57 protein-coding genes, 1 pseudogene and 2 riboswitches (1 of these 60 cut by a window edge) are annotated in these 54,757 nt (G+C 59.5%); of the genes and pseudogenes, 14 read left to right on the top strand and 44 right to left on the bottom strand.

Annotated elements, in window-relative coordinates:
* Nucleotides 1-226: the 3' portion of a Txe/YoeB family addiction module toxin gene (locus ACKTSJ_RS02275; RefSeq protein WP_407896979.1), read on the top strand. 29 nt of this gene lie to the left of the window's left edge; 226 of the gene's 255 nt are visible here — the last part of the coding sequence; its start codon lies off the left edge, out of view; its stop codon occupies nt 224-226.
* 70 nt (nt 227-296) lie between these two features.
* On the opposite strand, the gene ACKTSJ_RS02270 is transcribed toward ACKTSJ_RS02275, so the two are convergent.
* The 30 genes from ACKTSJ_RS02270 to fur all read right to left on the bottom strand — a co-directional run bounded on the left by ACKTSJ_RS02270 (nt 297) and on the right by fur (nt 31,274).
* Entirely contained in the window at nt 297-1,544 is a 1,248-nt protein-coding gene (locus ACKTSJ_RS02270) for an O-antigen ligase family protein (protein WP_407896977.1), read from the bottom strand.
* Nucleotides 1,545-1,636: 92 nt separating this feature from the next.
* Entirely contained in the window at nt 1,637-2,392 is a 756-nt protein-coding gene (locus tag ACKTSJ_RS02265; RefSeq protein WP_407896975.1) for a class I SAM-dependent methyltransferase, read from the bottom strand.
* A 96-nt stretch (nt 2,393-2,488) separates the two neighbouring features.
* Entirely contained in the window at nt 2,489-3,529 is a 1,041-nt protein-coding gene (locus ACKTSJ_RS02260) for a glycosyltransferase family 4 protein (protein ID WP_407896973.1), read from the bottom strand.
* Between the two features lie 31 nt (nt 3,530-3,560).
* The gene (locus ACKTSJ_RS02255; RefSeq protein ID WP_407896971.1) at nt 3,561-4,325 is read right to left on the bottom strand and encodes a glycosyltransferase family 2 protein; all 765 of its coding nucleotides are present in this window, start codon (nt 4,323-4,325) and stop codon (nt 3,561-3,563) included.
* A 13-nt stretch (nt 4,326-4,338) separates the two neighbouring features.
* Nucleotides 4,339-7,620 (bottom strand): SNF2-related protein, encoded by a 3,282-nt coding sequence (locus ACKTSJ_RS02250; protein WP_407896969.1) that lies wholly within the window; start codon nt 7,618-7,620, stop codon nt 4,339-4,341.
* A gap of 27 nt (nt 7,621-7,647) precedes the next feature.
* Nucleotides 7,648-9,549 (bottom strand): polysaccharide biosynthesis protein, encoded by a 1,902-nt coding sequence (locus ACKTSJ_RS02245; RefSeq protein ID WP_407896967.1) that lies wholly within the window; start codon nt 9,547-9,549, stop codon nt 7,648-7,650.
* Nucleotides 9,546-10,514: an MraY family glycosyltransferase gene (locus tag ACKTSJ_RS02240; RefSeq protein ID WP_407896965.1), complete on the bottom strand. Its 969-nt coding sequence runs from the start codon at nt 10,512-10,514 to the stop codon at nt 9,546-9,548. The genes ACKTSJ_RS02245 and ACKTSJ_RS02240 overlap by 4 nt, the downstream gene beginning before the upstream one ends.
* 8 nt (nt 10,515-10,522) lie before the next feature.
* A complete protein-coding gene (locus ACKTSJ_RS02235; protein ID WP_407896963.1) occupies nt 10,523-10,960 on the bottom strand; it encodes a TA system VapC family ribonuclease toxin in 438 nt (145 codons plus the stop codon).
* Nucleotides 10,960-11,226 (bottom strand): hypothetical protein, encoded by a 267-nt coding sequence (locus ACKTSJ_RS02230; protein WP_407896961.1) that lies wholly within the window; start codon nt 11,224-11,226, stop codon nt 10,960-10,962. Before ACKTSJ_RS02230 ends, ACKTSJ_RS02235 begins: the two co-directional genes overlap by 1 nt.
* Before the next feature lie 39 nt (nt 11,227-11,265).
* Nucleotides 11,266-12,213, bottom strand: a complete 948-nt coding sequence (locus ACKTSJ_RS02225) for a UDP-glucose 4-epimerase family protein (protein ID WP_407896959.1) — start codon at nt 12,211-12,213, stop codon at nt 11,266-11,268.
* Complete coding sequence (locus ACKTSJ_RS02220; RefSeq protein WP_407896957.1) at nt 12,213-13,415, bottom strand: glycosyltransferase; 1,203 nt, start codon at nt 13,413-13,415, stop codon at nt 12,213-12,215. Before ACKTSJ_RS02220 ends, ACKTSJ_RS02225 begins: the two co-directional genes overlap by 1 nt.
* Nucleotides 13,402-14,352 carry an NAD-dependent epimerase/dehydratase family protein gene (locus tag ACKTSJ_RS02215; RefSeq protein WP_407896955.1) on the bottom strand — a complete coding sequence of 317 codons (951 nt, stop codon included), beginning with the start codon at nt 14,350-14,352 and terminating at the stop codon, nt 13,402-13,404. The genes ACKTSJ_RS02220 and ACKTSJ_RS02215 overlap by 14 nt, the downstream gene beginning before the upstream one ends.
* Nucleotides 14,345-15,148 carry a glycosyltransferase gene (locus tag ACKTSJ_RS02210; RefSeq protein WP_407896953.1) on the bottom strand — a complete coding sequence of 268 codons (804 nt, stop codon included), beginning with the start codon at nt 15,146-15,148 and terminating at the stop codon, nt 14,345-14,347. The genes ACKTSJ_RS02215 and ACKTSJ_RS02210 overlap by 8 nt, the downstream gene beginning before the upstream one ends.
* Complete coding sequence (locus ACKTSJ_RS02205; protein ID WP_407896951.1) at nt 15,145-16,488, bottom strand: glycosyltransferase family 61 protein; 1,344 nt, start codon at nt 16,486-16,488, stop codon at nt 15,145-15,147. Before ACKTSJ_RS02205 ends, ACKTSJ_RS02210 begins: the two co-directional genes overlap by 4 nt.
* On the bottom strand, nt 16,473-17,585 hold the full coding sequence (locus ACKTSJ_RS02200) for a DegT/DnrJ/EryC1/StrS family aminotransferase (protein ID WP_407896949.1): 1,113 nt from the start codon (nt 17,583-17,585) through the stop codon (nt 16,473-16,475). Before ACKTSJ_RS02200 ends, ACKTSJ_RS02205 begins: the two co-directional genes overlap by 16 nt.
* Before the next feature lie 2 nt (nt 17,586-17,587).
* Nucleotides 17,588-17,983 carry a sugar 3,4-ketoisomerase gene (locus ACKTSJ_RS02195; protein WP_407896947.1) on the bottom strand — a complete coding sequence of 132 codons (396 nt, stop codon included), beginning with the start codon at nt 17,981-17,983 and terminating at the stop codon, nt 17,588-17,590.
* Between the two features lie 10 nt (nt 17,984-17,993).
* Nucleotides 17,994-18,470 carry an acyltransferase gene (locus ACKTSJ_RS02190; protein WP_407896945.1) on the bottom strand — a complete coding sequence of 159 codons (477 nt, stop codon included), beginning with the start codon at nt 18,468-18,470 and terminating at the stop codon, nt 17,994-17,996.
* A 17-nt stretch (nt 18,471-18,487) separates the two neighbouring features.
* Nucleotides 18,488-19,483 carry a glycosyltransferase gene (locus ACKTSJ_RS02185; protein ID WP_407896943.1) on the bottom strand — a complete coding sequence of 332 codons (996 nt, stop codon included), beginning with the start codon at nt 19,481-19,483 and terminating at the stop codon, nt 18,488-18,490.
* The gene (locus tag ACKTSJ_RS02180) at nt 19,476-21,005 is read right to left on the bottom strand and encodes a lipopolysaccharide biosynthesis protein (protein WP_407896941.1); all 1,530 of its coding nucleotides are present in this window, start codon (nt 21,003-21,005) and stop codon (nt 19,476-19,478) included. Before ACKTSJ_RS02180 ends, ACKTSJ_RS02185 begins: the two co-directional genes overlap by 8 nt.
* Before the next feature lie 24 nt (nt 21,006-21,029).
* Complete coding sequence (locus ACKTSJ_RS02175; RefSeq protein ID WP_407896939.1) at nt 21,030-22,151, bottom strand: FkbM family methyltransferase; 1,122 nt, start codon at nt 22,149-22,151, stop codon at nt 21,030-21,032.
* 24 nt (nt 22,152-22,175) lie between these two features.
* Nucleotides 22,176-23,177, bottom strand: coding sequence for a sulfotransferase (locus tag ACKTSJ_RS02170; RefSeq protein ID WP_407896937.1), 1,002 nt, complete (start codon nt 23,175-23,177; stop codon nt 22,176-22,178).
* Entirely contained in the window at nt 23,174-24,151 is a 978-nt protein-coding gene (locus ACKTSJ_RS02165; RefSeq protein ID WP_407896935.1) for a hypothetical protein, read from the bottom strand. Before ACKTSJ_RS02165 ends, ACKTSJ_RS02170 begins: the two co-directional genes overlap by 4 nt.
* Complete coding sequence (locus ACKTSJ_RS02160; protein ID WP_407896933.1) at nt 24,144-24,830, bottom strand: WbqC family protein; 687 nt, start codon at nt 24,828-24,830, stop codon at nt 24,144-24,146. Before ACKTSJ_RS02160 ends, ACKTSJ_RS02165 begins: the two co-directional genes overlap by 8 nt.
* Nucleotides 24,827-26,002 carry a DegT/DnrJ/EryC1/StrS family aminotransferase gene (locus tag ACKTSJ_RS02155; protein WP_407896931.1) on the bottom strand — a complete coding sequence of 392 codons (1,176 nt, stop codon included), beginning with the start codon at nt 26,000-26,002 and terminating at the stop codon, nt 24,827-24,829. The genes ACKTSJ_RS02160 and ACKTSJ_RS02155 overlap by 4 nt, the downstream gene beginning before the upstream one ends.
* Before the next feature lie 7 nt (nt 26,003-26,009).
* Nucleotides 26,010-26,633 carry an adenylyl-sulfate kinase gene (cysC, locus tag ACKTSJ_RS02150; protein ID WP_407896930.1) on the bottom strand — a complete coding sequence of 208 codons (624 nt, stop codon included), beginning with the start codon at nt 26,631-26,633 and terminating at the stop codon, nt 26,010-26,012.
* 188 nt (nt 26,634-26,821) lie between these two features.
* A complete protein-coding gene (locus tag ACKTSJ_RS02145; RefSeq protein WP_407896928.1) occupies nt 26,822-27,691 on the bottom strand; it encodes a glycosyltransferase family 2 protein in 870 nt (289 codons plus the stop codon).
* Nucleotides 27,688-28,947: an AmpG family muropeptide MFS transporter gene (locus ACKTSJ_RS02140; protein ID WP_407896926.1), complete on the bottom strand. Its 1,260-nt coding sequence runs from the start codon at nt 28,945-28,947 to the stop codon at nt 27,688-27,690. Before ACKTSJ_RS02140 ends, ACKTSJ_RS02145 begins: the two co-directional genes overlap by 4 nt.
* On the bottom strand, nt 28,944-29,546 hold the full coding sequence (gene metW, locus ACKTSJ_RS02135) for a methionine biosynthesis protein MetW (protein ID WP_407896924.1): 603 nt from the start codon (nt 29,544-29,546) through the stop codon (nt 28,944-28,946). The genes ACKTSJ_RS02140 and metW overlap by 4 nt, the downstream gene beginning before the upstream one ends.
* A complete protein-coding gene (locus tag ACKTSJ_RS02130) occupies nt 29,543-30,676 on the bottom strand; it encodes a homoserine O-acetyltransferase (RefSeq protein ID WP_407896922.1) in 1,134 nt (377 codons plus the stop codon). Before ACKTSJ_RS02130 ends, metW begins: the two co-directional genes overlap by 4 nt.
* A gap of 38 nt (nt 30,677-30,714) precedes the next feature.
* Nucleotides 30,715-30,789, bottom strand: a riboswitch (SAM riboswitch).
* A gap of 59 nt (nt 30,790-30,848) precedes the next feature.
* Nucleotides 30,849-31,274 carry a ferric iron uptake transcriptional regulator gene (gene fur, locus ACKTSJ_RS02125; RefSeq protein ID WP_407896920.1) on the bottom strand — a complete coding sequence of 142 codons (426 nt, stop codon included), beginning with the start codon at nt 31,272-31,274 and terminating at the stop codon, nt 30,849-30,851.
* 100 nt (nt 31,275-31,374) lie between these two features.
* Here fur and ACKTSJ_RS02120 point away from each other — a divergent pair, with 100 nt between their 5' ends.
* The 3 genes from ACKTSJ_RS02120 to ACKTSJ_RS02110 are packed head-to-tail and all read left to right on the top strand — an operon-like array spanning nt 31,375 to nt 33,312.
* A complete protein-coding gene (locus tag ACKTSJ_RS02120; protein WP_407896918.1) occupies nt 31,375-31,686 on the top strand; it encodes a cupredoxin domain-containing protein in 312 nt (103 codons plus the stop codon).
* 25 nt (nt 31,687-31,711) lie between these two features.
* On the top strand, nt 31,712-32,566 hold the full coding sequence (locus tag ACKTSJ_RS02115) for an FTR1 family protein (protein ID WP_407896916.1): 855 nt from the start codon (nt 31,712-31,714) through the stop codon (nt 32,564-32,566).
* A 2-nt stretch (nt 32,567-32,568) separates the two neighbouring features.
* Nucleotides 32,569-33,312, top strand: coding sequence for a hypothetical protein (locus ACKTSJ_RS02110; protein WP_407896915.1), 744 nt, complete (start codon nt 32,569-32,571; stop codon nt 33,310-33,312).
* A 136-nt stretch (nt 33,313-33,448) separates the two neighbouring features.
* On the opposite strand, the gene ptsP is transcribed toward ACKTSJ_RS02110, so the two are convergent.
* From ptsP to ACKTSJ_RS02075, 7 genes are all read right to left on the bottom strand, one after another.
* Entirely contained in the window at nt 33,449-35,173 is a 1,725-nt protein-coding gene (gene ptsP / locus ACKTSJ_RS02105; RefSeq protein WP_407896913.1) for a phosphoenolpyruvate--protein phosphotransferase, read from the bottom strand.
* Nucleotides 35,170-35,439, bottom strand: coding sequence for an HPr family phosphocarrier protein (locus ACKTSJ_RS02100; protein ID WP_407896911.1), 270 nt, complete (start codon nt 35,437-35,439; stop codon nt 35,170-35,172). The genes ptsP and ACKTSJ_RS02100 overlap by 4 nt, the downstream gene beginning before the upstream one ends.
* A gap of 4 nt (nt 35,440-35,443) precedes the next feature.
* Entirely contained in the window at nt 35,444-35,842 is a 399-nt protein-coding gene (locus ACKTSJ_RS02095; protein WP_407896909.1) for a PTS sugar transporter subunit IIA, read from the bottom strand.
* On the bottom strand, nt 35,842-36,042 hold the full coding sequence (locus ACKTSJ_RS02090) for a hypothetical protein (RefSeq protein WP_407896907.1): 201 nt from the start codon (nt 36,040-36,042) through the stop codon (nt 35,842-35,844). Before ACKTSJ_RS02090 ends, ACKTSJ_RS02095 begins: the two co-directional genes overlap by 1 nt.
* Nucleotides 36,039-37,037, bottom strand: coding sequence for an FAD:protein FMN transferase (locus ACKTSJ_RS02085; protein WP_407896905.1), 999 nt, complete (start codon nt 37,035-37,037; stop codon nt 36,039-36,041). The genes ACKTSJ_RS02090 and ACKTSJ_RS02085 overlap by 4 nt, the downstream gene beginning before the upstream one ends.
* Before the next feature lie 152 nt (nt 37,038-37,189).
* Nucleotides 37,190-38,461 (bottom strand): glutamate--cysteine ligase, encoded by a 1,272-nt coding sequence (gene gshA, locus ACKTSJ_RS02080; protein ID WP_407896903.1) that lies wholly within the window; start codon nt 38,459-38,461, stop codon nt 37,190-37,192.
* 170 nt (nt 38,462-38,631) lie between these two features.
* Nucleotides 38,632-39,330: a hypothetical protein gene (locus ACKTSJ_RS02075; RefSeq protein ID WP_407896901.1), complete on the bottom strand. Its 699-nt coding sequence runs from the start codon at nt 39,328-39,330 to the stop codon at nt 38,632-38,634.
* A 105-nt stretch (nt 39,331-39,435) separates the two neighbouring features.
* On the opposite strand from ACKTSJ_RS02075, the gene ACKTSJ_RS02070 reads away from it, so the two are divergent.
* From ACKTSJ_RS02070 to ACKTSJ_RS02045, 6 genes are all read left to right on the top strand, one after another.
* Complete coding sequence (locus ACKTSJ_RS02070) at nt 39,436-41,037, top strand: ABC-F family ATPase (protein ID WP_407896899.1); 1,602 nt, start codon at nt 39,436-39,438, stop codon at nt 41,035-41,037.
* 126 nt (nt 41,038-41,163) lie between these two features.
* Nucleotides 41,164-41,988: a glutamate racemase gene (gene murI / locus ACKTSJ_RS02065; protein WP_407896897.1), complete on the top strand. Its 825-nt coding sequence runs from the start codon at nt 41,164-41,166 to the stop codon at nt 41,986-41,988.
* Between the two features lie 20 nt (nt 41,989-42,008).
* On the top strand, nt 42,009-42,713 hold the full coding sequence (locus tag ACKTSJ_RS02060; protein WP_407896895.1) for a polysaccharide deacetylase family protein: 705 nt from the start codon (nt 42,009-42,011) through the stop codon (nt 42,711-42,713).
* Nucleotides 42,714-42,791: 78 nt separating this feature from the next.
* Nucleotides 42,792-43,643 (top strand): formyltetrahydrofolate deformylase, encoded by an 852-nt coding sequence (gene purU / locus ACKTSJ_RS02055; RefSeq protein WP_407896893.1) that lies wholly within the window; start codon nt 42,792-42,794, stop codon nt 43,641-43,643.
* 66 nt (nt 43,644-43,709) lie between these two features.
* Entirely contained in the window at nt 43,710-44,660 is a 951-nt protein-coding gene (locus ACKTSJ_RS02050) for a serine/threonine protein kinase (protein WP_407896891.1), read from the top strand.
* A complete protein-coding gene (locus ACKTSJ_RS02045; RefSeq protein WP_407896889.1) occupies nt 44,661-45,026 on the top strand; it encodes a hypothetical protein in 366 nt (121 codons plus the stop codon). It abuts the gene before it with no gap.
* 70 nt (nt 45,027-45,096) lie between these two features.
* Here the strand turns inward: ACKTSJ_RS02045 and ACKTSJ_RS02040 are convergent, their stop codons facing one another.
* The 3 genes from ACKTSJ_RS02040 to ACKTSJ_RS02030 form a co-directional block, all read right to left on the bottom strand.
* Complete coding sequence (locus ACKTSJ_RS02040; RefSeq protein ID WP_407897111.1) at nt 45,097-46,452, bottom strand: ammonium transporter; 1,356 nt, start codon at nt 46,450-46,452, stop codon at nt 45,097-45,099.
* A gap of 91 nt (nt 46,453-46,543) precedes the next feature.
* A complete protein-coding gene (glnK, locus tag ACKTSJ_RS02035) occupies nt 46,544-46,882 on the bottom strand; it encodes a P-II family nitrogen regulator (protein WP_407896887.1) in 339 nt (112 codons plus the stop codon).
* A gap of 93 nt (nt 46,883-46,975) precedes the next feature.
* Nucleotides 46,976-47,716 carry a TorF family putative porin gene (locus ACKTSJ_RS02030; protein ID WP_407896885.1) on the bottom strand — a complete coding sequence of 247 codons (741 nt, stop codon included), beginning with the start codon at nt 47,714-47,716 and terminating at the stop codon, nt 46,976-46,978.
* Between the two features lie 419 nt (nt 47,717-48,135).
* Here ACKTSJ_RS02030 and ACKTSJ_RS02025 point away from each other — a divergent pair, with 419 nt between their 5' ends.
* The 4 genes from ACKTSJ_RS02025 to ACKTSJ_RS02010 all read left to right on the top strand — a co-directional run bounded on the left by ACKTSJ_RS02025 (nt 48,136) and on the right by ACKTSJ_RS02010 (nt 52,465).
* Nucleotides 48,136-48,348 (top strand): accessory factor UbiK family protein, encoded by a 213-nt coding sequence (locus ACKTSJ_RS02025; RefSeq protein WP_407896883.1) that lies wholly within the window; start codon nt 48,136-48,138, stop codon nt 48,346-48,348.
* 46 nt (nt 48,349-48,394) lie between these two features.
* On the top strand, nt 48,395-49,885 hold the full coding sequence (locus ACKTSJ_RS02020) for a YifB family Mg chelatase-like AAA ATPase (protein ID WP_407896882.1): 1,491 nt from the start codon (nt 48,395-48,397) through the stop codon (nt 49,883-49,885).
* Between the two features lie 187 nt (nt 49,886-50,072).
* Nucleotides 50,073-50,176: riboswitch (TPP riboswitch) on the top strand.
* A gap of 25 nt (nt 50,177-50,201) precedes the next feature.
* Nucleotides 50,202-52,073, top strand: coding sequence for a phosphomethylpyrimidine synthase ThiC (gene thiC, locus ACKTSJ_RS02015; RefSeq protein ID WP_407896880.1), 1,872 nt, complete (start codon nt 50,202-50,204; stop codon nt 52,071-52,073).
* A 35-nt stretch (nt 52,074-52,108) separates the two neighbouring features.
* Nucleotides 52,109-52,465 (top strand): YkgJ family cysteine cluster protein, encoded by a 357-nt coding sequence (locus tag ACKTSJ_RS02010; RefSeq protein ID WP_407896878.1) that lies wholly within the window; start codon nt 52,109-52,111, stop codon nt 52,463-52,465.
* Here ACKTSJ_RS02010 and ACKTSJ_RS02005 read toward each other — a convergent pair.
* The 4 genes and pseudogenes from ACKTSJ_RS02005 to ACKTSJ_RS01990 form a co-directional block, all read right to left on the bottom strand.
* Complete coding sequence (locus tag ACKTSJ_RS02005; RefSeq protein ID WP_407896876.1) at nt 52,384-53,070, bottom strand: FKBP-type peptidyl-prolyl cis-trans isomerase; 687 nt, start codon at nt 53,068-53,070, stop codon at nt 52,384-52,386. The genes ACKTSJ_RS02010 and ACKTSJ_RS02005 overlap by 82 nt on opposite strands.
* 130 nt (nt 53,071-53,200) lie before the next feature.
* Complete coding sequence (locus ACKTSJ_RS02000; RefSeq protein ID WP_407896874.1) at nt 53,201-53,527, bottom strand: hypothetical protein; 327 nt, start codon at nt 53,525-53,527, stop codon at nt 53,201-53,203.
* Nucleotides 53,527-53,883 (bottom strand): annotated as a pseudogene (locus tag ACKTSJ_RS01995) (transposase); the annotation flags it as partial. The pseudogene ACKTSJ_RS01995 and the gene ACKTSJ_RS02000, both read right to left, overlap by 1 nt.
* A gap of 321 nt (nt 53,884-54,204) precedes the next feature.
* The coding region (locus tag ACKTSJ_RS01990) for a transposase (RefSeq protein ID WP_407896872.1) at nt 54,205-54,757 on the bottom strand (553 nt) is incomplete at its 5' end.

Raw genomic sequence — 54,757 nt, 5'->3', positions numbered from 1 at the left:
GGATGATTACCTGTTCTGGCAGACGAAAGATCGCGCTACGCTCAAACGGATTAATACCCTGTTGAAAGACATACAGCGATCGCCGTTTGAAGGAATCGGGAAGCCAGAACCGCTGAAGCACAACCTTGCAGGTTTTTGGTCGCGTCGCATAGATGAGGAACATCGGTTGGTTTATGCGGTTCAGGATGAAACCCTCCTGGTTGCTCAGTGCCGATACCATTACTGACACCTTTCTATCTCGTGGTGTGCAATCCAAGGTTGGTTTCAACCTCATATTGCAAATGGCCATTTTAGGTTCATTCATCCGCGCGCGTCATGGCGGCGGCCAGCAGCACCGCGACGGTGGTCGCGTAAAAAGCTGCGGTCATTTTAAGGTCGAAGGTTTCGGCGGTGAGGCCAAATATAAAAAACCCCAGCGTCACGCAGATGCCCATCCGGGCCGCGACTGCCTGGCGCCGCAGGCCCGATTTCGCCAGCCGCATGAAGAAGTAGAGCGGCACAAAATAAACGGCAAGCAGTGCGCATAGCCCCAAGACGCCAAAGCGCGCGGCATGTCCCAGAATCTCGCTATGCGCTTCGCCGCGGCCGTATTCTGCCGCCAGCGGCGTCACCTGGTGCAGCGCGCTCATGGGCCCCATCGCCTGCCCGAATCCGTCCGCGCCCACCCCGAAAATCGGATGGGCGGCAATCAGTTGCACGGCCGCGTTCCACAGTTGCAGGCGAATGCCGATCGAGGTGTCGAGATGGCCGGTCTGGTAATGGGCCAAGTCGGAGAAAATCATGCCGACCCGCGAATGGATCGTGCCGATGAACAGGTAACTCAATAGCGCCAGCATTCCCACCAGCACCAAACCCCAGGCCAGTTTTTTCCAATAGTTGCCGTGAGTGTGCGCATGGATCAGGAACGCCACAAAGAGCGGGAGGGCGATCCAGCCCCCGCGCGCCTGGGAGAGTATCGACACCAGCAGGCCGGCGCCAAAACCGGCCAGCTTAAACAGCTTGAGTGCGGGGTGGTCAGGATGTGTCCAGTTGATGCCCAGCACCGAAAGGAATCCCAGCAGCAGGGCCATGTCCCCCAGGTGGATGTGATTCAGAAAAGGGAGGGAGGCCGAATGGCTGAACGAGGGCAGATAAACGGCCACTGCGCCCAAGGCGGCCAGCGCGCCCAGGGGGAAGGCGTACTGCAAGACGGAAAACAGGTTTGTGCCGCCCGCCTGGCGGAGGGCGTAGAGAATCGGCACGGCCAGCAGGAAGCGGGAAGCCGAATCGAAATAGCGGGCGGCCAGGTCCTGATGGTAGAGCTGCACCAGAAAGATGGCGACCAGGCCGGATGCCATGGCGATGCCGAAGGCGATCTCGGGCGCGGTCAACGGTTCGCCCCGGCGACAGCCTGACCCCAGCCCATACAGCGCCAAGGCGGCCAATACAAACATCGCGCCGTTCATTCCGCCCTGCACCAGAAAGCACAACGCGGGGTAACTCAACACCACCAGCACCGGCACATTCCCGGTCAGGATTCGATTCAGTTGGATGGATGATTTCATTATGTGCGATCGAGGCCCCATGCAAACGAGCCGGCGAATTGTCTCATACTCCCGCGCCGGCCCTCGACGCGGTGCGGAGTGTGTGGCGCGCGTCAGTCCGGTTGCCGATGGGTCAGGGATTTCACAAACCCGCGCACGGGTTTGATGGCCTTGTAGTAGGCGCAGGCAAAGTCCTGAAACTTCTCCTCCTTCAGGCATCGTCGCGCCAGGCTCACGGGCACGTCGTAAAGCTTGAAGCGCGGGCGGCCCAGCGTTCTGATGTCTTCCACGGCTTTTGAGAAGGCCGCTTTGTCGTTTGCGAATCGGGGCTCCCCGTTCTTCCAACCGATAAAGTACAGGTCGTAACTCGTCGGCATGGTGAAGAAAAAATAATCGGCAAACAGCGCGCGCAGGTGCAGCGCGTTTTCAAAATCTTCCCGCCCCAGGTTGCGGTAGTAATCCAGTCCTATCGATTGGGTGCCGGGTGAAAATTCGGAGGAAGACCGTTTTGTCCCGTGTTCGACTCGCCCCAGCGTGGCGCAGGTCACCACCACCAGCCCGCCCGGACGGGTCATTCGGTACATGTTTTTCAATGTTTCAACCCAGTGCGCATCGTGCTCAAAACATTCGCAGGAAATGGCCACATCCACCGAGTCATCCGGAAGCGCAACTTCATGCCCGAAGCCGACCAGATCGACGCCGGGACCTTCACACAGATCGACCCCCACGTAGTCTGCACCCGGAAAGAACTGGCGGATGGAGCCGTTGAAATCGTAAGCGCCGATTTCCAGTACCTTCAGATTTTTTGTATCGGGCACAAAGTGCTCTTTGACCCGTCGCACGAATTGCATTTGTTGGATGTGTGCCATTTTGATTTCCCCTGTTTGTTTGCGCATCCGCAGCTGGGCCGGCCTTTGCCGATACCTGATCCATCGAGTCCCCACCGGCATGGATCCGCCCCTCAATCACCTTCGCACTTTCGCATAGACCGCGACGTATGCCCGCGCCACGGCATCCCAGCCGTGCACGAACGGCGGTGGTGGCGCCGGCCTGGCCAACTGCGCCTCGACCGCATCCGCCCAGTCTGCCGGCGCGGCATCCAGCGGCAAAACCCGGCCAGCCGCTGCTGTCACCTGCGCCGCCGCGCCGCACGCATCCGACACCACCACCGGCACCCGTGCCGCCATCGCTTCGCTGATGGCCATGCCGTAGGGCTCGGCTTTGGCAGGATGCAACAGCACGTCGATCTGTGCGAAATGCGCGTTGTCAGAACGCCAACCGAGCAAGCGGTAGCCACCCTGCCAATCTTTGAATAAATGTTCAGTCTCGCACGGCTCCGGACCGATCACCCACAATTCAAGGTTCGGGCGTGTCCGGCGCAGACAGGCCGCGATCTTGACCGCCAGCGGCAATCCCTTGCGTTTCCATTCGCGGCCGACGAACCCGATGACACCTCCGTCGGTCGGCACCCCATGCGGGGTGCGCATGACACCGGGCAGTACGCCCGGGATGACAGGGGCTGTGAGTTTGTGCGCGTATTCGGGATAGTAGTGCGCCAGTTGCCTGGCGATGATCCCGGAGTTCGGCACGATGGCCTTGGCCACACGTAGTTCGCGCCGCTCCAGCCACAATTGCACCGCCACGCGGGTCGAAATTTTCTTCCACCAGGGCTGGTCGCGCACGGCGGCGAAAGGCGGCCCATGAAACGTGGTCACATCGTGCACGCCGACACGTTCATGGCTATGGATCAGCCAGCCGGGTTGCGTGTTGGCTTCGAGCCAGGCCGCGACACGGCGACTGAAACGGAAATAAGCCAGCCAGCGCGGGCGCGGCGCAAGCGCGCCGAGTTCGTGCACCGTGATCCCCTGCGGCACCTCGCAGCAGCAGCACTCGCACACGATCTGCACCCGGTGACCCAGGCGCGCCAATTCGCACGTGGTCTTCCATACATAGCGCTCCATCCCGCCCACCGGGCCGTAGCGTCTGACGATATGCAGGAGATTCATCGTGCGGACGGCGTGTTGCGCGGGTAATTCGTCATGATTGGCGGGCGCGGATTTCGTGATGGCTGAGCGCGCGCAGTTTTCTGTATTTCAGCCAGGTGGTGCGCAGGTTCATCGTGGCGATATGCCATCCGGTTCGGCCGTCGAGAAACCCCAGTTGCAGCAGCCAGGTCCGCACGAATGTCCAGCAGGCCGGCAGGATGCCCGCCGTGCAATTTGCGCGCTTCCCGGCCTGAAACATTTGCGCGGCCGCCGCGCTGGAATACGCACTGACTTTGCGCTCGATGTCTTCCCGGGTGCGGTAGCTGTAATGCAACAGCGGGGTATGCAGTTTTGCATAGACTCCGTCGATCGCCACACATTCATGCACCAGACGTTCCAGAAAGCGTCCCCGGCCGCGCTCGAACAAGCGCAACACGTAGTCCGGATACCAGCCGCAATGGCGGACGAAAACGCCGCAGAATTCGGAATGGCGCGGCACGCAGTAGCCCGCCGCTGCGGGGCGCTGCAGCGCCTGTTGAATTTCATCCCGGAGTGCCGGCGTGACCCGCTCGTCGGCGTCGATGGAGAACACCCAGTCGCACGTCGCGTAGTTCAAGGCGCGGTTCTTCTGTGGGCCGAAGCCGGGCCAGTCGTGCTCGTACACCTGCGCGCCCATGCTGCGCGCGATGGCGACCGTGTCGTCGGTGCTGCCGGAATCGACCACGATGATCTCATCGGCGAATGCCACCGATTCCAGGCAGGCACGGATGTTGGCGGATTCGTTGCGGGTGATGAGGATGACGGAGAGCGTGGGCATGGTTAATGGGAACCTAATTTTCCGGCAAGGGGGCGAGGAGTGCCGCGATTTCGGCCTCGCCGAATTTCAGTTCGGCGTGCTCGTCGCGACCCAGCATGCCTGCGGCGAGCTGGGCCTTGCGTTCTTGCAGGGCGAGCATCTTTTCCTCGATGCTGCCGGCAACGGTGAGTTTATACACGAACACGCTGTTCTGCTGGCCGATGCGGTGGGCGCGGTCGGTGGCCTGGTTTTCGACAGCGGGATTCCACCACGGGTCATAGTGGATGACGGTGTCGGCCGTGGTCAGGTTGAGGCCAACACCGCCGGCCTTGAGGCTGATGAGGAACACCGGCACGTCGCCCTGCTGGAATTGTTTGACCGGCGTTGCGCGGTCGCGGGTCTGGCCGGTGAGTTTGACGAAAGGGATGGCGGCCTGTTCCAGTTCCGCTTCGATCAGCGCCAGCATCTCGGTGAATTGCGAAAACAGCAGGATGCGGCGTCCTTCCGCCACCATTTCCGGCAGCATCTCGCGCAACAATTCGAGCTTGGCCGACGGCATCTTTTTGCCGATCCTGACCGATTTGAGCAAGCGCGGGTCGCAACAGACCTGGCGCAATTTGAGCAGCGCATCGAGGATCACGATCTGGCTGCGGTTCAGCCCCTTGTCGGCGATCTCGGCGCGCACCTTGCTGTCCATGGCACTGCGCACCGTTTCGTACAGGTCGCGCTGCGCGCCTTGCAGTTCCACCGCGCGCACAATGGTGGTCTTGGGCGGCAATTCCTTGGCGACGTCTTCCTTGCGGCGGCGCAGGATGAACGGCCGCACGCGCTGGTTGAGCAGAAGCATCCGGGCGCTGTCGCCGTTCTTTTCGATCGGGGTGCGCCAGGTCTTGGCGAAGCGTTTGCTGTCTTCCAGAAAACCCGGCATCAGGAAATCGAACTGCGCCCACAGTTCGCCCAGATGGTTCTCCATCGGCGTGCCGGTGAGGCACAGGCGGTGCCGCGCGCGCAACTGACGCAGTGCGACGGCGCTCTTGCTCCCGGCATTCTTGACATATTGCGCCTCGTCCAGCAGCAGGTAGTGATACTCGAACGGCAGCAGTGCCTCGGCATCGCGCCACAGCAGCGGATAAGTGGTGAGCACGATGTCGTGGCGCGCGATGGCGTCGAACTGCTCCTTGCGTTCAGCACCGTGCAACACCAGCACCGACAGGCCGGGCGCAAAACGCGCCAGTTCGCTTTTCCAGTTGAACACCAGCGAAGTGGGCAGCACGACCAGGCTGGGACGATCCATGCGGCCCTGTTCTTTTTCGGCGAGCAGATGGGCGATGGCCTGCGCGGTCTTGCCCAGTCCCATGTCGTCGGCGAGGATGCCGGACAGTTCGTTGGCGCGCAGATATTGCAGCCAGGCAAGGCCCTGTTGCTGGTAGTCGCGCAGCGTGCCGCAAAATCCGGCGGGCGCCGCGACCGGCTGTACCGCGCCCGCCGCCTGCAAGCGCGCCGCCATGGCTTGCACGGCCTGTGCGCCCTTGAATTGCCAGCGCGAAGTGTCCGCCCCCAACACCTCCAGGCGGGGGGCATCGTAGCGATGCACGCGCAGGATGTCCGGCTGGAATCCGGCGGAGAACAGGTCGATCAGGGTGGCGGCGATCGGCTTCAATCTTGCCGCCGAGACGCGCACGACCTGACCGTCGTCGGTCAGCAGCGTGATCCTTTCGCGGTCCGCGATGCGCTGCATCTGCACGCCGTCCAGCCAGCGCGCATCGTGGCGGAACAGCGCGGCCAGCATCGGCGCCAGCGGCTGCCGCCGGCCTTCCACCACGATGCCCATGTCCAGATTGAACCAGCCGTCGCCGCTGTCGCTGATCTCGGCCTGCCAGTCTTCCACTTCCAGTTCGCGATAACGGAAGCCCGGCGCGTATTCAATCTGCCAGCCGGCCTTTTGCAACTGCGGCATCACCTCATCGCGGAACTCATCCCAACGTTCCAAGAATTCGAGCGTCAGGGCATCCCTGGGCAGCGCGAGGTTGCCGTAACCGCTGCGATTTACTTTCGCCGGCAACAGCTCCAGCGCCTGGCGCAATTTGTTTTCCGTGGCGGCATGCCGCTTGACCTTGACCACCTCGCCGTCCGGCAGCGTCACCAGGTTGCCCGCATGGCGCAACGGTACACTCACGTCCTCGTACATCAGCCGCGGCTGCGCTACATCCCACTCGCGCGCACGGGTGGCCCGCAGGTAATAGGGCAAGACGTCATAGGCGGGATCATTGATCGTGTCGAAGCGCAGCACCGCAACGGGTTTGCCGCCCACTTGCCGCACGGCATCCAGCGTGGCGCGGCTGGGCGCGGGCAATTGCGGCGCCAGTTCGGCCAGCGCCGCCGCCGCGCGCGTCACCTCGTTGCGCGCCAGCGGGGGAATCTTGAGCAGCTGTTGCAGCACCGGCAGCGACAATGCCAGCGCCACCTCGCCCGCCTCGCAGTTGTGCACATCAACATACCAGGGCGGTTGCAAAGGCAGCAGATGGGTCGCCGCCGGTTCGGCAACCAGACGCGGATACAGGCGCTCCTGTTCGTTGACCCGCCATTGCACGTCGCCCGTGCGCGGCGCGGCCAGATGCAGCAAGCGGCCGTCCAGCACCAGCCGCTGCGTCGCCAGCAATGGCCGCATCAGTTGCGCGCCCGTCTCGCCTTCCAGCATATAGCCGTCGCCGCCGACGGGACTGCGCGCATAAAAATGCAGCATGCGCAGCAGCGGCAGTTCGTCTTCACTGACGAATTGCGGGCGCCTCACCAGCGCACGGTCCAGCGACCGCCACTCATGGTCCAACCTGATGACTTCCCCGTCTGCCGGCGGCAGCGCCTTGTACAAACGCACCTGCCACTGGGCGCGCAGCGTGTCGTACGCCAGCCGGTAATAAATGCGCAAACTGGGCTTGCCGTGTGCCACGGTTTCATTCGGTGCTTGCGCCGTATTACGCAGCTCCGCGATCCATTCCTGCAAAGGCGTACGACTCATCTCAATCGGCTTGCCTTGCACGCGCTGGGCCGCCAGCAAGGCGGCCACCACGTGCTTGCAATGGCCGCCCATCGGACAGCTGCAACGCGACTGGATGCCGGCGCGTCCCATGCGTCCGGTACGGGCATAGACATCCAGCTCGTAGGGATCAGGCGCGCTCCCGAGCACGACGGCATGGATACGATCCTCCTCCGCTTCGAGTTCAAGCACATGGCCGATATAGTCCTTGCCGCGATTGAACGTGGCCAGGCCGAACAGGCGGATCATTTCGTCTTGCGAGAGTTTTTTCAGGGACAGCATGGCAAGCAATAAGGGGGACAGTTCCGTTCAGTTTTTTACGGCGCAGTATTCGGGGACAAAGCGGCACAACGTGGCGCGCACATCGTCGTCCGGCAAAGGTTTATCCTGCTTCACCCATTCCAGCACGGCCCGGACTTCATCTTCCTTGACCGCACGCACTTGGGCGATGCGCAATTTCGGATGCGGTGTGGGCAGGCTGGTCTCAGCGTCGGCCAGCACCTCCTCGTACAGTTTTTCGCCGGGGCGCAGACCGGTGAATTCGATGCGGATTTCGTCTTCGCCGAGGCCGGACAAGCGGATCATGGTGCGCGCCAGATCGACGATCTTCACCGGCTCGCCCATGTCGAGCACATAGATTTCGCTGCCTTGCCCCATGCTGGCCGCCTGCATCACCAGTTGCGCGGCCTCCGGGATGGACATGAAGAAGCGATTGATCTCGGGATGGGTCACGTTAACCGGGCCGCCGCGGGCGATCTGCTCGCGGAATTTCGGAATCACGCTGCCGTTGCTGCCCAGCACATTGCCGAAACGCACGATGACAAAGCGCGTTCCCTGAAATTTAAGAGTGCCTTTCTCGCTTGTTATTTCTCCCGCAAGCGGGGGAGAGTTGGAGAGGGGGGCTTCTGCCTTCTGCTGCAAGCCCTGGCACACCATCTCCGCCATGCGCTTGGTGGTGCCCATGACGTTGGTCGGATTGACCGCCTTGTCGGTGGAGATCAGCACGAATTTTTCGACGCCATATTTTTGCGCGCACTGCGCCACCTGCCAGGTGCCGAACACATTGTTGCGCACGGCCTGCCAGGCGTTGCCGCGTTCCATCAGCGGCACATGCTTGTAGGCCGCCGCATGGAAGACCACCTGCGGGCGATACGCGGCGAACACTTCGTCCAGCCGCCCGCCATCCTTGACGTCGCCTGCCAGATAGGCGATTTCGAGCGCGGGGAACGTTTGCGAGAGCGACTGCTCGATCTGGTACAGGGCCAGCTCGCCAATCTCGTACAGCACCAGTTTGCGCGGTGCGAAGCGCGCCACCTGACGGCAAAGCTCGGCACCGATCGAACCGCCCGCGCCGGTGATCAGCACGGTTTTGTCGTGCAACAGGGATTGCAGCGCTTCGGTGTCCAGGATCACCGGATCACGACCGAGCAGGTCGTCGAGCTCGACCTCGCGTAATTGCGAAACACTCACCTTTCCCGAGAGCAGATCATCATAGGCCGGTACGGTGAGTGCCTTGATCCCGGCGCTTTCACAAAGACCAATAGCGCGCTGACGGTCGCGATGAGAAGCAGACGGCATCGCGATGATCGCCCGAGCGGCGCTGTACTTTTGCGCCCATTCAGGCAACTCGTCGAGCGTTCCCAGCACGGGTATGCCGTTCAGTGCGCTGCCTGTCTTGCCGGAGTCGTCATCGAGGAAGCCGGCTACATGCCAGCGAGCACTGCGCGCCAGTTCCTTGGAAAGTGCCACGGCCGCATCGCCCGCACCCAATACCAGCACCGGCTCGCCGCGCGAGACAAGGTCGCCATACAGCAAGTTCTCTTTCCACATGCGGTAAAGCAAACGGTTGCCGCCCATCACCAGCACCAGCAGCAAGGGATCGAGCACCAGCACCGAGCGCGGCACGATGATCGGCAATTTCAGCATCCACAGTAGAAAAGCCAAACCGGTCGTGGCGGCCAACACCGCCAGCACAATGCGGCGCACATCGCCGATGCTGGCATAGCGCCAGATGCCGCGGTAGAGGCCAAACGCAAAGAATACGATGCCCTGGCCTGCCACCACGAACGGCAGGGTCTGCCACAACTCCGCGCCAAAATTCGCCGGAAGATCGAAATTGAAGCGCAACTGATAGGCAAACCACCAGGCCAATGCCGCCGCCACAAGGTCATGAGCAATGGCAAGCAGACGGCGAGTTTCTGCAGATATCATCTTGTTTCCTTCATTATCCAGCGGCGCTCGATCCATACCATTGGCAGCACCAGCACCCCGGAAGACAAAAGCAAAGCAAGGACAGGGAAAGCAGCATTGCGCGAGGACAAAGCGGCGAGTCCGATGAGGCTCATCAGGCCGTATTCCACCAGCGCAACCCTGCGATGCCCCAAACCCATCTGCACGGCCCGTTGATAGTAATGCTCCCGGTGCGCTTCGGTGATTTTCGCGCCACGCAACGTGCGCTTGACCAGCGTTACCGTGGCATCGACGATGAAGGGCGAGAACGTCAGCAAGGGAAACCACACCGACCAATCGCCCCGCAGCCAGCCCCACAATCCCAGCGCCGCCGCAAGGTATCCCAGCGGGATCGAGCCGGCATCGCCCATGAAAATCCTGGCCGGATGAAAATTGAAGAACAGGAAGCTCAGCGCCGCCGCCGCGATACTGAAATTCAGCAGCGCCAGCATCTCGTCGTGCGCCAGCAACGATGCGATGCCGTAGCAAGCAAAACCGAACAGCGCCACGCCCCCGGCCAGACCATCCGAACCGTCCATGAAGTTGTACAGATCGATCATCCATGCCGCATAGAGAAACACGGCGAGGGCGACCAGCCAGCCCTGTTGCGCAGCCACCCCCGAGCCCGCCACCAGCAGCGCTGCTGCCGTCAGATGGGCGAACAGACGTTGCTTCACCGGCAAATTGCGGATGTCATCCAGCAACGACACGACAAATAACATCAGGCAGGGCAACCACACCCACCACGGAATCGATTCGGCCAGAAAACTCCATCCGGCAGACAAACCCAGCACCAGGGCAATTCCGCCGGTGCGCGGGACGGGCGTGTTATGGAGGGAGCGGTCGTTTGGAATATCCTGAATGGCCTGCCCGTATTTGCTGCGCAGTATGACGGTGATAACGACTGCGGCAACCAGCATCGCAACGATTGGTGGCAAATATGGCATGGAGGTCCTCAAGCCTGTCCGAGCACGTGGAGATGCGCGGCGCCTGCCATGCTTACGGCATCAGTGCGTATGTTCTGGTCGAATGTGACGAACCGGCCATTGTGCCGCACCGCCAGCGCAAGAAGATAAACGTCCGTGACCTGACGGTGCCCGAGGACCTTGCTCCAGTCGATCCGTGTGGAATCGAGCAGATTCACATCTGCCGGCCAGAATTCGTGGTGAGGGGCGGCGGCGGCTTCCGCCAGTCTGGCGGCAACTTCAGAAGCTGGCAACGGCGCGGGATAGTTGGGTTGTGACATGATGCGGATGCAGCCGTTCTGGGTCAGCGGGCAGGACGCCCAGCCTTGATCGACTTCGTGTTCCAGCCAGGACAAGGCCATCGCGTGATGAACATGACCGGCATCGAGCAAGGCGATCAGCACGTTCACATCCAGCAACGCACGCATCACGCGCCCTCTTGATCGCGCAGCCGATCCACGATGTCGTTACTGACAATCACGCCTCGGGCCGCAAAAGGCCGAAACCCGGCGACTTTTTTGACTTCAGACTGTGCCTGTTGCTGGCCGCCCGCAAGCGCCCGTCGCAACAAACCCGACACCACCTGTCCCGCCGAAAGATTCTGCATGCGTGCCAATTCCTTGGCAGCAGCCAGAACGTCATCTTCAATATCGATCGTAGTTCTCATCTCGTACCCCATTAACTTAGGAATCATGATGCTACCGCATCATGATGCGTGCAGTCAATTCACAGCTTATTTGGCTCGGCTTCCCGCTACCGTTTCCTGCAATCCGCGCGCCAAATCGCAGGGGGGCACCCAGCCCAACTCACGCCGGATCTTTCCGCTATCCACCTGTAACGACCCCAGCAGACGCTCGACCTGATCCGACTTGCCTGTTAGCCGACCCGCCAATTTCAACAACGCCGGAGGGCACAGAAAAACCCGCGCCGGGCGCCCCATCGCCTTGCCCAATCGGCGCAGCAATTCCGGTGTGGAAACATCCTCACCGTCGCTAACCAGATAGGTCTGCCCGGCTGCCGCAGGATGCGTGGCGCACAGGAGCAAGGCATCGACCAGATTCCCCAGATAGACCAGGCTGCGCTGGTTGTGCACCGAAGCCAGCGGCAGCGGGATGCCGCGCTGCACCACCTTCAGCATCTGCGCGAAGTTTCCCTTCACGCCCGGCCCATACACCAGCGGCGGACGCACGATGACGACTTCCAGCCCAGTCTCGGTCGCGATGCGGTGCAGCGCCTGTTCCGCTTCCCATTTCGAGATGCCATAAGGGTCCTGCGGAAGCGGCACATCGTCTTCGCGGAACGCATGGCCTTCTGCGGTTTCCTCTCCATTCACTTTGATGCTGCTGACATACACCAGCCGCTTCACACCGGCTGCGGCTGCCTGGCGTGCCAGGTTCTCCGTGCCTGCCACGTTCACTTCACGGAACGCGGCGAGCGGATCGGCGGCCGATTCCTCCATCACGTGCACACGCGCTGCGAGGTGAATCACGACATCGATACCCTGCAAGACAGTTCGCCAGTCCGTCCTTGCATTGATGCCGCCCACCTCCACCGATTCGGAACAACCATCAATTTGAGCGGCCGCGCGCACTGCACATCTGGAAGCAAGTCCGCGTTCCCGCATCTTTTCGACGAGCGCAGCGCCCACAAAGCCATTGGCACCCGTAACGAGAACGCTCATCACACCTTGCCCCGATCACGCGGCTTCATCTCGTTCTTACCGGCCAGTTCGCAATACAAGGTTCTTAATGCGTCGTACAGGACTTGCGCACTGAACAATTGCTTCACCCTGTCCTTCGCATTCTCGCCCATCTGCCGATATTTCTCCGGGCGTTCCAGTGCATCTTGCATGATGGCCACGAGTGCTTCGATGTCGCCCATGGGAAATAGAACACCGGTATGCCCGTCTTCGATCGCGTCAACCAGGCCGGGAATGCGCGTGCCGATGGCGGGAATTCCCAGCGCTGCGGCATCGATCACGATAGTCCCAAAACCTTCGCGGTAACTTGGTAAACACAGCACGTCACTGATCGCCAGATACAGTTCGTGATTTCCAACTTGGCCGATCTCCACCACCGAGTCAGAAAGGGTCTTGTCTGCATCGAGCAATTTTCTGACCTCGCCTTCCGACTCGTCGGGGCCGACGTACAGTAGGTGTGCATTCGGTACGGAAGCGGCGATTTTGGAGAAAGCATTGAGTACGTCGATGGCGCCTTTGTCACGCGTCTTCCTTGCGATGAAAGCAAACACATAGTCGGACTGATGCAAACCCAACTGACCACGCATGTCAGCAGCTCCGGACGACAAAGCAGCCCTATCGAAACGCCGGAGGTCCACACCCGACAGCGAACCCTTCGACAGCACTGACAGTGCTTTACCCTCCTGCGTGATCCCATGCTCCCGCAGAAAAACGGACTGCGACGGACTGTCGGTCAGGCAGGCGGTGTTCAAGGCATTGATCAGCCAGTCAAGGGTGTAATAGAAGCCGCGCGCCAGACCGCGCTTGGTCGCCCACACTTGGCCGGTGAAGGTATGCATGCGCACCGGCACTCGGCACAGGAACCCGGCGAGCGCGGCCAGCAGCCCGGCCTTGGGCATGATGGAATGGACGATGTCGGGACGGATGGCGCGGAATACCCGGCACAGCGCGAATAACGCACGCAGGTCAGACAGCAGGTTCACTTTGCGGCCGAGATCGAGGTCTATCCAGTGCACGCCGGGATACATGTCGCGGTACTTGGAAACACCTTGCCCCACGACATAGGTCTCGAAGTCTGCAGGCATCCTCTGCAGCGTGTTGGCGAGATGCCAGGGCACGACATAGGAAGCCGTCACGACACGGACGACCCTGGGCTTGTGCGATGATGGTTCAGTGTGCGCCACGCTGCCACTCCCTGACCAGTTCGCCCACCCCTTGCTCCAGCGTGATGCGGTTGCGATATCCGAGTTCGCGGATGATGCGGTCCGTGCGATAGACCGTGCGGTCGGTCAGTGCCGCCACACGCGAGGGTTTGAGCGGAAAGCCCGGCATCCTGCCGAACAGGTTCGCCGCCGCATGCGCCAGCGGCAACGGTAAACGCAGAGACGGCGCCTGCCTGCCGAGATGCGTAGCGATTAGGCCGACGAAGGTCTCCAGCGGGCAATGGTCGGAGACGATATAGGTGCGTCCGTTCTGCGGCAGCGACGCCTGTCCGCAGGCCAGCAGGGCATCCACGACATTTTCGACGTGGATGTAGTTCGCCACGGCACCCGGCGGGCCGATGAAGAAGAACAACCTCTTGTCGATCATGCGTATCAACTGGAACAGCGAACGGTTGCTCATATCCGCGTCATACACATTGGACGGCCGCAGCAGTACGCAAGCCAGCCCGTATTGTTCTGTCGCCTCCAGCAACAGTGCGTCAGCCGCCGCCTTGCTGCGCTCGTAGGCGTTGCCGGGGCGCAGTCCGCTGTCTTCATCCACTTCGCCCCCGCGCTGCAAACCATAGACGCCGGTACTGCTCAGCTGCACCCAGCGCCCGACCTCGCCTTGCGCGGCTTGCAGCAGATTGCGCGTGCCGGCCACGTTGGTCACTTCCATGCGCGACGCGTCCAGCAGTTCTGCCGCGCAGTGGTACAGCACATCCGCGCCGCGCACGAATCCATGCAAGTCATCTGCCGTGCCGCCCAGATCGCCGACGTGGCGGATCGCGCCGGGCAGCGGCGCGCCATCGGCGCTTCGCGTCAGATAGCGCACCTCGTCGCCGAGCGCGACATGCCGCGCGACCAGATGGCGCCCGATGAAACCGGTCGCGCCAGTGATGGCGATCACCCTAGCCACGGCGCCTCCGGTACAGGCGTTTGCGCAGGGGGCGCACCAGGAAATAGTGCAGCCAGTCCTTCAAGTAGCGTCCACGCAAATGCCACAGCGACAGCCAGGCGGTCATCAACACATCGCGCGTAACTTTCCAGCTTGGTCGTGCCGTCACGTTGCCGCCATGCCGTCGGTACTGCGCGTGAATCCCTGGGATATAGCCATAGGTGCCGTCGGTGCCGATCACATCGATCCACAATTTCCAGTCGGACACGACGGGCAGCAGCGGGTGGAAACCGTAAGTCGGAATGCGTACCCGGCGCACCATGACCGAAGCGGCAGTGTAAGGTGTACCGTTCCGGATGAAGCCTGCCGCCCCCTGCCCTGCATGGAACGGCACCAGGTCGCTGGTGCGCAGACCCAGCGATGCGCCGCCCGCGTCGATCCAGTCCACATCATGCCCGCACAACACCCGCTTGCCATCCTGCGCGAACCACTCTACCTGTCGCGTGATCTTGCCCGGCAACAGCACATCGTCCCCGCCCATGAAGGCGATGAATTCGCCGCTGCAAGCACGCAGCCCGATATTGCTGTTGGCGGTGATGCCGACGTTTTGCGGGTTGTAGATGGGCTTGAGACGCTGCGGATGACGCTGCGCCAGTTCGCGGATGATGGCCTGCGTACCATCGCGCGACGCATCGTCGGCCACCACCACCTCGAGGTTTGCGTAATCCTGCGCCAGCGCACTCTCCAGCGCCTCGCGGATGTATTTTTCCTGGTTGTAGCTGATGACCAGGATGGACACGCGCGGGCAGGCGTTCATGCTGCTTCACTCTTTGCCGCATGAGGCGTGATCGGCATCTTGGCCAGCAATACACATAGTTCGTCGAGGTTGATGGTGTAATCCGAATGCAGCTTTCCCGGGTGCATTGCAGGTCCGGTCAGATAGATCAAATCATGCTTCAGCCACTGCCCCAACTGTCCGAAAATGAAAGTGTTGGCGCCCAGTGTGGCACCGGCCAGGACGATCACCTTGCAGCCCTCCGGGGAAAAGACCATGTTGCTCAAGCCAGCGCCCGTCGGGCCGATGATGACGGAGGCACTGGAAAATAGCTCGACTTGCTGCGCGAAGCTCAAGTTTTCCGGCCGTACGATCTCGAAACCGTGCGCAACCATAGCCTCCTGTAACTGTTTTTCGTTGCGCAACCGACGGTATTTCGCACTATCGCGTGCAACAAAAAGTTTTTTGAATCCGACCCGGCCCAGATTTTGCAGATACGTCTTGCGCAATAAGATTACAGCCTCCGGCGCAATCAGCAGGTCGCCCGGCTCAACCTCGTTTCCATAGTTGTCGTGCATATATGAGAACACGCCAGGGAACACCAGTGCTCCGACACGATGAAGATCGCGATGGCCGATGTGCATGATTTCCCGGCCCGCAGCGATCTGCTCCAGTGCCTGCAGATTTTGTTCGGGCAGATGCGCATCGACCAACAGTGGGAATCCTGCATACTCGGCATATTGCATTGTCACGATGGCGCGCGGGAGACACTCGAACAGCCAGTGAAAATAATTGCCCGAGTGATCCTTGCACAGATGAATGCCTCTTGTGATCGGAACACGCTCCGGATGATGATGAGAAATCAGCACTCGCCCGTTCTTGCAAGCCGGCAAATGGCGACCGAAACCCTGCGCTGGGATGATGCCAAAGGCCTTGCATCCGTAGCGGTCAGGATCTCCCAGCGCTATTTCGTCATACAGCAATACACCGTCTTTCGTGCACAACATCTCGCTGCCGCCGATGATCCGCATATCGCGGAATTCGGTAATGCACACAGCGGGCAAGTCAACTTGATGTTCACGCCGTTCTGTCAGTTCCGCATTCGTACCTGCCCGGCGAATCGGGAGCAAGGCCAGTGAACGCGCGGGAACTACAGCTTGCACACGCGCAGACAATTGCTCTGCACCTTCGGCAACACTATTAAATTTCAATAAATGTTGTTGCCGCCGTCTCGTTGATACCGACTGCTCCAGCATAAGCATGAGTCTGCCCAGACTCGGCCATCCCCAACGTACCAGCATGGTTACCACTTGTGCAGCGCATTTCTTGAGCAGTTTTACCAGCATGGAAGCGCCTCGAGAGCCGATCAAGCGCCATTCCATGCCAGTATCCTGTCGATGACGTATTGCTGTTGCTCCGGAGTAAGGTGAACCCCGAGCGGCAGACTCAATACCTCGCGGTGGATCTCCTCGCTAACCGGCAGTGTGCCTTCTGCCGCAATGCCAGCATCACGGTAAGCACCCTGCAAATGTGGCGGAATCGGGTAATGAATCTGTGTCTGGATGCCCGCCTCGCGCAGCCAAGCTTGCAACGAATCACGTTGCCGGGTGCGCACCACATAAAGATGCCAGACCGGAACGGCCCATTCCGGGACGATGGGCAAGAACAATCCCTGTTTGCCCGACAAGGCTTGCGTATAGACTGCCGCCTGCGCGCGGCGCTGCACATTCCACTGTTCGAGATACTGAAGTTTTACGCGCAGGAAGGCCGCCTGCATTTCATCCAGACGCGAGTTGTAGCCGGAGACCTCATGGTGGTATTTCTCCCGCGAGCCATAGTTGCGCAACAGACGTATCTTCTCGGCCAGTTCGGCATCGTTGGTGGTTACCGCCCCGCCATCGCCAAGCGCACCAAGATTCTTGCCCGGATAAAAACTGAACCCGGCAGCATCGCCGACGCCACCGGCGGTGCGCCCGTGCCCCTGCGCACCGTGCGCTTGGGCGGCATCTTCAATCAGGCACAGTCCGCGTCGGTCCGCAATCTCGCGCAAGGCGGGCATGTTGGCCATCTGTCCATAAAGGTGCACTGCCATAATGGCTCTGGTGCGCGAGGTGATCTTCTCTTCCACGCGCGACGGGTTGAGATTATAAGTTCCTGCTTCCGGTTCAACCGGAACGGGGGTTGCGCCCGCCTGCGATACTGCCAGCCAGGTGGCGATGAAGGTGTTCGCTGGCACGATGACCTCGTCGCCTGCGCCTATATCGTAACCGCGCAGGATGAGATGCAGCGCATCTAGACCGTTTGCAACGCCGATACAATGCCGCACTTTGCTGTATGCGGCGAACTCTTGTTCGAACGCTTCCAGCTCCTCTCCGGTGATAAACCAGCCGGCATCCATTACACGCCGGTAGGCTATATCCAGATCTGTACGTATAGTGGCGTGCAATGCCGCCAAGTCTAGAAATTTGACTTCTTTCATGCTCATCCTTTGACGGCAGCCACGGCCATCATGAATTCGCCATAGTCACGGTAATAATCGCCTTCATCGTAACGATTGGACGCCAGCACCATGCATACCGAGCCGGAGGAAAAATTGTCCAGTTCGCGCCAGATCATCGGACAGACATACAAGCCGTTGTAAGAACGGTTGAGGTGATAACGTTTCTTTTCCTTACCATCGTCCAGCACCACGTCGAAGCTCCCTGACATGGCGATGATGAGCTGCTGCAAGCCCTTGTGCGCATGCCCGCCGCGCTCCGCTCCACCCGGCACGTCATAAAGGTAATACACGCGCTGGATGTCGAAAGGGATATGGTTGCCACCTTCGATAAAGGTTAAATTTCCACGAGGATCGTGAATCTTCGGCAAGTCAATCATGCGGCAATGCTCAAGCATCATTCTCTCCATTCAGATAGCGCACGATTCGGGCCGGATTGCCCATCACCAGTGCATGCGGTGGCACGTTGCGGGTCACAACTGCGCCCGCACCGACCATGGCATTCTCGCCGATGGTTATACCCGGCAGAATTGTTGCATTGGCTCCGATCGTGGCGCCATTCATGATCAGGGTCTGCTGAAACTTCTCCGGATAGGCCTTGGAGCGCGGGAAGCGGTCATTAGTGAAAGTCGCGTTTGGACCAATGAATACTCCATTACCAACCCGCAAACCATCCCAAAGCTGCACACCGCATTTGATAGTGACATTGTCACCGATCACCACATCGTTCTCGATGAACACATGCGCGCACACATTGCAGTTGCTACCTATCTTCGCACCCGCCAGTACCACGCAGAACTGCCAGATACGAGTGCCATTACCAACATTTGTTGATTGCACATCAGATCGTTCATGGAAAGCGGACATGCTTTTTATCCTTCAGCTCATTTTATATAGCTTAACAATTTCAAGAAAATTGTTTTTGCCCAGAATTTCAGTGCGAAATGCAAATATCGTAAATAATTTTTTAAGGCACCCTTCTGGTTAAATGAGTACACGCCACTTTGCAATATCAGTCTATATAGTTGATATAACTTACCACTAAAGTATGTCCGATACTTCGGATTGAAATTAGCGTAGAAGCTTTCTGCAAGCTCAATTTCCCACTCCACCTGCTTTGTTCTTTCCAGTGAAGTCCACAAGCCACCCCCGGTCACTCTATATACTGAAACGATTTCCTTTAGTTGAACGAATGGCCCGATATCGGCAAGGATGTACCGCAATGCGGTATCACTAAATCCGATTTTGCCTGCATATTGATCTAACGCCTTCTTGTAAAAATCAGTCCTGATCAGATATGTCGAAGTATGAACGTACGTTCGCTTTATATCTTCAAAGTCCAGATAGTCCTTTTCTGTCCCAAGAATCCGCTCACAGACCGAATTGTTGTTCTCGTATTTACATACAACTGTTTGCGCAACACACATACTGCAATTTGCACACTTATTCAAAAGTGCGACCTGTTTTTCCAGCTTGTCGGTGACAATCCAGTAATCATCACCTTCACATAGCGCAATATAACTTCCCCTGGCGTGAGGAACCATTGCGGGATTAGGTCTAACCCCCCTTGAATATTGGTTTTCCCGTTCAAAAATCGTTCGAATGATGCGCGGATATTTGGCCGCAAATTCCCGCGCTATATCAACTGTTCCATCGGTCGATGCATCATCCCGGATGATGATTTCGAAAGGGAAATGGGTTTCTTGCGCCAGAAAACCCTGTAATGCGTCTTGAAGATACAAAACATGATTGTATGTTGCGCAGCAAATACTGACCAACGGGGCGGCCCCGGCACCCCATCTGGCGATTATTTCATCTTCAACAGGCAAAGGCGGCGGCATTGGAGCTGGATTACCGCTCACAAGATTAAAGTCACGCATTCCTGTCACTCCCAATCAGCCGTGACAACATAGTCCTGACATCACTGGCGAACAAAGCACTTAAAAACAAGACGAAAATACCTGTAACCACTAAAACACCGGCAATTTGCAATCGCCCGACCAATAATCCCGGTACCCAAGTTACGCACCATTGTGTCAATGACAATCCCAGAATTACTCCAACCAGCGGAAAAAGAACGTCCCGGCCCAGCCACTTCCAGTGCAATCCTGGAGCGAATTTATGGTGTACCACTGCCGGCCAGATGAAAAAAGTGATGCATCGGATTGCGAACCACGTCAGCGCCACCTCTGCCGCGCCGTAGTTGAACGCAACGTACGCGAGTACCGGCACTTGCACTGCGGCATTGATCGTGGTGTTGATCACATGCATCCGCACCTTGCCATGCACGTACTGCAGCACATATTGCATGCCGACGACGACCAGGATGCCATTCCCGAGTGCGAACCAAGTGAGTACGGGCGCGCCCCATTGCGCAGCCTCGTGGTTGCCGGTCAGCGCGAAAAGCACTTGTTGTGGAAACAACGCAAGTACACCTGAAACGGTGGCGACCGCCACCACCATGTATTGCGTTGCTTTGCGGTACAACGTCAGCATGTCTGACTCGCGGCCCTGTGATAAAAGCGTGGTCAGTCTTGGCAATATGGCCTGATTGATCGGGGCTGAAAACTGCAACACACCGTTGGCAATCAGCACGACCACAGCGAAATAGCCGTATTCAGCCAGCGTTAGCACATGTGAAAGAATGAGTTTGTCGGACTGGGTCATGAAAACCCAAAGCATCGACGTATAGGAAATTCCCATGGCAAAGGGGAGCAATTCGCGCATGGCAGGCCACGAAAAAACCAATCCAGGATCGGATTTCTTCGAGCCCAGCGGTTGAGAGGCATAAAATTTTCTCGATACCACTGCAAGCTCTAGCATGCTCACGACCAATTGGAATTCGAAATAATGCGCCGGATCATGAGTTACCCATTTTAAGAGCACATAAGCCGCGACAAAGCGCAGTGTCGCAAATAGCATGCCGAAACTATTCAACCATATCTGGCGCTCCATTCCGCCCAAGCTGGCGGCATACAATGTCACACCCCAGCGTGTCCCCACCATCATGCCCATCAAGGCAATGCAATAAGCCACATCCGCCAAGGGGATCGTTCTGACGGTCAGCCATTGGGTAGCCAACCACGGACTCGCCAGCCAAATCGCCACAGCAGTTACTGCGGAAAGCCCCAGGACGATTAGCTCAATGCTCCGCAACATCTCCCGAAACTTCCGCCCCCCCAATTCCCCCAGGCCACGGTAATGCGCCACTTGGCGGGCAAGGGTAGGCGAGACGCCGGCCGTCAATAGTGCAAGCCATGAGTGCAACAAGGTGAAGAATCCCACTAGGCCATAAGCCTCTGCTCCAAGGAATTCAAGGTAGAATGGCAGCATCACAATACCAATCAGCGTGGTATAGGCCTGACCGGCATAGTTGGCGACGACGTTCTTCTTTAACGACATATTGTTCTGCTTCCAATTGCGCAATTAGCGAATGGACTCGGCAAACAACACGGTCTCCTCGGTATGGATGGTGAAATGCCTTAAATGGAAACGGTATCCCGCTCCAAGCCCATCGATCCACTGCGGAATTTCCCAAAAATCAGGCAAACGGTGATACACCGAAATGGCGAGTTTTGGACGGTAACGTCGGATTGTTTCTGCCGCACCCTTCAGCGCTTCCAGTTCTGCCCCTTCAATGTCCATCTTGATGAAATCGACGCGCGCCAATTGTCTGTTCTCGACAAGATCATCAATTTTCAACGTCTCTACCTGTTTTGCGTCGCTTGCCTTCGGACTTGGCGTTATGTGTGCGGCCGGACCAATTCCTTCAACATAAAGGCGCTGCCCTGAGGATGACCACAATGGATTAGAAATAATCTCAATTTGATTTGCCAAACCGGGATTCAGCTCGAGATTGCGCGTGAAGATTCTGATGTTGTCAGGCATGAATTCAAAAGAGAATACCCGTCCTTTCTCGCCGGCCTTGTGGGCAAAATAAAGCGCCGTATCCCCATAACAACCGCCGGCGTCGATCACCGTGTCGCCTGCTTCAACCTCGATCACATGATCCGGTGTAATGCAGCGATACTGCTGCAACAGCAACTGGGTGAACACGCCCGGCGCGCGTGCATATACCTGGATCGGATACCCTTCATCCTTTAGATCGTAGCGGTCAGCCCTCCACCCCAGAAACCCGAGATCGATGAAATCCCCTGTATTGGCTCTGCCTTCCAGGGCTTTGAGCTTGTCCCAATATTCCGGCGTGTTCAGGGGAAGCTTTACTTTGCGATGACCGAGCACGCGATACGCCATCACATCGATCAGAATTTTCCCGGATTCTGCATCACTCAAACGTTCATAAAGCCATTGCAAGCCCTGCTCTTTTACAATTAGCGAAACAAGCGTCTTCCGCTGATACAAGCCAAGAAATGCCAGCAGCGTCTTAATTTTCTCTTTCAGTTCCGCCCTAAAACCCAAATTGGAAGTTGCAGATGGGCTGACAGGCAGAAATGGGCCAAACCGCCTGAAGTCCCAATTGCCCTCCCAGTCATTCGACTTGTAGCGCTTGAGTGCTTCTTGAAAAGCAAATGCAAAATTATTGTTCATGCTCATCCTGTTCAGAAGTGATGGTCAATCGTGTTTGAATAAACTGTTGCTCTTTTCAATGGCGGCACGATTGGGTAGATTGTCCGAACGCGTTATTTTGAATCGCTCTGGTCCTATGTAATTCTCGTTTGACATCATCAACTTTTCCGCCAATTCTTCGAACACACGGCGCGGGGCCGCACAGAAATCCTCATACTGCACCACCAACTTGCGCTGTTCGGCCACACCGGACAGCCCGATTGATACAGCGCGGTTGATGTGATGCACCTGCCCCGCCACCTGGCTGACCGGGTCCAGCGTCATCAGTTCCTCGTACTCGGGGATCTTGAACGAGTACCACGCCTCTTCGCTGCCGAGCTGGCGCTTGCGCGCATCCAGTACCGAGGCGATGTTCGCCACCGGGTCGCGCCTGATCTGGATGAACAACACCTTGTCGAGTACTGAATCAAGGAAAGGGATGTTGTAGTTAAACAGCATGCCCTTGGCTGCGAACGGCTTCTGGAACACCTGCATCATGCCTGCCAGCTCAGCCAGCATGGTGCGCGTATCCATGCTTTGCCTCAACTCTTCGTCCGTCCAGACATCGCGACCCGGTTCGGCCAAAAATCGTCGCCAGAAATACCAAAATTCGTTCGGTGCCAGTACGCCCTTGGTCTTGCCATTTTCGGAACGGTACTCGGCCTGCTGTACGAACTCGCCCAGTTCGTCGCGGAAATTGAAGCGCGGGTCGGTCAGCAGCAGTTGTATCTTGGCCCCGATAATGGGTGCCTGATAGAAGCGCGACAGCAGGTTGGTCGGATAGGCGACGAGGCCTGTGTTGGCGAGCCATTGCATGAACAGGGTAGTGCCGCTACGCATCGGCCCCATCACTAATATCACCGGGTGCTGCAAGCCACCCTGCTGTTCCAGCAGTGTTTCCTCGGAAAGCCACAGGTTCGAATTGATGTCCTTCAACAGGGACTCCAATCCGGTATTTCTGGAGAAAGACGCCGTTCTCCCTGTTTCGGTGCTGTGTTTTTCGCTCATGCCTTATCCAATATGATGGCCGATATGCGTTCCATATCTGCTACGCCGTACCTCTGATCGATGGGCAGGGGAAACATGTTCCTGACCAGCCTGTCTGCCCTGTCGGGCGTCAGTCTGTCGAGTGCATCACCCCAATAGGTCGCCACAAATATCCGGTTGCTGATGAGACGATGCCGGAGTCCGACATCCCTTGCTTGATAGGGATAGCATAAAGGAACATCCCTCTCATCCATTTCCGCCAGCAGGCCGCCATCATCCCCCAACCGGTTATGAAGCAGTTTGAAATTCTCTTTGCGTATCCGGCGCACGGATTCGAAATCGACCGAAGCAAGGATGCGTTCGCTCAAGCGAGACATCGTTCTAGGTTCTAGGTCAGCCAAGCTCTCTTCCGCTCGCTGGTACGCCGCATACCCGGCCTCTGGGGAGTCGCCCAGACGCTTTATCAAGTGCTCCGTTCTGGCAAATGATGCGACATCGACTTCATCTGGGGATGAAATTGGAATCTGGCTGTAGAGCAATCCGCCATCAGGAACTCCAAAGAACTTCCTTGGTGAGTAGATAGTAGCCAAGGCTTGTCCGTGAGGAGGTGAGAAGAACGATTGCGAATAATCCAGCACGATCTGTGCTGGCGAGAATCGATGCAACAATGCATCGACCTTCGCGCCGCACACCCCGAAATAATTCACATACAACAGCCATTCGCCATTCGCCAGTCTCACCCCTGGGCCGACCTCCAGCTCATCGGTCAGGTCATACCAAGCATATTCGATGCCGACGTTTTCCAGCGGGGCGAGCATGGCATTGCAGATATATCTGGGCATCCAGATCCTTGTCGGCCTCCCCGCGCGCAGCAACGCCAGAAAGGCTGCCCTTGCCGACTGGTAATACCGCAATCCGGCATGTGGCAACTCCCGTCTGGCAGGAATCTCCAGTTCAAAATACCCCCCTATCGGCGGCGCCTGGCCTTCAGACAAGGTCATACTCCTCAAGCAATCTTGCGCATTGTTCGCGGTCGTTGAACATCATCACATCAATGATGGAAAGGCTGGGGACGAACCCCGTGCCGAACTGGCGGTAACTCACTGCCCTCGGCTGGATGAAGGAGAGCTGCAGCCCACGTGCGGCGAACGACGGCTGATCGTACAGCGCCTTGCCGCCGGGGACGTTGATGTAGTGCGTGGCTCCCAGTTCTTCGCAGATGGAAAGGACCTTGTCCTGTCCGCGCAGCCCGTTGTCCTTGTCCAGCGCAGAGGAGATGTGCCATTGCGGGCGCAGGCCGAGGTGGTTGCAGATGCGGCGCAATTGGTAATCGAGGAAGCGGGCCAGGTTCTTTTCGGTCTGCGCGAGGATGTCTTCGAGCAGGGGAAAGACGGCATCGAAGTGCGGTGCCTTGCCATAGCTGTGGCGCAGGCTTTGCAGGATCTTGTGCGGGCCACCGGCCTCGACCTGGTTGATGAGCTTGTTCGGGCTGGCCCCTTGTAGCGGCAGGGTGATGAGTTGCCTGTCGCCGTTGGCGAGGATGTAATTGCGATTGATCCACCCGCCCTTGATGTAATTGACATCGTCATACACCACGAACGCATCCACCGCGTGGATGAGCTGGAAGTATCCCAGATAGGGGAACAGGTAAGGCTGCATGATGGCGAGCTTCATGCGCGCCCTTTTACCGAGGTGCGGATCACGGCAGCCACCGTTTCCACCATCTCTTGGCGCATGGTGGTGCCAGTGGGCAGGACGATGACGCGTTCGGCAACGAGGTTGGTATTCGGCAGGACCAAGCCGGCATGGGGATAGAGCTCGCGGTAGGGCTTCATGTTGTGGCAGCCCGGCCAGAAATATTTGCGCGCCAGGATGTTCTCGGCGTGCAGCACCTCGATGAGGCGGTCGCGCGAGACGGGACAGCCCTCGGCCACCTCCATCACCACATACTGGTAGTTGTTGCGCTCGGTCGGATCGAAGCCGCGCAGGCTGATGCCCGGCAATCCGGAAAGGTGGGCGCGGTAGGTCTCGTGGTTGCGTTGGTTGGCCTGGATGACACTATCGATGGATTCGAGGTTGACCAGTCCCATGGCGGCGGCCACCTCGATCATCTTGCCGTTGGTGCCCATGTGGATGACGTTGTCGAGGCCGGCAAAGCCGAAGTTGCGCATCAGGCGCATCTTCTCGGCGAGCTCGTCATCGTTGGTCAGGATCGCGCCACCCTCGAAGGTGTTGAAGAACTTGGTTGCATGGAAACTGAGCACTTCGCAGCGACCGAAGTTGCCGACCATGGTGCCGCGGTGCGAACAGCCGAAGGCGTGGGCTGCGTCGAACATCAGCTGCAGGCCGTGCTCGTCGGCGATCTGTTGCAGCGCTTCCACCGGAGCGGGCCGCCCCCAGAGGTGGACGCCGATGATGCCGGTGGTGCGCAGTGTGATCATGCGGCGCACGACTTGCGGGTCGAGGCAGTGCGTGTCGGGGTCGATGTCGGCGAACACCGGAGTGATGCCTTGCCAGCTCAAGGAGTGTGCGGTCGCGATGAAGGTGTAGGAGGGAACGATGACTTCGCCCTCCATGCCCAGCGCGCGGATGGCAATCTCCAGCGCGACGGTGCCGTTGCACATGGTGATGCAGTGCCTGACGCCGTGGTAATCGGCGACCTTGCGCTCGAATTCCTGCACCAGCGGGCCGTTGTTGGAGAGCCAGCGGCGGTCGAACATCTCGCCGGCATATTTGAGAAAGGCTTCGCGGTCGCCGATGTTGGGGCGGCCGACATGCAGAGGCTGGTCGAATGCGGGTGATGCGCCGTTGATGGCCAGGTCGGCCGCAGTGGAGATGTTCTTCATGCTGGATTCAATCCTGTTTCAGGATGCTGCGGTGGATCATGTTGCCGAGCACCTGTTGCACGCAGGCATCGAGCTCTGCCTTGCCGGTAGCGACCGTGAGTTCCGGACTCGATGGGGGTTCGTAGGGCGAAGAGATGCCGGTGAAGTCGCTGATCAACCCAGCCCGTGCTTTTTTGTACAGCCCCTTGACGTCGCGCGTCTCGCAGACTTCCAGCGGGGCTTCGCAATAGATTTCCATGAAGTCGCCATGCTCGACCATGCCGCGCACCCGCTCGCGGTCAGCGCGGAACGGCGAGATGAAGGCGGTGAGCACGATGATGCCGGCTTCCATGAAGAGCTTGGCGACTTCGCCGATGCGGCGGATGTTTTCGATACGGTCTTTTTCAGAAAATCCCAGGTCACCGCACAGGCCGTGGCGGACGTTGTCGCCGTCCAGCACGAAGGTGCGGCATCCGCGCTGGTGCAGAGTTTCTTCGACGGCGTGGGCGAGCGTGGATTTGCCGGCACCGGACAGGCCGGTAAACCAGAGGATGGCGCCGCGATGACCGTTTTGTGCTTCGCGCCGCGCGCGGGTGACGGTGGCGTGATGCCAGACGACGTTGCCGGATGATTTGTTTGGCGCTTCACTCATGCGCTTGCTCCCGCAAAACTTTTTGCGCTGCTTCGTGCTGCAATGCCTCGACCTTCGCACGCAGGCACCCGTATTTTGGCACCCTGGCCTGAAGAAATCCCGCCGTCATGCGCGCGCCGGACCCGATTCCTTGCGGCGCAGCGAAAGCAGGGAATCACCACACGCACCGGAACAGCGTGATTTCCCCATCATGTGCATGTCCAGAACGGAGGCAAGCCCAGCATGCGCCGGCCCCAGTCAAGTGCTTTTCGTGCTACCCGCTCGCCCAGTAATTTCCATATGATTAACCGCAGATACACCCGCACCGCCGCCATCAGCCAGAACCGTCCCGGCAAATAGTGGCCATGCATCCGCTGCGCGCGCCTGACCTCGCGCAATTGCCGCAGGGAATTTGCCGGTGTGCTGCTGATGCCGCCTTGTCGCATTGCGACCGTGATGATGTCCGGCATAAAAAAGGCATCGGCCTCGTTCAGTTCGCGCAGCAGCAATTCATAATCGCCTGCAATGCGGAAGGTTTCATCAAATTGGCCATGCCGCTCAAAAATGCTGCGCCGGTGCATTGCGCCCGGATGGGGAATGCACATGATCTGCCTGAAGCGCCCTTTTATTTTTTCCCACGGCGCTCCAACCGGGTAAAGCGTAACGCCTTCATTGTTAAGCAGCATGATTCGACCGTAGGCCACGCGGATGTCAGAGGGCAGTGTTTCCAGTTGTGCAGCCTCCCGCTCCAGCACCCGTCCATCCCAAAAATAATCGTCTGCGCCCAGAAAGCATATCCACTCGCCTTGTGCCCGTGCCAAGCCCTTGTTCCAGGCGTTATAGATCCCGCGGTCCGGCTCTGAAATCCAGGTTCGGATTTGCTCCCGGTTGGCCTCCAGCAGATCGACCGTGCCATCGGTAGAGCCGCCATCGATAACAATCAGCTCCTTGTTGGGATACGTTTGCCGCGCCACACTGTCAATACAGTGCTGCAAGGTTTTCTTGTTGTTAAGGGCCGCAATGATAATGGTAATAAGGGGAGGCGTCATGCCCACTGGATTCAGGTGACGATGCATCATATCTGCACACCGTTTCCGGCTTCACCCCACGGCGCAACCTTCAGCAACAACACCATTCCCGGTATCGCCAGCACCGCACACAACAAAAAGAACATCGTCCACCCCATGGATTCCACCAGCCAGCCCGTCGCCGCGTTGGCGAAGGTGCGCGGGATGGCCATCAGGCTGGTGAACAGGGCGAACTGGGTGGCGGTGTAGGCGGGGTGGGTAGTGCGGGCGATGAAGGCGACGAAGGCGACGGTGCCTAAACCTACACCCAACGCTTCGAGGCCGATCACGATGGCGAGCTGGGCGCGCTCGGCGACGCCGATGGTGTCGAAGTGGCCGTGCGAGGCAAGCCAGGCAAAGCCGAAGATGGACACGATCTGCACCACGCCGAACAGCCACAGCGCGCGGTTGATGCCGATCTTCACCATCCACAGTCCGCCCAGCAGGCCGCCGATAATCGACGGCCACAGGCCGGCATTCTTGGCGATCAGGCCGATGTCGGTCTTGGAAAAACCCATGTCCAGATAGAACGGTGTCGCCAGCGCAGTGCACATGCTGTCGCCCAGCTTGTAGAACAGCAGGAACGCCAGTACCAGCAGCGCGCTGTTCCAGCCCTTGCGGGTGATGAATTCATGGAACGGTTCGACCACAGCCTCGCGCAGGGTCTTGGGCGGCGTGGCGCGGTGCGGTTCGCTCACCATCAGCGTCATGGCGATGCCGGGCAGCATGAACAGCGCGGTGATGATGAACACCGTGCTCCACGGCAAAAAGTCGGCAAGGATCAGCGACAGCGAACCCGGCACCAGTCCGGCGATGCGGTAGGCGTTGACGTGGATGGCGTTGCCCAAGCCGAGTTCGACATCACTCAACAATTCGCGCCGGTAGGCATCCAGCACGATGTCCTGGGTGGCGCTCAACACCGCCAGCAGAGTAGCGATCCAGGCGATGGCGACCAGGTCGCTGCCCGGCGAGAAGCCGCCCATGACAGCGATGGTCACCAGCAGGCCGATCTGCGTCAGCAGCATCCAGCCGCGTCGCCGCCCCAGCACCGGCACGACATACCGATCGAGGAACGGCGACCAGATGAACTTCCACGTGTAGGGGAACTGGATCAGCGCGAACAGGCCGATGGTCTTCAGGTCCACCTGCTCGCTGCGCAACCACGCCGGCACCAGATTGAACAGCAGAAACAGCGGCAAGCCGGAAGCAAAACCCGTGAACACGCATATCAACATGCGTTTGGTGAACAACTGTTGCCAGACGCTCATGCCTCGCGCTTGAAGCGATACACCGCCACGCTGCCGCGCAGGTTAGGCAGCAGGTTGACGTCGCCGCGCTCGTTCATCACATGACGACCCAGGATGCGGATATGCAGGTGGTCGCACAGCAGCTCGAAATCGTTCAAGGTGCACAGGTGCACATTGGGCGTGTCATACCACTGGTAAGGCAACTGTCTCGACACCGGCATGTGGCCGTTGATGATCTGCAAGCGGTTCTTCCAGTAGCCGAAGTTCGGAAAGCTGATGATGCCTTCACGCCCGACTCTGACGATCTCGTTCATCAAGGTCTCGGTATGGCGCGTGGCTTGCAGCGTCTGCGACAGGATGACGCAATCGAAAGAGGCGCTCTCGAAGTCCGCCAGTCCGTGATCCAGATCGTTCTGGATCACATTCACGCCGTTGGCGATGCAGGCGGCGATATTGGCGGCGGCGATCTCCACGCCGTAGCCGCGCACCGCGCGCGTTTCGCGCAGGTAGCGCAGCAGACTGCCGTCGCCGCAACCCAGGTCGAGCACGGATGAGCCTTGCGGAACCCAGGCGGCGATGGCGGCCAAATCGGGACGGGATTGGATGATGGCCGGACTCATGCTGCGCACTCCCTTGCCACGTTTTCCAGGTAGTTTCGCACCACGGTGAAGTATTGCGGCGCGTCCATCAGGAAGGAATCGTGGCCGTGCTGCGAAGCGATTTCGGCATAGCTGACGTCGCGCTTGTTGTGCAGCAGGGCGCGCACGATCTCGCGCGAGCGCTCCGGCGAGAAGCGCCAGTCGCTGGAAAACGACAGCACCAGGAAACCGGCGCGGATCGGCGCGAAGGCAGCCGCCAGATTGTTCCCGGCATGCCGCGCCGGGTCGAAGTAATCCAGTGCCTTGGTCATCAGCAGATAGGTGTTGGCGTCGAAGTAGGCGGCGAACTTGTCGCCCTGATAGCGCAGGTAGGACTCGACCTCGAACTCGATGTCGTACCCGTACTGGTATTCGCCCGAACGCAACCCGCGCCCGAACTTGCCGGCCATCGCGTCATCGGAAAGATAGGTGATATGTCCCAGCATGCGGGCCAGGCGCAGCCCGCGCGTCGGGACCACGCCATGCTGGTAGAAGTCGCCGCCGTGAAAATCGGGATCGGTCAGGATGGCGTTGCGTGCCACGTCGTTGAAGGCGATGTTCTCGGTGGTCAGGCGCGGCGCGGTGGCGATCGCCAGCACGTGGCGCACCCGCTCCGGGAAGGAGATCGCCCACTGCATCGCCTGCATGCCGCCCAGGCTGCCCCCCATCACGGCGGCGAACTGGCGGATGCCAAGCCGGTCGGCCAGTTGCGCCTGCGAGGCGACCCAGTCTTCCACGGTCACCATCGGAAAACTCGAACCGTAGGGTTGGCCGATGGCGGGATCGATACTGGATGGCCCGGTCGAGCCGTGGCAGCCGCCGAGATTATTCAGTCCGATGACGAAGAACTGGTCGGTATCCACCGGCTTGCCCGGACCGATCATGTTGTCCCACCAGCCGACATTTTTTTCGTCATCCGCGTAAATCCCGGCGACATGATGATGTCCCGACAGCGCGTGACAGACGAGGATGGCATTCGATTTATCGGCATTCAGCGTGCCATAGGTCTCATAGACCAGCTCGAATTGCGGCAATACGGCACCGCTCCTGCAGGCAAGAGGGGTATCAAAAAGGGCGCGCTGCGCCTTGACAATGCCGACCGAAGTACTCAAAGCCACTCCAAATGAAAAACCCGCGCAGCTTTTAGCCAGAGCGGGTTACCTCGCTTTAGCTGGAATGTTTAACGTGCCCCGCAAGCTGAACTCAAATCGGCACGGAACGAAGTTTCCGTGTTTTATGAAATGCTGTCAATGTGTTCCGGGCGGCATTCTTTAGCGGTTTCCTTTAGCGTTTATGCGGGCATTTCTTTTTATTGCAATCCGCGTAGATGTGAAGCGAGTGGTCATGGATGGTGAAGCCGAGTTCGGTGGCAACTTTTTCCTGACGCGCTTCAATGGTCTTATCGTAGAACTCCTCGACATGGCCGCATTGCAGACAAACGATGTGATCGTGATGTTCGCCCTTGTTCAGTTCAAACACCGACTTGCCGCCTTCGAAATGGTGCCGCACCAGTATTCCGGCCTGCTCGAACTGGGTCAGCACGCGGTACACCGTTGCCAAGCCCACGTCATCCCCGCTGCTGAGCAACTGCTTATAAACGTCTTCCGCGCTCACATGGCGTTCTTTGCTGTTTTCAAACAGCTCCAGCATCTTAAGCCGTGGCAGGGTGGATTTGAGACCGGCACTCTTGAGGTGTTCAGGCTGGTGCATATCGTTACCTCCCGCTTAGTTCGAAGAATTATGCCGGAAACTGGTTGCAATTACAAATGAGAACAATTATCATTAGCATTAAATTACCGAGGAGATTGCCTTGAAACGCTTGCTGCTTGTCACCCTACTCTTTCCATTCACCGCGCACGCGGCCAACTATATGCTGACAATTAAAGACCATCAATTCCAGCCGACCGAGCTCACGGTTCCGTCCGGCACGAAGATCAAGCTCCTGATCGAGAATCAGGATGCCACGCCGGAGGAATTCGACAGCCATTCGCTGAACCGGGAAAAAGTGATCGCCGGACACGGCACCGCCACGATTTACATCGGCCCGCTTGCCCCAGGGCGTTACCCGTTCACCGGAGAATTTCACGAAACCACCGCCCAAGGCGTCATCGTCGCCCAATAGTCCAATAAAACACACGGAGAGCGCCATGTTTGGAACCGCAATCATTGTTTTTCGGGAAATACTGGAAGCCTCCATCATCATCGGGATTCTCGCTGCCGCGACGCGCAACATTCCCGGCAGCAGACGCTGGCTGGCCGCCGGGCTGCTGGCGGGGCTGGTGGGTTCCGGCGTGGTCGCTGCGTCTACCGACGCGATCGGATCGCTGGCCAGCGGCATCGGCCAGGAGATTTTTAACGCCATCGTGCTCGGCATCGCGGTGCTGATGCTGGCATGGCACAACATCTGGATGTCGTCGCATGGTGCCGCGCTGGCGGCCAACGCACGCCGGGTGGGCGGTGCCATTCGCGACGGCAACCGCGAGGGTTCGGTGCTATTGGTCATCGTCGGACTGGCCGTGCTCAGAGAGGGATCGGAAACCGTGCTGTTCCTCTACGGCATCGCCGCCTCGGGCGATGGCGGGCAGTCCTCAATGATACTCGGCGGCATGGTCGGCATGCTGCTCGGCATCGCGGTCGGCTACACGATTTATGCCGGGCTTCTGCGCGTGCCGATGCGCTGGTTTTTTGCCGCAACCGGCGTATTGGTGTTGCTACTGGCGGCCGGCATGGCCTCGCAGGCCGCGCATTTCCTGATCCAGGCCGACTTGCTGCCCAGCCTCGCCGCCCCTCTGTGGGACACCTCGGCGGCACTGCCGGAAAACGGACTGCCCGGCATGTTGCTACACAGCCTGATCGGCTATGACTCGCATCCAGCCGGCATGCAATTAGTGTTTTACGTCACCGCATTGGTCGTCATCGCCAGCGGCATGAAATGGGCTAAACGCGCCCATCAGCCAACGCCTTCAACCCCCTCATCCGCCCCATCCACAGGGGCAGTTTAATCATGAAATTCCGTACGCTCGTTCTATGCCTGGCCACCGCCCTGAACACCGGCATCGCCTGCGCCGGGCCGGCGGATTATGTCTTCACCCCCGCCGTCGAATATGGTGAACGTGAACTTGACGTGAAATTCGGTTCGGCCCGCCAGCCGGACGGCTCGGACAAACAGGTGGGCAGCTTTGGTTTTGGCTATGGTGTCTCAGAGACCTGGTTCACCGAGATCTACCTGAAGCGTGAGATCGTTTCGACGGCCGAAAACCTGACCGTCGTCGAATGGGAGAACAAATTCCAGTTCACCGACACCGGGCAATATCCGGTGGACATCGGCTTCATCACCGAACTGGAAGCCCCGTTAAGCAGCAATGCACCGTGGGAACTCAAGCTCGGCCCGTTGTTCCAGACCGAATTCGGCAAGCTCCAGTTAAACGGCAACTTACTTCTTGAACGCGCGTTCGGAAAGGCGGATGAAAGTGGCGAGTCATTCGGCACCAACCTCGGCTACCAGTGGCAAGCCAAATACCGCTGGCAACCCATTCTGGAATTCGGCGTACAGGGCTTCGGTGAGATGGGAAAATGGAACGACTGGAACAAACGGATCGACCAGAACCACCGCATCGGCCCGGCAATCTTCGGCAAGTTCGCGCTCCGCAACCGGCAAGCCATCAAGTACAACACCGCATGGCTGCTCGGGGCAAGCAACGCCGCGCCTAACCACACCTTCAGGATGCAGGTCGAGTATGAGTTCTAGGGTAGTGTCGCACGCTATCTGGAACTTATGCCAAGGTGCGGGAAGCCCTTGTGGGTCGGGTTTTAACCCGACATGTCGGACTGAAGTCCGACCCACAAAGGTTCGCAATAAGTATCGTTAAGAGTGCAGCACTACACTAGGCATTGAGCCGATCCAGCAGCTCGCGTATTTTCAGCGGGTCATCGGCACGCAGAATCTTTTGCGCGAGGGGTGTGATGTCCGCCAGGTTGCTGGTCAGCACACGCTGCTTGGTGGCGAGCAATTGCGCCGGGTGCATCGAGAACTGGCGCAGCCCCAGGCCGAGCAGCAAGCGGGTATAAGCCAGCTCGCCCGCCATTTCGCCGCACACCGAAACCGGCACGTTCGCCTTGTTGGCGCTGCCGATGACGTGTGCCAGCAGTTCCAGCACGGCCGGGTGCAGCGGGTCATACAGGTGAGAGACTTCCTCGTCGGTGCGGTCGATGGCCAGGGTGTACTGGATCAGGTCATTGGTGCCGATGGAGAGGAAATCGAGTTTTTTGATGAACACGCCGAGCGCCAGGGCGGCGGCCGGAATCTCGATCATGCCGCCGATCGGCACGTCGGGTTTGCAGGGAATGTCGTCTGCCAGCAGTTCCTGTTTGACCGTGGCGATCATCTGCAGGGTCTGGATGATCTCGGATGCGCCGGACAGCATCGGCACCAGAATCTTCAGGTTGCCGTACACCGAGGCGCGAAACAGGGCGCGCAACTGGGCGCGGAACAGTTTGGGTTCGGCCAGGCACAGGCGGATGGCGCGCAGCCCGAGTGCGGGATTGCTGGCGACACGGGTGGCCCCCTTGAGTTGCTTGTCCGCGCCCAGGTCGTAGGTGCGGATGGTGACCGGCAGCTCGCCCATCCCTTCCAGCACGGCGCGATAGGCCTCGAACTGCTCTTCTTCGCCCGGCAGATCGTCGCGGTTGAGGAACAGGAATTCACTGCGGAACAGCCCCACCCCGGCGGCGCCATTTTCCAGCACCTGGGCCACATCGCCCGGCATTTCGATGTTCGCCTGCAGTTCGATGCGGGTGCCGTCCAGGGTGTTGGCGCGCGCGGTCTTCAGCCGTTTCAGTTTTTGCCGTTCCAGCGCCCATTCGCTCTGGCGCAGTCGGTACTCCGCCAGCATGTTCTTGTCCGGATCGACGATGACCACGCCCTGCTCGCCATCGACGATGAGCATGTCGCGGTCCTTGATGAGTTCGCGCGCGTGATGCAGGCCGACCACGCACGGCGTATTGAGGCCGCGTGCAACGATGGCGGTGTGCGAAGTGGCCCCGCCAAGATCGGTGAGGATCGCGCAGAACTGGTGCGGCTTGAGCTGGATCAGATCGGCGGGGCTGACATCGTGCGCCACCAGCACCGTTTCGCCCTCGTGCTGGGGTTCAGGGGGGACATGGCCGGGATGACCGCCCAAGATTTTCAGGATGCGTTCGACCACCTGGATCACATCGGTCTTGCGCTCGCGCAGATAGGCATCGTCGAACGCCTCGAACTGGGTGACCAGCGCGTCCATCTGGCTCTTCAGTGCCCATTCCGCGTTGCAGTGCTCGTTCTTCACCATTTCCAGCGCGGCATGGCTGATGTGTTCGTCGGCCAGGATCATCAGGTGCAGATCGAGGAAGGCGTCGAACTCCGCCGCCGCCTGTTGCGGGCGATTGGCGCGCAGGGCGGTCAGCTCATCGCGTGTCGCTTGCAAGGCCGCCTCCAGTCGCGCGACTTCTTCGGCCACCAGATGTTTGGGCAACACGTAATGCACCACCTCGAGCGAAGTGTGCGAGACCAGATGCGCGCGCCCGATGGCGATGCCGCTGGAGACCGGCAGGCCGTGAAGGGTGAAGCTCATTCGCCTTCCCCGAAGAAGTCTGCAATCAGCGCCAGCAAGGCGTCCATCGCCTCCTGTTCCCGCTCGCCCCCGGTCTCGATGGTGATGGTCGAACCCTTGGCGGCGGCCAGCATCATCACGCCCATGATGCTTTTCGCGTTGATGCGCTTGCCGTTGCGCGACAGCCAGACCTCGCAGGGAAACTGGGTGGCGAGCTGGGACAGCTTGGCCGATGCGCGCGCATGCAAACCGAGCTTGTTGATGATCTGGGCCTGTTGTTGTTGCATGGTTCTATCCTTGTTCTTCCGGGTTCATCGGCACGATGCACTCGCGCCCGCCCTCGATGGCGATCTGCGCCATCTCGGGCATGGTCTTGCTGGGGTGGCAGACCACGCGCAACAGCATGGGCAGGTTCACGCCGGCGACGCCCATGATGTGCTCGGCGTGGCAGAGCCGGCGCGCGACGTTGCTCGGGGTGGCGCCGTAGATGTCGGCCAGAATCAGCACGCCCTTGCCCTGGTCCAGTTGCCGCACCAGTGCGTGCCCCTCGGCCAGTTTTTGCTGCGGGTCATCATTCGCACGCACCGACAGCACCCGCACATTGTTCGGCACCGCGCCGAGCACGTGCTTGACGCAATCCACCAGGCTCTTGCCCAGATCGTTGTGCGCCACCACCAGAATTCCCGCCATCACACGACTCCCAATCCATATGCCACCAGCACCGCCAGGAGCGGCAGTGCCACCCACCCGTATCTTCCCAGCCAGCGCAGCATGCCGGCCTTGAAAGCCTCATCCGCCCGCTCGGTCTCGACCTGCGCGCGGATTTTCCGCAACGCGTGCAAGCCGGTGGTGCGCCGAATATTTTGCTGCAATGGGTCTTCGGGATTCATGGCTCGACACTGCGTACCGTATTGCGGTCCGTGAATTCTAGCCGTTTCTGCATCGCCCCGGTGAGATGCACCGCGCCGGCGCCGTCGATCAGCAGCGCATCGTCGAGCTGCATCTGCCGCGCCGCCGCGCGCCAGCCTGCGGAACCCGAAATGAACAGGGGTTTGGAGGCCGCATCCGAGCGCAGGCCGGCATGCGCCCCGCGCGTCAGGATGGTGACCGCCTGCACGCCCTGCACCGGCATCCCGCTGCGCGGATCGATGATGTGGCAATAACGTTTGCCGCCCAGCTCGAAATAGCGCTGGTAGTCGCCCGAGGTGCCGATGGCCTCGCCGTCGTGCAATTCCAGGGTTGCCAGCGGGCCGGGTTTGCGCGGATGCTGGATGCCGACGCGCCAGGGGCGATCGCCGTGCGCGCCCAGCGCCAGCACGTTGCCGCCGATGTTGATCAGCGCGTTGCGGATGCCGAGTGCCTGCAACAACGTTGCGGCGCGATCCAGCGCGTAGCCCTTGGCATAGCCGCCGAGATCGAATTTGACGGACCGGTTGCGGCTGCCGATCTGCGCGCCCTTGAACACCAGATCGCCCATTTCGGGATCCGCTTTGAGCAGCGTCGCGACCTTGCGCATATCGGGCAGCACCGGCTTGAAGTCGTCCGCCTGAAAGCCCCAAGCCTGGATCAGGCCGCCGATGGCGGGGTTGAACAGGTTGCCGGATTGCTGCGAGACACCGGCGGCATCGCGCAACATCATCACCAGTTCAGGAGTGGCCTTGAAGGTCTTGCCCTGTGCGATGGCGGTGTTCAACGCGCTGAGCTCGGAAGGTTGCCAGGCATGCAGCATGTCGTGCAGCCGCTGGAATTCCGCCAGTACGGCCGCCGTGCCGCGCCGCGCCTTGGTCTCGTCTTCGCCGTAGATGCTGACCTCGACGATGGTGCCGAAAACGTAAGCCTGTTCCTGATAGAACGGTTCTTTGCTGCAACCCGCCAATAAAAACAAAAGCGCACCACAGAGACATAGAGACACGGAGGAAAACCAATCCGGGAACAGGGACGTGGCCGGTGTATTCGAGAAAAAACGTGAATAAAATGGCAGCGTTGTTTCTTGCTTTTCTCTGTGTCTCTGTGTCTCTGTGGTAAATGGTTTTAATCTCACGCAGTCAATTCCTCCAGCTCGATCGAGGCCGCCAGCAAGGCCAGGCGCGCCACCACGCCGTAGGCGTAGAAACGGTTGGGCGTGTCGTCCGGCGCGCTATGCGGATTGGGCAGGGTGCAGCTGCTCTCGAACGCCAGCGGCACGAAATGCATGCCGGGCGCGTTCAGGTTTTCGTCGGTGCCGCGCCCGGTATGCACCCGATAGAACCCGCCGACCACGAAGTGATCCACCATGTACACCACCGGCTCGGCCACCGCCTCGTTGATCTGTTCGAAGGTATAGACCCCCTCCTGGATCAGCACGTCCGAGACCTGCATCCCTTCCTTCACCACCGCCATCTTGTTGCGCTGTTTGCGGTTCAGATCGCGCACTTCGCTGGCATCCTTCACCGTCATGATGCCCATGCCGTAGGTGCCGGCATCCGCCTTGACGATCACGAAGGGGGCATCCTTCACGCCGTATTCCGCGTACTTGGCGCGCATCTTCTGCAACACCACATCCACCTTGGCGGCCAGACAGTCCTCGCCGGTGCGCGCATGGAAATCCACCTCGCCGCAGACATCGAAATACGGATTGACCAGCCACGGATCGATATCCAGCAAGGCGGCGAAATCCTGCGCCACGTGATCGTACGCGGCGAAGTGTTTGGATTTGCGCCGCGTGGTCCAGCCGCCCTGGAGCGGCGGCAACACGTTCTGCTCCAGACCGCGCAGCAGTTCGGGCACGCCCGCCGACAGGTCGTTGTTCAGCAACACCACGCAGGGATCGAAATCGCCGATGGACAAGCGATTGCCCTTGCGCAAGATAGGTTCCAGCGTGAGCGTGCTGCCATCCGCCAGCGCAATGTCCGTGGCCTGGGTAATCTCCGGCAGCAGACTGCCGACGCGCACATTTAAGCCGGATTGTTGCAGGACCCGTTTCAGCATCAGCACATTCTGCAAATAGAACTGGTTGCGCGTGTGGTTCTCGGGGATCAGCAGCACGCCGCGCGCCTCGGGGCAGATCTTCTCGATCGCGCTCTGCGCGGCATGGATGCACAGCGGCAGGAAATCGGGGTTCAGATTGTTGAAGCCGCCGGGGAACAGGTTGGTATCGACCGGCGCCAGCTTGAAGCCGCTGTTGCGCAGATCGACCGAGGCGTAGAACGGCACCGTGTGTTCCAGCCACTGGGTGCGGAACCAGCGCTCGATGCTCGGCTGTTCGGTCAGGAAGCGCCGCTCCAGATCAAGCAGCGGGCCTTTGAGTGCGGTGGTGAGATGGGGGACCATGATGAGTCTGCGAATAACAATGCAGTCATTCTAGTGTAGTGCTGCACTCTTAACGATACTTATTGCGAACCTTTGTGGGTCGGACTTCAGTCCGACATGTCGGGTTAAAACCCGACCCACAAGGGCTTCCCGCACCTTGGCATAAGTTCCAGATAGCGTGCAACACTACACTAGCGCGGCAATCGGTTGCGCAGCGCGTCGCGGTCGAACCACCAGCGGTCGCCGACCAGCCGGTCAACCACCCCGGCCAGGCGCGGCAGGAACACCTGCGGGTCGCGCAGTTGCAGCCTTTCCAGCCACTTGTCCATCGCTGCCTGGCCCTGCACGTTGCCGTGGCGCTGTGCCACGGTGGCCAGCAGATGGCCGGTCAGGAAGGACAGGTTCTCGTGCTGCGCGTCGTCGGCGCGCAGATCCACCACGTAACGCGCGGTGATCGCCGCGACGGCTGCGCCGTCCGAGTCGTTCGGGGTCTCGTCCACGACGTGGATCAGCAGGGCCACGGTCAGCTCCGGATCGACCGGGAAGGTCACCGCCAGCCAGATGCCCATGCCCAGCGCGGCCAGCGATTCGGCTTGTTTTGCCTGAAACAGCACATCGCAGGCTTCCACCGCATCCGCCCAGGCTTCCTGCTGCATGCAGGTGAAGAACGCTTCGCGCGCGATGTCCCAGGCTTCCTTGCCGCGCTCCAGCGCGTTCAGCACTTCGGCGACGTCGAGCTGCAACCTTGCGCTCGGCAAGGGCTCGGCTGCGGCGGCAAGCGCTTGCAGCGCATCTGCAAGCTGCTTCTTCAGCCCTGCGCGTTCTTCGGCGCTCAGTCCGTCAATATTGTCATGGACGAGTTTTGTGATGTTGAGGGTCTGCTCTTGCATGATCGTCCTGCGGTGCATTCAGTGAGGGCGGCAGTGTAACCCAGCCGCCGGGTCGAAGCCTGCGGTCAGTGGTAGAATGCGCGCCTTCAAAAATAAGGCAGTCCCATGTTATCCACCGCAAATATCACCATGCAGTTCGGCGCCAAGCCGTTGTTCGAGAACGTCTCTGTCAAATTCGGCGACGGCAACCGCTACGGCCTGATCGGCGCCAACGGCTGCGGCAAGTCCACCTTCATGAAGATCCTTGGGCGCGACCTGGAGCAATCCTCGGGCGAGGTCATGCTGGACCGCGGCGAACGCCTCGGAAAGCTGCGCCAGGACCAGTTCGCCTTCGAGGACATGCGCGTGCTGGACGTGGTGATGATGGGCCATGCCGAGATGTGGGAAGCGATGAGCGCCCGCGACGCGATCTACGCCAATCCCGATGCGAGCGAGGAAGACTATATGCGCGCCGCCGATCTGGAAGCGACCTTTGCCGAATACGACGGCTACACCGCCGAAGCGCGGGCGGGAGAATTGCTGAACGGCGTCGGCATCGCGCAGGAATTGCATCAGGGCACGATGAGCGCGGTCGCGCCCGGCTTCAAGCTGCGCGTGCTGCTGGCGCAGGCCTTGTTCTCCAATCCGGACATCCTGCTGCTGGACGAGCCGACCAACAACCTCGACATTAACACCATCCGCTGGCTGGAGGACATCCTCAACGCGCGCAATTCGACGATGATCATCATCTCGCACGACCGCCACTTCCTGAACAGCGTATGCACCCACATGGCCGACCTGGACTACGGCAAGATCACCATCTATCCGGGCAACTACAACGACTACATGCTGGCCTCCACGCAGGCGCGCGAGCAGCAGTCCGCCGACAACGCCAAGGCCAAGGAAAAGATCGCCGAGCTGAAGGCGTTCGTAGCGCGCTTTTCCGCCAATGCCTCCAAGGCCAAACAGGCCACCAGTCGGGCGCGCCAGATCGACAAGATCAAGGTCGAGGACATCAAGCCTTCCAGCCGCCAGTACCCCTTCATCCGTTTCGAATACGACGAGCGCGAGAAGCTGCACCGGACCGCGGTCGAAGTGCAGAAGATGGCCAAGGGCTTCGACAAGATGCTGTTCTCCAATGTCAACTTTCGCATCGACGCGGGCGAGAAAGTCGCCATCATCGGCCCCAACGGGATCGGCAAGACAACTTTGCTGCGCTGCCTCGCCGGCGATCTGCAACCGGACACCGGCACCATCAAGTGGGCGGAAAAAGCCAAACTCGGCTATTACGCGCAGGATCACGCCGCCGATTTTGCCGAGGACAAGGACATGATGACGTGGATGACCGACTGGCGCGGCCCGTCCGACGACGACCAGGTGGTGCGCGGCACGCTGGGACGTTTGCTGTTTTCCGGCGACGATGTGAAGAAAAAAGTGAAAGTTCTTTCCGGCGGCGAGAAGGGCCGCATGTTATTCGGCAAACTGATGCTGGCAAAACCGAACGTACTGCTGATGGACGAGCCGACCAACCACATGGACATGGAAGCCATCGAATCGCTTAACACCGCACTCGACCTATTCAAAGGCACGCTGGTCTTCGTCAGCCATGACCGCGAGTTCGTGTCGTCGCTGGCGACGCGCATCATCGAAATTTCGGCCAGGGGCGTGAACGACTACCACGGCACCTATGAAGAATTCCTGCGCGACCAGATGGAAGAAAAAGCCTGAACCATTCGCCACGGATGAACACCGATGAGCACGGATAAGGCAAACCATAAGTCGCGCACCCAGTGCGTGTTGTCTCTCGGTATTATCCGTGTCTATCCGTGTTCATCCGTGGCTGATTAAATCAGTATGGACTCTCCTTATCCCCATACTTCCAGAACCATCGGCGTATTCGATTCCGGCGTGGGCGGCCTCTCGGTGCTGCAACACATCCGTGCCGCCTTGCCTGATGCGCACCTCGTTTATATCGCCGACTCGGGCCACGTGCCCTACGGCGACAAGTCGCCTGCGTATATCGAAGCGCGTTCGCTGGCGCTGACGCGTTTCCTCGTCGGCCTGGGCGCGGAGGCGGTCGTCATCGCCTGCAATACCGCAACGGCAGCCGCCGCCCATTCATTGCGGGTCCGGTTCAACCGCCTGCCTATCGTGGCGATGGAGCCGGCGGTCAAACCCGCCGTCGCCGCGACGAAGACGGGCGTGGTTGGTGTGCTGGCCACGGTCGGCACGCTGGAGAGCGCGCGCTTCGCCGCGCTGCTGGAAAAATATGCGGGCAACGCGAAGATCGTCACCCAGGGCTGTCCGGGCCTGGTCGAGGCAGTGGAGCGCGGCGACCTGCACAGTATCGAGACACGCCGTCTGGTCGAGCGTTACACCGCGCCGCTGCTCAAGGCGGGCGCCGACACCCTGATCCTGGGCTGCACCCACTATCCCTTCCTCGCACCGCTGATCCGCGAAGTGGTTGACGACGGGATTACGTTGATCGATACCGGCGCCGCCGTCGCGCGCGAACTGAAGCGCCGGGTCGAGGGCGAATTGCCGCCCCGTGTTACCCAGGGCGGCATCGGCGGCGAGACCTTCTTCACCAGCGGCGACGAGGCGCATGCGACGCGCATCATGTCGGCGTTATGGGGCGGCGCTGTCGTTGTTGAAAGTCTGCCGGACGAATTCCTGTGACGGTGCGATCGCTGTTTCTCATGCTGGCTGTCTTTGCCGCACCCTGGGCGTTGGCGGAACAGCCGCCGAAAGAGATACACGACCTGCTGGCCGCCGGGCCGCAGGGAAGCAAGCAGATTGCGCTGACGCTGGATGCCTGCTCCGGCAAGTTCGATGACGATCTGGTCGAATACCTCATCCGCAAGCGCATCCCGGCGACGATCTTCGCCACCAAGAAGTGGCTGGACAGGAATCCCAAAGGGCTTGCCATCGTCAAGACGCACCTTGATCTGTTCGATGTCGAAGATCACGGCGAAAGACATATCCCGGCAGTGATCGGCAAGGGTCGCACGGTCTATGGCATCCCCGGCGAGCCGGATGTGATCCACCTGCGCCGCGAAGTGGTGGAAGGCGCACGCGCCGTGCAGGAAGCCACAGGTGTCGCGCCGCATTGGTACCGCGGCGCCACGGGCGAATACGACGATGAGTCGATCAAGGAGATCGACCGGTTGGGCTACAAGATCGCCGGTTTCTCCGTGAATGCCGACGACGGGGCGACCTCGAAAAGACTCGCCATCGAAAAGAGACTGGCACGCGTCAAACCGGGCGACGTGATCCTCGCGCATATGAACAAACCCTCCTCCGACTCTGCCGAAGGATTGGCGGCCGGGCTGGACTACCTGCTCAAAAAGGACTTCCTGTTCGTGCGGCTGGATCAGGTTGATCTGCAGCAGCTGCCGAAATAAAGGACACCGTCCAAGCGATTTCCTCGACGAAACGCAGTAATCCGTTAAAATCTGGCGGCCATAGACAGGGAACTTCGCATGACCACCCCCCATTTCACCCTCACCATCTCCTGCCCCGACCGCTCCGGCATCATTGCCGCCGTGACCGGCTTCATCGCGCAGCTTGGCGGTTTCATCGTCGAGGCGAGTTATCACACCGAGCAGGAGGCACAACGCTTCTTTATGCGGCAGGAGATCCGCGCCGATTCCCTGCCGTTCGATGCGGCAGAGTTCCGCCGCCGTTTCAAGCCGCTGGCGGACGAGTTCGGCATGGATTGGCAACTGACCGATTCCACCCTCCGGAAAAGACTGGTCGTGCTGGTGAGCAAGCAGGCACACTGTCTGGACGATCTTCTCTACCGCTGGCGCAGCGGCGAATTGCAGGTGGATATTCCCTGCGTGATCTCCAACCACGAGGATTTGCGCGGCTTCGTCGAGTGGCACGGCATTCCCTTCATTCATCTGGACATGGCGGACAAGGCAGCCGCGTTTGAAAAGATCGCCGCACTGTTCGAACAGGAGCGCGGCGACTGCATGGTGCTGGCGCGCTTCATGCAGGTCCTGCCGACGGCCCTGTGCCGCCGCTGGCCCGGACGCATCCTCAACATCCATCACAGTTTCCTGCCTTCCTTCGCCGGTGCCAAACCGTACCATCAGGCCTACCAGCGCGGGGTCAAGCTGATCGGCGCGACCTGTCATTACGTCACCGAGGCGCTGGATGCGGGGCCGATCATCGAACAGGACACCGTGCGCATCGACCACGGCGACACGCCGGACGACCTGGTGCGTTACGGGCGCGACATCGAAAAGACCGTGCTGGCGCGGGGCCTGCGCTACCACGTGGAAGACCGCGTGCTGGTGTGCGGCAACAAGACCATCGTGTTTCGCTAAACCTGCCGCGAACTAAATGGCCAGTGCGAAGTCTATGGCCTGTCTTCCAACCCGCGTGACTGATTGATGTCCGTCTCCCGCATCGGCCCCTATTCCATCGTACGCGAACTGGGAGAGGGTGCGACTTCCAACGTCTATCTGGCGATCCGCGACAAATCGTTCGCTTCGGTCGCGCTCAAGCAGTTGCGCAAAGGCTGCCAGACCGACTTGCACAAGGCCATGTTCGCCACCGAGGTCGAGCTCGGGCACAGGATGGAACACAAGAACATCGTGCGCGTGCTGGATGCGGACCTCGCCGAAAAGAGCGGCGCCTATCTGGTGATGGAATACGTGAACGGCGTGCCACTCGACCACCATGATCATCCGGATACCTTGCTGCCGCTGGAAAAAGTATTGTCCGTCATCGAACAGGTGGCGGGCGCGCTGCACTATGCGGCTGCCCTCGGGGTGGTGCACCGCGATGTCAAACCGGGCAACCTCATTCTCAAACCGAACGGCATCGCCAAACTGGCCGATTTTGGCTGCGCCATTCCGCACAGCCAGATGGGCGCGGTGGTGGCGGGAAGCCTGGCCTATATGTCGCCGGAACAACTGGAGGGCGAGGCGCTGGACCAGCGCGCCGACATCTATGCGCTGGGTGCGGTGCTGTATCGATTGCTCACCGGCAAGCACACCTTCGAGGCGGACAACCAGTTCGATGCGCGCATGGCGATCCTCAACTTCCCTATCACGCCCATCCAGACCTATCGTAATGGCTTGCCGAAGATATTGGTCGACTTTATCTCACGCGCGTTGGAAAAAAACATCGATCGCCGTTTTCAGACCTGGGAAACATTTATCGATGACTTCGCGATCGTGGCGAAGACGATCCGTGAATCCGAGGACGACCTCGACATGTATCGCGGCTTCAGTATGAACACGCAAAAAGTCATCTCGTACAATCTCTCCACCTCCCGCCAACTCTCGCGTAGCGGCTATTCACGCAGCGGCTTCTCGCGGAGCAGTATGCCGGACTGAATGACCGGGCGCCGCACTGTGGCACGGTATTCGCTAGACATTCTGTCAAACAGACAAAAATGCATCCATCATGAAAATTGCTTACGACGAATCGGCAAGTTCACTGCCTACGACGAGTTACTCGACGACGCTCAATGCCCGCGTGTTGCCGCCCAACCGTTCTTTGAATATTTGAATTCATTGGATTCCGATGAGCTCCTGGCGCGGCGTGAGGCGGTTGAAGCCACCATCATGGCGATGGGCATCACCTTCACGATCTACAGCGAGGCCGGCAATATCGACAGGGCGTGGCCCTTCGATGTGATTCCTCGGGTGATACCCATCCAAGCCGGGTTAAAGCAAAGACTGAAGGCGCTCAATCGATAGCAGTCTGCTAAAAAAAGGGCACCTTGCGGTGCCCTTGAAAAGGAGCCGGGGAGGCTCCAGGGAGGAGAGATTACACGTTGTAGGCGCGCTCGCCGTGTGTCGCGGTGTCCAGACCTTCGCGCTCGGCTTCTTCCGAGACACGCAGCCCCATGACCATGTCGACCAGCTTGAAGCAGACGAAGGCGACCACACCGGACCAGACGATGGTGATCAGCACACCAGTCGCCTGAGTCATCACTTGGTGCATCATCTCGTAGTCCTTTACACCCACGCCGCCCAGTGCCGGCGAAACGAAGATGCCGGTGCCGATCGCGCCGATGATGCCGCCCACTGCGTGGATGCCGAACACGTCCAGCGAGTCGTCATAGCCCAGCGACTTCTTCAGGCCGGTCACCGCCCACAGACAGACCGGGCCGACGATCAGACCGAGGATGATGGCGCCCATCGGGCCGACCAGACCGGCAGCCGGGGTGACGGCGACCAGACCAGCCACTGCGCCGGAAGCGATACCCAGCATGGAAGTCTTGCCGCGCCACATCTTCTCGGCAGCCATCCAGCTCAGAGCTGCAGTGGCGGTGGCGACGATGGTGTTCAGGAAGGCCAGTGCTGCACCGCCGGTGGCTTCCAGGTTGGAGCCGGCGTTGAAACCGAACCAGCCCACCCACAGCAGGGATGCACCGATCATGGTCATCGGCAAGTTGTGCGGAGCCATCGGCTCTTTACCGTAACCGATACGCTTGCCGATCACGATGGCACCGACCAGTGCCGCGATACCGGCGTTGATGTGCACCACGGTGCCGCCCGCGAAGTCCAGCGCGCCCTTCTCGAACAGGTAGCCGCCGGCCGCCCACACCATGTGTGCGATCGGCAGGTAGGCGAAGGTGAACCACAGTGCGGAGAACACCATCAGCGAGCCGAACTTGATGCGCTCTGCGAAGCCGCCGATGATCAGCGCGGTGGTGATCGCCGCGAAGGTCAGCTGGAAGGCAACGAAGGTGAACTCGGGGATCACCACGCCGTCCGTGAAGGTGGCTGCAGTGCTGTCGCCGGTCATGCCAGCCAGGAACAGCTTGGCGGTGTCGCCGATCATCCAGTTCATCGAGCCGCCGTCGCCGAAAGCCAGCGAGTAGCCGTAGATCACCCACAGGATGGAGATCAGCGCGAAGATGCCGAACACTTGTGACAGAACGGACAGCATGTTCTTGGCGCGCACCAGGCCACCGTAGAAAAGGGACAGGCCCGGAACGATCATCAGGATCACCAGCAGTGTGGACAGCATCATCCAGGTGGTGTCGCCTTTATCAGGCACGGGTGCAGCGGCCGCCGCCTCGGCGGTTGCTGTCACGGCTTCGGCAGCAGGGGCTGCTTCCTCGGCGAACGAGGGGCTGACTGCGCCGAACAACACGGCCAGCAGGGTGAACATCATAAAGAATTTTTTGGCTACGTCGTAACCCCAGCTTACGCTGGCGTTAGCCTTCGCCGAAACTTCGCTTCGCTTCGTTTTCATCATGCTCTCCTTAAAGGGCTTCGGGACCGACTTCGCCGGTGCGGATACGGATCACTTGCTCGAGGTCGGATACGAAGATCTTGCCGTCGCCGATCTTGCCGGTCTGGGAGGCTTTTTCGATTGCCTCGATCACGCGATCCAGTTGCTCGTCCTTGATGGCGGCTTCCAGCTTGATCTTGGGCAGGAAGTCCACCACATATTCCGCACCGCGATACAACTCGGTGTGGCCCTTTTGGCGACCGAAACCTTTGACTTCGGTGACGGTGATGCCTTGCACATCCATCGCGGACAGTGCTTCGCGCACTTCGTCCAGCTTGAACGGCTTGATGATTGCAGTGACCATTTTCATCTTTATCTCCAGAATTGAACGTTGCCTTTACGCTTTACCCCTCTCCCGAGGGAGGAGGGGTAGAGGGAAGGAATTACGTTGAGAACAAGCGACTCAAAATGAGTGACTCAGGGAAGCGACAACCGTGCTCTTGCCCAGTTTCTTGTTGAGGACGGTGTACGCTGCACTGGCATTGGTGTCGCTGAACGCAAGGCCAAACACATAACCGCCCACATCTTTGCTGGCACTCAACTTGTAGTCCGTGTAGCTCAGGTTGGTTGCCCCGGCTCCTGCATTACTGCCCTTGTAATCCTGGCGCCCCAGATGTGCACCGAGCGAGAGTCCCAGCTCCTCCAGCGCATAAGAGGCGTTCAACTCGTAATACACAGTACCTGCGGCATCATTCACGCCGAAGGTGTCACCGAGCGAATAGGAGAGCTTGGCGGTTATGATGGAATAACTGACCGCACCGTAGAGTTCATTGGTGTTGGCCTTGGTGTTGCCCGCGTAGTCCCCCGGATAGTTGTAGCGCAAGAATCCCGCATCATAAGCGATGTCGCCCACCGCCCCCTTGTAGCCGGCATAGGTATCCAGTTCCGTGCTGGCATGGGTGGCGATGCCCGCATCCTGCAACCAGCTGATGCTGGAACCCCATACACCCGCATACAAGCCGCTGGGATGCGCATAGTCGAAGCCGCCTTGAATGGCGGGGCCCCTACCGGTTTGCGAGATGCCACGGTACAGATAATCGGAGGTGATGCTCACGTTTGCGCTGAAGGGAGAGGCTTCTTCAGCCATGGCAGGCGCAGCGAACGCAGCAACCAGAGCGGCAACGAGCAGTTTTTTCTTCAACATGGTATTTCCTTTCGTTAGGTTTCAAAGCGGGATAAAAGTATCCACGCCCAACATTAAGCAGCTACCGTGCCAACTCCTGTAAACTCGATAAGGACAGGCTTTCGTTGGGTTTAAGTCGCCCATTGAAAAAAACGGAATGCACCGGTAGCGCGCGCAGCATGGCGCAGGCGCACCGCTCTGGTGCGATGCGCTACGGGTGAAATCAACCCGGGCCGCAAGTGGACACATCGCTGCTTATGACGGGGTCTGTTGATTGCAGGACGACGGGGTTGCGGTGGAGGTTCATGCGCAAAGCGCGTTAGACCGAAACGGCAACGGCCTTGCGGCTTCTCCCCCGCCGGAGGGCTGCGCCCGCCGTGTTGGTATGGCCGGGCGTGGCTGGTACACTGCCAGACACCGTTAATCAGAGGGGAAGCACAATGTTGAACACGAAATTCTTTGAAGAAATGTCATCGAAGCTAAGTGAGGCTGTGGCCAACAGCCCGGCCAAAGACTTCGAGAAGAACGCCCGTGCGCTGCTGGCACAGGGATTCTCCAAGCTCGATCTGGTCACGCGCGAAGAGTACGAAGTGCTGGCGGCGCGCCAGGACAAACTGGAAGCGCGCCTGGCTGAACTGGAAGCCCGGCAGTAATGCGCAACTACCCCGCCCTTCCCGTCTGCGCCGGAACGGAAGACTGATGGGGCTCGCCGTTCTCTACAGCCGCGCCCTGTCCGGCATGGAGGCGGCGCAGGTCACGGTGGAAGTGCACCTGGCCAACGGGCTGCCCCAGTTCACCCTCGTCGGCCTCCCCGAGGCGGAAGTGAAAGAGAGCAAGGATCGCGTGCGCGCGGCCTTGCAAAACTGCCAGTTCGAATTTCCCGCGCGGCGTATCACCGTCAACCTCGCGCCGGCCGATCTACCCAAGGAAAGCGGGCGTTTCGATCTGCCGATCGCGCTGGGGATCCTCGCGGCATCCGGCCAGATCCCCGCCAACCGGCTGAACGAATACGAATTTGCCGGAGAGCTCGCCCTGACCGGCGAGCTGCGCCCGATCCGCGGCGCGCTGGCGATGACCTACCGCGCCGCCGATTCTGGCCGCGCCTTCATTCTGCCTGCCGTGAACGCTCCCGAAGCGGCGCTGGTACAGGATGCCGTGGTGCATCCGGCGCAATCCTTGTTGCAGGTGGCCGCGCATCTGACCGGGCGCGAACTGCTGACGCGCTTCATTCCGCAGACAGAAGGGGTCGCGCCGCATTACCCAGACATGAAGGAAGTGAAAGGTCAGACAGCTTCCAAGCGTGCGTTGGAGATCGCCGCGGCGGGCGGACATTCCGTGCTGATGTCCGGCCCGCCCGGCACCGGCAAAAGCATGCTGGCGGCGCGCTTCCCCGGCATCCTGCCGCAGATGACGCAACAGGAAGCGCTGGAGTCCGCCGCCATGCAATCCCTGGGAGGCCAGTTCGAAATCGTGAACTGGAAACGCCGCCCCTACCGTGCGCCGCATCACACCGCGAGCGCGGTGGCGCTGGTTGGCGGCGGCAGCAACCCGCGTCCGGGCGAGATTTCGGTGGCGATGCACGGCGTGTTGTTTCTGGATGAGTTGCCGGAGTTCGATCGCAAGGTGCTGGAGGTGTTGCGCGAGCCGCTGGAGAGCGGACACATCACCATCTCGCGCGCCGCGCGGCGCGCCGATTTCAAGGCGCAGTTCCAGTTGCTTGCCGCAATGAACCCGTGCCCCTGCGGCTATCTGGGACATTTCAACGGCAAATGCCGCTGCACCCCGGACCAGGTGGCGCGCTATCGCGGCAAGATTTCCGGTCCGCTGCTGGACCGCATCGATATTCAGATTGAAGTCCCCGCCGTGCCGCAGGAAGATTTGTTGAAACAATCCGATGGCGAAAGCAGCAGCGCTATTCAAGTGCGCGTGGAAGCGGCGCGGCAACGCCAACTGGCACGGCAGGGCAAACCGAACGCGCAACTCTCCGTGACCGAGATCGACACCTGGTGCGCGCCCGATGCGCAAGGCGAAGCCTTGCTGCGTCAGGCCATCACCCGCTTGAACCTATCCGCCCGTGCCTATCACCGCATCCTCAAAGTCGCTCGCACCATTGCCGATCTTGAAAATGCGAATGACATCGCCACCCGGCATATTGCCGAGGCCATCCAATATCGCCGGATGAATCTCTGAACAGGCACGGGGTGCCGCGTCATGTTGAGTGCGATCAAAAAACTGGCGGCCGCAACCGCTACTTTCGGTTTCACCACCGCGCTTAATTCGCTACATCAACGTGCACGGCACGCGCATATAGCCGTTGCTCATGCAAGGGCATGCGCCTGTTTTGGCTTGTCTTTCTCCCCTGTTTCCAGTACCTTGCGTCCCTCGCTAGGGGTCTGCCCGAGAAATCAAATCATGGCAGTGAGACACACCCTTTGAACCTGTACGGGTCATGCCGTCGTAGGGAAGCATTCTTCCGATGCTCCCCGCTAATTTTTGGAGCATCACAATGAACGCCAATCCCCAATTCCTCGCCACCGCTGCCCACGTCGATGCGGCCGCCGTCAAGCCGTTGCCGAATTCGCGCAAGGTCTATGTGCAAGGTTCGCGTCCCGACATTCAAGTGCCGATGCGCGAGATCACGCAGGACGAGACGCCCGCCAGCATGGGCGCGGAAGTGAACCCGCCGGTTTATGTGTACGACTGTTCCGGCCCTTACACCGACCCTGCAGTGAAGATCGACATCCGCTCCGGTTTGGCCGAGATGCGCGCAGGCTGGATCGCAGAACGCGACGACACCGAAGCCTTGCCGCATCTGACTTCCGAATACGGCCGCCAGCGTTTGAACGACCCCGCACTGGCCGACATGCGCTTCAACCTGCAGCACACCCCGCGCAAGGCCAAGCCCGGCAAGAACGTGACGCAGATGCACTACGCACGCCAAGGCATCATCACGCCCGAGATGGAATACATCGCCATCCGCGAGAACCAAAAAGTGGATGGCATGAACGAGATGATGCTGAAACAGCATCCGGGCGAGAACTTCGGCAAGGCGATGCCGAAGAAAATCACGCCGGAATTTGTGCGCGCCGAAGTGGCGGCGGGTCGCGCGGTGATCACCGCCAACATCAACCACCCCGAGATCGAGCCCATGATCATCGGCCGCAACTTCCTGGTGAAGATCAACGCCAACATCGGCAACTCCGCGCTCGGTTCGAGCATCCAGGAAGAAGTCGAGAAAATGACCTGGGCGATCCGTTGGGGTGGCGACACGGTGATGGATTTGAGCACCGGCAAGAACATCCACGAGACGCGCGAGTGGATCATCCGCAACTCTCCCGTCCCCATCGGCACCGTGCCGATTTATCAGGCACTGGAGAAAGTGAACGGCAAGGCGGAAGACCTGACCTGGGAGATTTTCAAGGACACTCTGATCGAGCAAGCCGAACAGGGCGTGGACTACTTCACCATTCATGCGGGCGTGTTGCTGCGTTACATCCCGATGACGGCGAACCGCATGACCGGCATCGTGTCGCGCGGCGGCTCCATCATGGCGAAGTGGTGCCTGGCACACCACAAGGAAAATTTCCTCTACACGCATTTCGAAGAAATCTGCGAAATCATGAAAGCCTACGACGTGACCTTCTCACTGGGCGACGGCTTGCGTCCAGGCTCCATCTACGATGCCAACGACGAAGCACAACTGGGCGAACTCAAGACCTTGGGCGAACTCACCCAGATCGCGTGGAAGCATGATGTGCAAGTGATGATCGAAGGCCCCGGCCATGTTCCGATGCACATGATCAAGGAGAACATGGATCTGCAACTGAAGTGGTGCCACGAAGCGCCGTTCTACACGCTGGGCCCACTGACGCAAGACATCGCGCCTGGCTACGACCACATTACTTCTGCGATTGGTGCGGCGATGATCGGCTGGTTCGGCACCGCCATGCTCTGCTACGTCACGCCCAAGGAACACCTGGGCCTGCCCAACAAGGCCGACGTGAAGGAAGGCATCATCACCTACAAGATCGCAGCGCACGCGGCCGATCTCGCCAAGGGTCACCCCGGCGCGCAGGTGCGCGACAACGCGATGAGCAAGGCGCGTTTTGAATTCCGCTGGGAAGACCAGTTCAACCTCGGCCTCGACCCCGACCGCGCGCGCGAATTCCACGACGAGACGCTGCCCAAGGAATCCGCCAAAATCGCCCACTTCTGCTCCATGTGCGGCCCGCATTTCTGCTCGATGAAGATCAGCCAGGACGTGCGCGACTTCGCGGCGAAGGAAGGTCTGGACGAGCAGGCCGCGCTACTGAAGGGGATGGAGGTGAAGTCGGTGGAGTTTGTGAAGCAGGGGGCGGAGGTTTATCACAAGGCGTGATGAGCTTCGGACTGGCGCGGATATAATTTCGCACCATGAACTGCCGTCCCTCCTGCGCCGCCTGCTGCATCGCGCCTTCCATCACCTCGCCCCTGCCCGGCATGCCGAATGGCAAGCCTGCCGGGGTGCCGTGCGTGCAACTGGATGGCGAGTTGCGCTGCAAGGTGTTCGGCCAGCCGCAGCGCCCAGACCTTTGCGGCGGGTTGCAGCCTTCTGCCGAGATGTGCGGCGCATCGCGTGAACACGCGCTGGCGTGGCTGAACGAACTGGAACTGGCCACGCGCCCGACAATGCAGGCGCATTCAGCGCATCAGTTAACTTCGAGAAGTTCAACCTCGAATAGCAAGGTCGCATTGCCGGGGATCACGCCGCCCGCACCGCGACGGCCATAACCCATCTCAGGCGGGATGACCAAGGTGCGTTGACCGCCCACCTTCATGCCTTGCACGCCCATGTCCCAACCTTGGATGACCTGGCCCATGCCGAGCGGAAAATCGAACGGTTCGTCGCGGTCGCGCGAGCTGTCGAACTTCGTGCCCTTGTTGTCTGCTGCATTCTTGTCGAACAACCAACCGGTGTAATGCACCGTCACGTGTTGGCCTTCTTGCGCCTCTTCACCCTCACCCACCTTGGTATCCACCATGTCGGTCTTGATGACCTTGAGCAGCTTCACATCGAACACCAGCGTCGCATTCGGCGGGATCACGCCGCCCGCCCCGCGCGGGCCGTAGCCCATCTCGGGCGGGATCACCAACGTGCGCTGTCCGCCTTCCTTCATGCCGGCCACGCCCTCGTCCCAACCCTTGATCACGCGCCCGCCGCCCAGCGGAAAATCGAACGGCTCGTTCCGGTCGAGCGAACTGTCGAACTTCGCGCCCTTGTTCTCCGGTGCGCTCTCGTCAAAGAGCCAGCCGGTGTAATGCACGATGACGGTCTGCCCGGCCTGCGCTTCCGCGCCTTCGCCTAGTTTGGTGTCGGTTTGGATGAGGTCTGTCATGGAACAATTTCCTTATTAATATAGAGCCAATTAATGAGTGGCGTTGAAAAGTTTTGCCTAGATGGCTGGTGCAGATAGTAAATGGGAATTGGCCACGTATAAAAGGTGTCTGCAAACAACGCGCCACAATTTAGATTTCCTGTGGCATTAGTGCTAGACGATCAGCCTTAGGGAGCAGCAAATGATTTTCAACGGAATAGTCGACAATCGTTAGGCCATAACCAGTCAGTGCGCCAATTGATTTGGCATGTCCATTATGAAAATAATTGACTGGTGCATTTGTAATTTGATTTAAATATAGAACCCCACCATATTCTAGGCAATTCCCAATAGTCGGCAAATATACGAGCCTTGAAATATTCCTCGACCCAAGATTGGTCAGGAAGCTTACAAGTTGCGATTGTGCAACACCTTTTCTGTAAAAGTTCTCACGAGCAAAATTCTTGAGGTCGTGCATCAGGTGTTCATGTTCAAATAGATTTTTCCGCTCATCCACTCGTCATCGCATTCCGCCAGCAAGGCGGACACGAGGCGCAGGCAGGCATCGGGGTTCGGGAAGATGGAAGCAACGCGGGTTCTACGCTTCAGTTCGCGGTTGATGCGTTCCAGTCCGTTGGTTGTACGCAGCCGCACCCGGTGCGACGCGGGATAATCAAACACGGCAAATCCCATGGGCAGGTTTTCTTCCGCCCACGTCGCCAGTTTGGGCATTTCTTTGCGCCAAGCCTCAATGGCCTGATTCAGCAACCGTTGTGCTTCGTCCCGATCCGGGGCATTGAAGATGGCGCGAATACGGAGCGCCACCGGCTGACGTTGACATTGCAATGGCAGTTAGCGTAATAAAAACAGCAAAAAAGCGAGTAATGATGATTTTCATTGAAGACCTCGCTCTATCCTTGCGTGCATTCTTTCAGCCTTGGTGCGCGGCCCTCGGCGACGAGGAATTGCGGAAGCCCTTTGTTTTACTAGGAAATCGACGATGTCTGGAAGTTGATAGAGCGATTTTTTCCCGACCTTTACGCTGGTAATAAGCGGACAGCCCATTGCTTCCAAATTGGCCAAGTGTCCTACCGAGCGATTGTGCAACACCTTTTCTGTAAAAGTTCTCACGAGCAAAATTCTTGAGGTCGTGCATCAGGTGTTCATGTTCAAATAGATTTTTCCGCTCATCCACTCGTCATCGCATTCCGCCAGCAAGGCGGACACGAGGCGCAGGCAGGCATCGGGGTTCGGGAAGATGGAAGCAACGCGGGTTCTACGCTTCAGTTCGCGGTTGATGCGTTCCAGTCCGTTGGTTGTACGCAGCCGCACCCGGTGCGACGCGGGATAATCAAACACCGCAAATCCCATGGGCAGGTTTTCTTCCGCCCACGTCGCCAGTTTGGGCATCTCCTTGCGCCAAGCTTCGATAGCCTGGTTCAGCAAACGTTGTGCTTCGTCCCGATCCGGGGCATTGAAGATGGCGCGGATACGGAGCGCCACCGGCTGACGTTGATCTAGACGCGCCACATAAGCGCGTGCGTTTTGCTGCAAATGGAACTGGCAACGCTGCCACGGCACGCTGGGGAATACCGCCCGGCGCGCCGCCTTGAGTCCGGCATGGTCGTCGGATACGATCAGCTTGACCCCGCACAGACCGCGTCGCACCAGACTGTCGAGGAAGCTGCGCCAATGCACTTCCGCCTCC

This window comes from Ferrigenium sp. UT5 (genome assembly GCF_045866295.1).
Lineage (GTDB): Bacteria > Pseudomonadota > Gammaproteobacteria > Burkholderiales > Gallionellaceae > Sideroxyarcus.
The sequence above is the reverse complement of the archived record's forward strand: the minus strand, read 5'-3'. Positions and strand labels throughout refer to the sequence as shown.

What these genes read in the sequence shown, in the direction of transcription:
- ACKTSJ_RS02115 (WP_407896916.1), top strand. Translation starts at nt 31,712, where the DNA reads ATGTTTGGAACCGCAATCATTGTTTTTCGGGAAATACTGGAAGCCTCC.
- ACKTSJ_RS02025 (WP_407896883.1), top strand. Translation starts at nt 48,136, where the DNA reads ATGTTGAACACGAAATTCTTTGAAGAAATGTCATCGAAGCTAAGTGAG.
- ACKTSJ_RS02095 (WP_407896909.1), bottom strand. Translation starts at nt 35,842, where the DNA reads ATGGCGGGAATTCTGGTGGTGGCGCACAACGATCTGGGCAAGAGCCTG.
- ACKTSJ_RS02075 (WP_407896901.1), bottom strand. Translation starts at nt 39,330, where the DNA reads ATGCAAGAGCAGACCCTCAACATCACAAAACTCGTCCATGACAATATT.
- thiC (WP_407896880.1), top strand. Translation starts at nt 50,202, where the DNA reads ATGAACGCCAATCCCCAATTCCTCGCCACCGCTGCCCACGTCGATGCG.
- ACKTSJ_RS02210 (WP_407896953.1), bottom strand. Translation starts at nt 15,148, where the DNA reads ATGAACGCCTGCCCGCGCGTGTCCATCCTGGTCATCAGCTACAACCAG.
- ACKTSJ_RS02175 (WP_407896939.1), bottom strand. Translation starts at nt 22,151, where the DNA reads ATGAACAATAATTTTGCATTTGCTTTTCAAGAAGCACTCAAGCGCTAC.
- ACKTSJ_RS02060 (WP_407896895.1), top strand. Translation starts at nt 42,009, where the DNA reads ATGCTGGCTGTCTTTGCCGCACCCTGGGCGTTGGCGGAACAGCCGCCG.
- purU (WP_407896893.1), top strand. Translation starts at nt 42,792, where the DNA reads ATGACCACCCCCCATTTCACCCTCACCATCTCCTGCCCCGACCGCTCC.
- ACKTSJ_RS02245 (WP_407896967.1), bottom strand. Translation starts at nt 9,549, where the DNA reads ATGATATCTGCAGAAACTCGCCGTCTGCTTGCCATTGCTCATGACCTT.
- ACKTSJ_RS02045 (WP_407896889.1), top strand. Translation starts at nt 44,661, where the DNA reads ATGACCGGGCGCCGCACTGTGGCACGGTATTCGCTAGACATTCTGTCA.
- ACKTSJ_RS02180 (WP_407896941.1), bottom strand. Translation starts at nt 21,005, where the DNA reads ATGTCGTTAAAGAAGAACGTCGTCGCCAACTATGCCGGTCAGGCCTAT.
- ACKTSJ_RS02205 (WP_407896951.1), bottom strand. Translation starts at nt 16,488, where the DNA reads ATGGAATGGCGCTTGATCGGCTCTCGAGGCGCTTCCATGCTGGTAAAA.
- ACKTSJ_RS02005 (WP_407896876.1), bottom strand. Translation starts at nt 53,070, where the DNA reads ATGACAGACCTCATCCAAACCGACACCAAACTAGGCGAAGGCGCGGAA.
- ACKTSJ_RS02050 (WP_407896891.1), top strand. Translation starts at nt 43,710, where the DNA reads ATGTCCGTCTCCCGCATCGGCCCCTATTCCATCGTACGCGAACTGGGA.
- cysC (WP_407896930.1), bottom strand. Translation starts at nt 26,633, where the DNA reads ATGAGTGAAGCGCCAAACAAATCATCCGGCAACGTCGTCTGGCATCAC.
- ACKTSJ_RS02190 (WP_407896945.1), bottom strand. Translation starts at nt 18,470, where the DNA reads ATGTCCGCTTTCCATGAACGATCTGATGTGCAATCAACAAATGTTGGT.
- ACKTSJ_RS02195 (WP_407896947.1), bottom strand. Translation starts at nt 17,983, where the DNA reads ATGATTGACTTGCCGAAGATTCACGATCCTCGTGGAAATTTAACCTTT.
- gshA (WP_407896903.1), bottom strand. Translation starts at nt 38,461, where the DNA reads ATGGTCCCCCATCTCACCACCGCACTCAAAGGCCCGCTGCTTGATCTG.
- ACKTSJ_RS02000 (WP_407896874.1), bottom strand. Translation starts at nt 53,527, where the DNA reads ATGCACGACCTCAAGAATTTTGCTCGTGAGAACTTTTACAGAAAAGGT.
- fur (WP_407896920.1), bottom strand. Translation starts at nt 31,274, where the DNA reads ATGCACCAGCCTGAACACCTCAAGAGTGCCGGTCTCAAATCCACCCTG.
- ACKTSJ_RS02170 (WP_407896937.1), bottom strand. Translation starts at nt 23,177, where the DNA reads ATGAGCGAAAAACACAGCACCGAAACAGGGAGAACGGCGTCTTTCTCC.
- ACKTSJ_RS02250 (WP_407896969.1), bottom strand. Translation starts at nt 7,620, where the DNA reads ATGCTGTCCCTGAAAAAACTCTCGCAAGACGAAATGATCCGCCTGTTC.
- ACKTSJ_RS02185 (WP_407896943.1), bottom strand. Translation starts at nt 19,483, where the DNA reads ATGCGTGACTTTAATCTTGTGAGCGGTAATCCAGCTCCAATGCCGCCG.
- ACKTSJ_RS02090 (WP_407896907.1), bottom strand. Translation starts at nt 36,042, where the DNA reads ATGAATCCCGAAGACCCATTGCAGCAAAATATTCGGCGCACCACCGGC.
- ACKTSJ_RS02020 (WP_407896882.1), top strand. Translation starts at nt 48,395, where the DNA reads ATGGGGCTCGCCGTTCTCTACAGCCGCGCCCTGTCCGGCATGGAGGCG.
- ACKTSJ_RS02145 (WP_407896928.1), bottom strand. Translation starts at nt 27,691, where the DNA reads ATGATGCATCGTCACCTGAATCCAGTGGGCATGACGCCTCCCCTTATT.
- ACKTSJ_RS02255 (WP_407896971.1), bottom strand. Translation starts at nt 4,325, where the DNA reads ATGCCCACGCTCTCCGTCATCCTCATCACCCGCAACGAATCCGCCAAC.
- ACKTSJ_RS02270 (WP_407896977.1), bottom strand. Translation starts at nt 1,544, where the DNA reads ATGAAATCATCCATCCAACTGAATCGAATCCTGACCGGGAATGTGCCG.
- ACKTSJ_RS02235 (WP_407896963.1), bottom strand. Translation starts at nt 10,960, where the DNA reads ATGCGTGCGTTGCTGGATGTGAACGTGCTGATCGCCTTGCTCGATGCC.
- ACKTSJ_RS02040 (WP_407897111.1), bottom strand. Translation starts at nt 46,452, where the DNA reads ATGATGTTCACCCTGCTGGCCGTGTTGTTCGGCGCAGTCAGCCCCTCG.
- ACKTSJ_RS02160 (WP_407896933.1), bottom strand. Translation starts at nt 24,830, where the DNA reads ATGAAGCTCGCCATCATGCAGCCTTACCTGTTCCCCTATCTGGGATAC.
- ACKTSJ_RS02100 (WP_407896911.1), bottom strand. Translation starts at nt 35,439, where the DNA reads ATGCAACAACAACAGGCCCAGATCATCAACAAGCTCGGTTTGCATGCG.
- ACKTSJ_RS02230 (WP_407896961.1), bottom strand. Translation starts at nt 11,226, where the DNA reads ATGATTCCTAAGTTAATGGGGTACGAGATGAGAACTACGATCGATATT.
- ACKTSJ_RS02110 (WP_407896915.1), top strand. Translation starts at nt 32,569, where the DNA reads ATGAAATTCCGTACGCTCGTTCTATGCCTGGCCACCGCCCTGAACACC.
- ACKTSJ_RS02070 (WP_407896899.1), top strand. Translation starts at nt 39,436, where the DNA reads ATGTTATCCACCGCAAATATCACCATGCAGTTCGGCGCCAAGCCGTTG.
- metW (WP_407896924.1), bottom strand. Translation starts at nt 29,546, where the DNA reads ATGAGTCCGGCCATCATCCAATCCCGTCCCGATTTGGCCGCCATCGCC.
- ACKTSJ_RS02155 (WP_407896931.1), bottom strand. Translation starts at nt 26,002, where the DNA reads ATGAAGAACATCTCCACTGCGGCCGACCTGGCCATCAACGGCGCATCA.
- ACKTSJ_RS02030 (WP_407896885.1), bottom strand. Translation starts at nt 47,716, where the DNA reads ATGTTGAAGAAAAAACTGCTCGTTGCCGCTCTGGTTGCTGCGTTCGCT.
- ptsP (WP_407896913.1), bottom strand. Translation starts at nt 35,173, where the DNA reads ATGAGCTTCACCCTTCACGGCCTGCCGGTCTCCAGCGGCATCGCCATC.
- ACKTSJ_RS02225 (WP_407896959.1), bottom strand. Translation starts at nt 12,213, where the DNA reads ATGAGCGTTCTCGTTACGGGTGCCAATGGCTTTGTGGGCGCTGCGCTC.
- ACKTSJ_RS02140 (WP_407896926.1), bottom strand. Translation starts at nt 28,947, where the DNA reads ATGAGCGTCTGGCAACAGTTGTTCACCAAACGCATGTTGATATGCGTG.
- ACKTSJ_RS02265 (WP_407896975.1), bottom strand. Translation starts at nt 2,392, where the DNA reads ATGGCACACATCCAACAAATGCAATTCGTGCGACGGGTCAAAGAGCAC.
- glnK (WP_407896887.1), bottom strand. Translation starts at nt 46,882, where the DNA reads ATGAAAATGGTCACTGCAATCATCAAGCCGTTCAAGCTGGACGAAGTG.
- ACKTSJ_RS02200 (WP_407896949.1), bottom strand. Translation starts at nt 17,585, where the DNA reads ATGAAAGAAGTCAAATTTCTAGACTTGGCGGCATTGCACGCCACTATA.
- ACKTSJ_RS02260 (WP_407896973.1), bottom strand. Translation starts at nt 3,529, where the DNA reads ATGAATCTCCTGCATATCGTCAGACGCTACGGCCCGGTGGGCGGGATG.
- murI (WP_407896897.1), top strand. Translation starts at nt 41,164, where the DNA reads ATGGACTCTCCTTATCCCCATACTTCCAGAACCATCGGCGTATTCGAT.
- ACKTSJ_RS02010 (WP_407896878.1), top strand. Translation starts at nt 52,109, where the DNA reads ATGAACTGCCGTCCCTCCTGCGCCGCCTGCTGCATCGCGCCTTCCATC.
- ACKTSJ_RS02240 (WP_407896965.1), bottom strand. Translation starts at nt 10,514, where the DNA reads ATGCCATATTTGCCACCAATCGTTGCGATGCTGGTTGCCGCAGTCGTT.